Annotated in this window: 54 protein-coding genes and 1 pseudogene (1 of these 55 running past the window's edge); 36 read left to right on the top strand and 19 right to left on the bottom strand. The window is 71.2% G+C overall.

Translation table 11 applies throughout. The features are described 5' to 3' along the window. The 13 genes from ASG95_RS12895 to ASG95_RS12835 all read left to right on the top strand — a co-directional run. Positions 1-735 carry the 3' portion of an RluA family pseudouridine synthase gene (locus tag ASG95_RS12895; protein WP_369820380.1) on the top strand. 201 nt of this gene lie to the left of the window's left edge, so the window shows 735 of its 936 coding nt (coding positions 202-936); the start codon falls outside the window, past its left edge; the stop codon is at positions 733-735. A 133-nt stretch (positions 736-868) separates the two neighbouring features. Beyond that, positions 869-4,465, top strand: a complete 3,597-nt coding sequence (gene dnaE / locus ASG95_RS12890) for a DNA polymerase III subunit alpha (protein ID WP_057377728.1) — start codon at positions 869-871, stop codon at positions 4,463-4,465. 21 nt (positions 4,466-4,486) lie between these two features. Beyond that, on the top strand, positions 4,487-6,631 hold the full coding sequence (locus tag ASG95_RS12885) for a S9 family peptidase (RefSeq protein WP_082592590.1): 2,145 nt from the start codon (positions 4,487-4,489) through the stop codon (positions 6,629-6,631). A gap of 109 nt (positions 6,632-6,740) precedes the next feature. Then, the gene (locus tag ASG95_RS12880; RefSeq protein WP_057377727.1) at positions 6,741-8,915 is read left to right on the top strand and encodes an ATP-binding SpoIIE family protein phosphatase; all 2,175 of its coding nucleotides are present in this window, start codon (positions 6,741-6,743) and stop codon (positions 8,913-8,915) included. A 257-nt stretch (positions 8,916-9,172) separates the two neighbouring features. Then, positions 9,173-9,367 carry a hypothetical protein gene (locus ASG95_RS12875; RefSeq protein ID WP_057377726.1) on the top strand — a complete coding sequence of 65 codons (195 nt, stop codon included), beginning with the start codon at positions 9,173-9,175 and terminating at the stop codon, positions 9,365-9,367. Positions 9,368-9,462: 95 nt separating this feature from the next. Further along, the gene (locus ASG95_RS12870; protein WP_057377725.1) at positions 9,463-10,257 is read left to right on the top strand and encodes a hypothetical protein; all 795 of its coding nucleotides are present in this window, start codon (positions 9,463-9,465) and stop codon (positions 10,255-10,257) included. Positions 10,258-10,323: 66 nt separating this feature from the next. Then, positions 10,324-13,053: a LuxR C-terminal-related transcriptional regulator gene (locus ASG95_RS12865; protein WP_057378903.1), complete on the top strand. Its 2,730-nt coding sequence runs from the start codon at positions 10,324-10,326 to the stop codon at positions 13,051-13,053. Positions 13,054-13,165: 112 nt separating this feature from the next. Next, the gene (locus ASG95_RS12860; protein ID WP_057377724.1) at positions 13,166-13,858 is read left to right on the top strand and encodes a hypothetical protein; all 693 of its coding nucleotides are present in this window, start codon (positions 13,166-13,168) and stop codon (positions 13,856-13,858) included. Beyond that, complete coding sequence (locus ASG95_RS12855; RefSeq protein ID WP_200961914.1) at positions 13,855-14,580, top strand: DUF2306 domain-containing protein; 726 nt, start codon at positions 13,855-13,857, stop codon at positions 14,578-14,580. Before ASG95_RS12860 ends, ASG95_RS12855 begins: the two co-directional genes overlap by 4 nt. Beyond that, positions 14,577-14,822, top strand: a complete 246-nt coding sequence (locus ASG95_RS12850; RefSeq protein WP_057377723.1) for a hypothetical protein — start codon at positions 14,577-14,579, stop codon at positions 14,820-14,822. Before ASG95_RS12855 ends, ASG95_RS12850 begins: the two co-directional genes overlap by 4 nt. Positions 14,823-15,040: 218 nt before the next feature. Then, a complete protein-coding gene (locus tag ASG95_RS12845; protein WP_057377722.1) occupies positions 15,041-15,346 on the top strand; it encodes a hypothetical protein in 306 nt (101 codons plus the stop codon). Positions 15,347-15,863: 517 nt separating this feature from the next. Next, entirely contained in the window at positions 15,864-16,085 is a 222-nt protein-coding gene (locus tag ASG95_RS12840) for a PLDc N-terminal domain-containing protein (protein WP_057377721.1), read from the top strand. Between the two features lie 137 nt (positions 16,086-16,222). Further along, complete coding sequence (locus ASG95_RS12835; protein WP_057377720.1) at positions 16,223-16,888, top strand: HNH endonuclease family protein; 666 nt, start codon at positions 16,223-16,225, stop codon at positions 16,886-16,888. Between the two features lie 49 nt (positions 16,889-16,937). On the opposite strand, the gene ASG95_RS12830 is transcribed toward ASG95_RS12835, so the two are convergent. Both ASG95_RS12830 and ASG95_RS21370 read right to left on the bottom strand, forming a co-directional pair. Continuing rightward, positions 16,938-17,117 (bottom strand): hypothetical protein, encoded by a 180-nt coding sequence (locus tag ASG95_RS12830; RefSeq protein WP_056920700.1) that lies wholly within the window; start codon positions 17,115-17,117, stop codon positions 16,938-16,940. A 114-nt stretch (positions 17,118-17,231) separates the two neighbouring features. Further along, the gene (locus ASG95_RS21370; RefSeq protein ID WP_157582031.1) at positions 17,232-17,516 is read right to left on the bottom strand and encodes an ANTAR domain-containing protein; all 285 of its coding nucleotides are present in this window, start codon (positions 17,514-17,516) and stop codon (positions 17,232-17,234) included. Positions 17,517-18,066: 550 nt separating this feature from the next. On the opposite strand from ASG95_RS21370, the gene ASG95_RS21365 reads away from it, so the two are divergent. Next, the gene (locus tag ASG95_RS21365) at positions 18,067-18,204 is read left to right on the top strand and encodes a hypothetical protein (RefSeq protein ID WP_157582028.1); all 138 of its coding nucleotides are present in this window, start codon (positions 18,067-18,069) and stop codon (positions 18,202-18,204) included. A 363-nt stretch (positions 18,205-18,567) separates the two neighbouring features. Here the strand turns inward: ASG95_RS21365 and glnA are convergent, their stop codons facing one another. After that, positions 18,568-19,992, bottom strand: a complete 1,425-nt coding sequence (gene glnA / locus ASG95_RS12820; RefSeq protein WP_057377718.1) for a type I glutamate--ammonia ligase — start codon at positions 19,990-19,992, stop codon at positions 18,568-18,570. Positions 19,993-20,124: 132 nt separating this feature from the next. Here glnA and ASG95_RS12815 point away from each other — a divergent pair, with 132 nt between their 5' ends. After that, positions 20,125-20,601, top strand: a complete 477-nt coding sequence (locus ASG95_RS12815) for an RDD family protein (RefSeq protein WP_057377717.1) — start codon at positions 20,125-20,127, stop codon at positions 20,599-20,601. 15 nt (positions 20,602-20,616) lie between these two features. Here ASG95_RS12815 and ASG95_RS12810 read toward each other — a convergent pair whose 3' ends face one another. Then, on the bottom strand, positions 20,617-21,222 hold the full coding sequence (locus ASG95_RS12810) for a PadR family transcriptional regulator (protein ID WP_057377716.1): 606 nt from the start codon (positions 21,220-21,222) through the stop codon (positions 20,617-20,619). Next, a complete protein-coding gene (locus ASG95_RS12805) occupies positions 21,219-22,058 on the bottom strand; it encodes a DUF4097 family beta strand repeat-containing protein (protein WP_057377715.1) in 840 nt (279 codons plus the stop codon). The genes ASG95_RS12810 and ASG95_RS12805 overlap by 4 nt, the downstream gene beginning before the upstream one ends. Positions 22,059-22,202: 144 nt before the next feature. Between ASG95_RS12805 and ASG95_RS12800 the strand changes: the two genes are divergently transcribed. The 6 genes from ASG95_RS12800 to ASG95_RS12775 all read left to right on the top strand — a co-directional run bounded on the left by ASG95_RS12800 (position 22,203) and on the right by ASG95_RS12775 (position 28,918). After that, a complete protein-coding gene (locus ASG95_RS12800; protein ID WP_057377714.1) occupies positions 22,203-23,081 on the top strand; it encodes a RimK family alpha-L-glutamate ligase in 879 nt (292 codons plus the stop codon). Positions 23,082-23,224: 143 nt separating this feature from the next. Beyond that, positions 23,225-24,481 (top strand): ABC transporter substrate-binding protein, encoded by a 1,257-nt coding sequence (locus ASG95_RS12795; protein WP_057377713.1) that lies wholly within the window; start codon positions 23,225-23,227, stop codon positions 24,479-24,481. A gap of 123 nt (positions 24,482-24,604) precedes the next feature. Continuing rightward, positions 24,605-25,564, top strand: coding sequence for a carbohydrate ABC transporter permease (locus ASG95_RS12790; protein ID WP_235543844.1), 960 nt, complete (start codon positions 24,605-24,607; stop codon positions 25,562-25,564). Between the two features lie 7 nt (positions 25,565-25,571). Then, on the top strand, positions 25,572-26,507 hold the full coding sequence (locus ASG95_RS12785; protein ID WP_082592586.1) for a carbohydrate ABC transporter permease: 936 nt from the start codon (positions 25,572-25,574) through the stop codon (positions 26,505-26,507). 2 nt (positions 26,508-26,509) lie between these two features. Continuing rightward, positions 26,510-27,874, top strand: a complete 1,365-nt coding sequence (locus tag ASG95_RS12780) for a GH1 family beta-glucosidase (protein WP_057378899.1) — start codon at positions 26,510-26,512, stop codon at positions 27,872-27,874. 18 nt (positions 27,875-27,892) lie between these two features. Next, positions 27,893-28,918, top strand: coding sequence for a LacI family DNA-binding transcriptional regulator (locus ASG95_RS12775; protein ID WP_056920709.1), 1,026 nt, complete (start codon positions 27,893-27,895; stop codon positions 28,916-28,918). A gap of 53 nt (positions 28,919-28,971) precedes the next feature. Here the strand turns inward: ASG95_RS12775 and ASG95_RS12770 are convergent, their stop codons facing one another. The 5 genes from ASG95_RS12770 to ASG95_RS12750 form a co-directional block, all read right to left on the bottom strand. After that, positions 28,972-29,706, bottom strand: coding sequence for a DUF4191 domain-containing protein (locus ASG95_RS12770; RefSeq protein WP_056920710.1), 735 nt, complete (start codon positions 29,704-29,706; stop codon positions 28,972-28,974). Positions 29,707-29,725: 19 nt separating this feature from the next. Beyond that, on the bottom strand, positions 29,726-30,763 hold the full coding sequence (gene lipA / locus ASG95_RS12765; protein WP_056920711.1) for a lipoyl synthase: 1,038 nt from the start codon (positions 30,761-30,763) through the stop codon (positions 29,726-29,728). Positions 30,764-30,986: 223 nt separating this feature from the next. Further along, positions 30,987-31,685, bottom strand: coding sequence for a YitT family protein (locus ASG95_RS12760; RefSeq protein WP_057377712.1), 699 nt, complete (start codon positions 31,683-31,685; stop codon positions 30,987-30,989). After that, positions 31,678-32,343, bottom strand: coding sequence for a lipoyl(octanoyl) transferase LipB (lipB, locus tag ASG95_RS12755; RefSeq protein WP_255358350.1), 666 nt, complete (start codon positions 32,341-32,343; stop codon positions 31,678-31,680). Before lipB ends, ASG95_RS12760 begins: the two co-directional genes overlap by 8 nt. Continuing rightward, on the bottom strand, positions 32,340-33,071 hold the full coding sequence (locus ASG95_RS12750) for a peptidase E (RefSeq protein WP_057377710.1): 732 nt from the start codon (positions 33,069-33,071) through the stop codon (positions 32,340-32,342). Before ASG95_RS12750 ends, lipB begins: the two co-directional genes overlap by 4 nt. Positions 33,072-33,140: 69 nt before the next feature. Here ASG95_RS12750 and ASG95_RS12745 point away from each other — a divergent pair, with 69 nt between their 5' ends. Beyond that, the gene (locus ASG95_RS12745; RefSeq protein ID WP_057377709.1) at positions 33,141-34,748 is read left to right on the top strand and encodes a serine/threonine-protein kinase; all 1,608 of its coding nucleotides are present in this window, start codon (positions 33,141-33,143) and stop codon (positions 34,746-34,748) included. On the opposite strand, the gene ASG95_RS12740 is transcribed toward ASG95_RS12745, so the two are convergent. The 3 genes from ASG95_RS12740 to lpdA all read right to left on the bottom strand — a co-directional run bounded on the left by ASG95_RS12740 (position 34,745) and on the right by lpdA (position 39,157). After that, on the bottom strand, positions 34,745-35,671 hold the full coding sequence (locus ASG95_RS12740) for a TIGR01777 family oxidoreductase (protein ID WP_056920716.1): 927 nt from the start codon (positions 35,669-35,671) through the stop codon (positions 34,745-34,747). The two genes, ASG95_RS12745 and ASG95_RS12740, sit on opposite strands and share 4 nt — an antisense overlap. A gap of 26 nt (positions 35,672-35,697) precedes the next feature. Next, on the bottom strand, positions 35,698-37,653 hold the full coding sequence (sucB, locus tag ASG95_RS12735) for a 2-oxoglutarate dehydrogenase, E2 component, dihydrolipoamide succinyltransferase (RefSeq protein ID WP_057377708.1): 1,956 nt from the start codon (positions 37,651-37,653) through the stop codon (positions 35,698-35,700). A 112-nt stretch (positions 37,654-37,765) separates the two neighbouring features. Further along, positions 37,766-39,157, bottom strand: a complete 1,392-nt coding sequence (lpdA, locus tag ASG95_RS12730) for a dihydrolipoyl dehydrogenase (protein ID WP_056920718.1) — start codon at positions 39,155-39,157, stop codon at positions 37,766-37,768. A 226-nt stretch (positions 39,158-39,383) separates the two neighbouring features. On the opposite strand from lpdA, the gene ASG95_RS12725 reads away from it, so the two are divergent. Both ASG95_RS12725 and ASG95_RS12720 read left to right on the top strand, forming a co-directional pair. Next, positions 39,384-39,719, top strand: coding sequence for a hypothetical protein (locus ASG95_RS12725; protein WP_056920719.1), 336 nt, complete (start codon positions 39,384-39,386; stop codon positions 39,717-39,719). 120 nt (positions 39,720-39,839) lie between these two features. Next, the gene (locus ASG95_RS12720; RefSeq protein WP_057377707.1) at positions 39,840-40,061 is read left to right on the top strand and encodes a DUF5302 domain-containing protein; all 222 of its coding nucleotides are present in this window, start codon (positions 39,840-39,842) and stop codon (positions 40,059-40,061) included. 172 nt (positions 40,062-40,233) lie between these two features. Here the strand turns inward: ASG95_RS12720 and ASG95_RS12715 are convergent, their stop codons facing one another. Continuing rightward, positions 40,234-41,736, bottom strand: a complete 1,503-nt coding sequence (locus ASG95_RS12715) for a leucyl aminopeptidase (protein ID WP_057377706.1) — start codon at positions 41,734-41,736, stop codon at positions 40,234-40,236. 93 nt (positions 41,737-41,829) lie between these two features. On the opposite strand from ASG95_RS12715, the gene gcvT reads away from it, so the two are divergent. Genes gcvT through ASG95_RS12700 form a run of 3 tightly spaced genes read left to right on the top strand, consistent with a single transcriptional unit; the run spans position 41,830 to position 44,393 of the window. Further along, a complete protein-coding gene (gcvT, locus tag ASG95_RS12710) occupies positions 41,830-42,936 on the top strand; it encodes a glycine cleavage system aminomethyltransferase GcvT (RefSeq protein ID WP_057377705.1) in 1,107 nt (368 codons plus the stop codon). Positions 42,937-42,986: 50 nt separating this feature from the next. After that, positions 42,987-43,493, top strand: coding sequence for an OsmC family protein (locus tag ASG95_RS12705; protein ID WP_057377704.1), 507 nt, complete (start codon positions 42,987-42,989; stop codon positions 43,491-43,493). Positions 43,494-43,529: 36 nt separating this feature from the next. Continuing rightward, positions 43,530-44,393, top strand: a complete 864-nt coding sequence (locus tag ASG95_RS12700) for an LLM class flavin-dependent oxidoreductase (protein WP_057377703.1) — start codon at positions 43,530-43,532, stop codon at positions 44,391-44,393. Between the two features lie 6 nt (positions 44,394-44,399). On the opposite strand, the gene ASG95_RS12695 is transcribed toward ASG95_RS12700, so the two are convergent. After that, positions 44,400-46,100 carry an ATP-binding cassette domain-containing protein gene (locus ASG95_RS12695; RefSeq protein ID WP_057377702.1) on the bottom strand — a complete coding sequence of 567 codons (1,701 nt, stop codon included), beginning with the start codon at positions 46,098-46,100 and terminating at the stop codon, positions 44,400-44,402. 23 nt (positions 46,101-46,123) lie between these two features. Between ASG95_RS12695 and ASG95_RS12690 the strand changes: the two genes are divergently transcribed. After that, a complete protein-coding gene (locus tag ASG95_RS12690) occupies positions 46,124-46,339 on the top strand; it encodes a hypothetical protein (protein WP_056920726.1) in 216 nt (71 codons plus the stop codon). A gap of 19 nt (positions 46,340-46,358) precedes the next feature. Here ASG95_RS12690 and ASG95_RS12685 read toward each other — a convergent pair whose 3' ends face one another. Next, entirely contained in the window at positions 46,359-46,940 is a 582-nt protein-coding gene (locus tag ASG95_RS12685; RefSeq protein ID WP_057377701.1) for a DUF3043 domain-containing protein, read from the bottom strand. A 249-nt stretch (positions 46,941-47,189) separates the two neighbouring features. Here ASG95_RS12685 and ASG95_RS12680 point away from each other — a divergent pair, with 249 nt between their 5' ends. The 3 genes from ASG95_RS12680 to ASG95_RS12670 are packed head-to-tail and all read left to right on the top strand — an operon-like array spanning position 47,190 to position 51,183. Beyond that, positions 47,190-48,554, top strand: coding sequence for a dipeptidase (locus ASG95_RS12680; RefSeq protein WP_057377700.1), 1,365 nt, complete (start codon positions 47,190-47,192; stop codon positions 48,552-48,554). Next, positions 48,551-49,936, top strand: a complete 1,386-nt coding sequence (locus tag ASG95_RS12675; protein ID WP_057377699.1) for a GH1 family beta-glucosidase — start codon at positions 48,551-48,553, stop codon at positions 49,934-49,936. Before ASG95_RS12680 ends, ASG95_RS12675 begins: the two co-directional genes overlap by 4 nt. Further along, on the top strand, positions 49,933-51,183 hold the full coding sequence (locus tag ASG95_RS12670; protein ID WP_056920730.1) for a trans-acting enoyl reductase family protein: 1,251 nt from the start codon (positions 49,933-49,935) through the stop codon (positions 51,181-51,183). Before ASG95_RS12675 ends, ASG95_RS12670 begins: the two co-directional genes overlap by 4 nt. 39 nt (positions 51,184-51,222) lie before the next feature. On the opposite strand, the gene ASG95_RS21360 is transcribed toward ASG95_RS12670, so the two are convergent. After that, on the bottom strand, positions 51,223-51,372 hold the full coding sequence (locus ASG95_RS21360) for a hypothetical protein (RefSeq protein WP_157582025.1): 150 nt from the start codon (positions 51,370-51,372) through the stop codon (positions 51,223-51,225). Positions 51,373-51,579: 207 nt separating this feature from the next. Here ASG95_RS21360 and ASG95_RS12665 point away from each other — a divergent pair, with 207 nt between their 5' ends. Continuing rightward, positions 51,580-52,146 (top strand): RNA polymerase sigma factor, encoded by a 567-nt coding sequence (locus ASG95_RS12665; RefSeq protein ID WP_162257486.1) that lies wholly within the window; start codon positions 51,580-51,582, stop codon positions 52,144-52,146. Next, positions 52,143-53,147 (top strand): hypothetical protein, encoded by a 1,005-nt coding sequence (locus ASG95_RS12660; RefSeq protein WP_056920731.1) that lies wholly within the window; start codon positions 52,143-52,145, stop codon positions 53,145-53,147. The genes ASG95_RS12665 and ASG95_RS12660 overlap by 4 nt, the downstream gene beginning before the upstream one ends. Positions 53,148-53,156: 9 nt before the next feature. On the opposite strand, the gene nadA is transcribed toward ASG95_RS12660, so the two are convergent. Further along, positions 53,157-54,359 (bottom strand): quinolinate synthase NadA, encoded by a 1,203-nt coding sequence (nadA, locus tag ASG95_RS12655; RefSeq protein ID WP_235543842.1) that lies wholly within the window; start codon positions 54,357-54,359, stop codon positions 53,157-53,159. Between the two features lie 62 nt (positions 54,360-54,421). Between nadA and ASG95_RS12650 the strand changes: the two genes are divergently transcribed. Beyond that, positions 54,422-55,201 carry a maleylpyruvate isomerase N-terminal domain-containing protein gene (locus ASG95_RS12650; protein WP_057377698.1) on the top strand — a complete coding sequence of 260 codons (780 nt, stop codon included), beginning with the start codon at positions 54,422-54,424 and terminating at the stop codon, positions 55,199-55,201. 10 nt (positions 55,202-55,211) lie between these two features. Here the strand turns inward: ASG95_RS12650 and ASG95_RS12645 are convergent, their stop codons facing one another. Then, positions 55,212-55,433, bottom strand: coding sequence for a hypothetical protein (locus ASG95_RS12645; protein WP_056920734.1), 222 nt, complete (start codon positions 55,431-55,433; stop codon positions 55,212-55,214). Between the two features lie 128 nt (positions 55,434-55,561). Between ASG95_RS12645 and ASG95_RS12640 the strand changes: the two genes are divergently transcribed. Continuing rightward, entirely contained in the window at positions 55,562-56,728 is a 1,167-nt protein-coding gene (locus ASG95_RS12640; RefSeq protein WP_057377697.1) for a glycerate kinase, read from the top strand. A 95-nt stretch (positions 56,729-56,823) separates the two neighbouring features. Continuing rightward, positions 56,824-57,209 (top strand): annotated as a pseudogene (locus tag ASG95_RS12635) (HesB/IscA family protein); the annotation flags it as partial. Positions 57,210-57,311: the final 102 nt, after the last annotated feature.

Here is a 57,311-nt window from a genome sequence, read left to right as displayed (position 1 = left end):
GCGCTGCCGGCCAGCGAGCAGAGCCCGACCCTCAAGGTGATCGCCGAGCCGGTGCCGGGGATGAGCATCATCCACGACGACGACGACCTCGTCGTCGTCGACAAGCCCGTCGGGGTGGCCGCCCACCCCAGCGTCGGCTGGACCGGTCCGACCGTCGTGGGTGGCCTGGCCGCGGCCGGCTACCGGATCGCGACGAGTGGCGCGAGCGAGCGGCAGGGGATCGTGTCCCGGCTCGACGTCGGCACCAGTGGCCTGATGGTGGTCGCGAAGTCCGAGTACGCCTACAGCGTGCTCAAGCAGGCCTTTCGCAGCCGCTCGGTCGACAAGAAGTACCACGCCCTGGTGCAGGGCCTGCCCGACCCGGTGGTCGGCACCATCGACGCCCCGATCGGCCGGCACCCCAACCACGACTACAAGTTCGCGGTCATGGAGAAGGGCAAGCCGAGCGTCACCCACTACGAGGTGATCGAGGCGTTCCGGGCGGTCTCCCTGCTCGACATCCACCTCGAGACCGGCCGCACCCACCAGATCCGGGTGCACTTCTCGGCGCTGCACCACCCGTGCGCCGGTGACCTCACCTACGGCGCGGACCCGAAGCTGGCGGCCCGACTGGGCCTGGAGCGGCAGTGGCTGCACGCCGTGGGGCTGGGCTTCGAGCACCCGGGCACGGGCAAGTACGTCACCTTCGAGAGCCCCTACCCGCCCGACCTGGCGCAGGCGCTCGAGCGCCTCTGACCGCACTGATCCGCCCCGTGCGGGCGGCGTGGTATGCCGCGAAGCCGGCTTCGCGGCATACCACGCACCTCATCCGTCACAGGCAGGCGCGTCCCTTAGGTCTCGTCAGACCCCCGACCTAAGATCACTTCTGATGTCCCCCCAGATCGCCTCAGGCACCTCCAGCAGCGACTCGTTCGTCCACCTCCACGTGCACACCGAGTACTCCATGCTCGACGGCGCCGCGCGGATCGGTGACCTGTTCACCAAGGCCGCCGAGATGGGCATGCCGGCCCTGGCGACGACCGACCACGGCTACGTCTTCGGCGCCTACGAGTTCTGGAAGAAGGCCCAGGGCACGGGGGTCAAGCCGATCATCGGGGTCGAGGCCTACGTCACGCCCGGCACCCACCGCACCGACAAGACGAGGGTCAAGTGGGGTGAGGACCACCAGTCCGGCGACGACGTCTCCGGGTCCGGCGCCTACACCCACATGACCCTGCTGGCCCGCAACAACAACGGCCTGCACAACCTCTTCCGGCTCGACTCGCAGGCCAGCCTCGACCAGGTCTACGCGAAGTGGCCGCGGATCGACCGCGAGCTGCTCGGCCAGTACGGCCAGGGGCTGATCGCGACCACCGGGTGCCCGTCGGGCGAGGTGCAGACCCGGTTGCGGCTGGGCCAGTACCGCGAGGCGCTGCAGGCGGCCTCCGACTTCCGCGACATCTTCGGCAAGGACTACTACTTCGCCGAGCTGATGGACCACGGCCTCGACATCGAGCGCCGCGTCCAGAAGGACCTGCTCCGGCTGGCCCGCGAGCTCGGGCTGCCGCTGGTGGCCACCAACGACCTGCACTACACGACGCAGGAGGACGCCAAGGCGCACTCCGCCCTGCTCTGTGTCCAGTCCGGCTCGACCCTGATGGACCCCAACCGGTTCAAGTTCGACGCCGACGACTTCTACCTCAAGAGCCCGGCCGAGATGCGGCACACCTGGCGCGAGCTGCCCGAGGCGTGCGACAACACCCTGCTCATCGCCGAGATGTGCGACATCTCGTTCACCGAGGACGAGGGCCGCTACATGCCGCGGTTCCCGTGCCCGCCGGGGGAGAACGAGGAGTCGTGGTTCATCAAGGAGGTCCAGCGCGGACTGGTCGAGCGGTTCCCCGGCGGGATCCCCGACTACGCCACCAAGCAGGCCGCCTTCGAGACCGACGTCATCGTCTCCAAGGGCTATGCCGGCTACTTCCTCGTCGTCGCCGACTTCATCAACTGGGCGAAGGAGAACCGCATCCGGGTCGGCCCCGGTCGTGGCTCGGGTGCGGGCTCGATGTGCGCCTATGCCATGAAGATCACCGACCTCGACCCGATCCCGCACGGCCTGATCTTCGAGCGGTTCCTCAACCCCGAGCGACCCTCGCTGCCTGACTTCGACGTCGACTTCGACGAGCGCCGGCGCGGTGAGGTGATCAAGTACGTCACCGACAAGTACGGCGCCGACCGCGTCGCCCAGATCGTCACCTACGGCACCATCAAGGCCAAGCAGGCCGTCAAGGACGCCGCCCGGGTGATGGGCCACCCGTTCGTCGTGGGGGAGCAGCTCACCAAGGCGATGCCCCCCGACGTGATGGGCAAGGGTGTGCCGCTGGCCGAGATCTACAACAAGGAGCACAAGCGCTACAACGAGGGCGGCGACTTCCGTACGCTCGTCGAGACCGAGCCGCACTTCAAGGAGATCGTCGACACCGCCCTCGGCCTCGAGGGGCTCAAGCGCCAGTGGGGCGTGCACGCCGCCGGCGTGATCATGTCGAGCGAGCCGCTCATCGACGTCATCCCCATCATGCGACGGCTGCAGGACGGCCAGGTCATCACCCAGTTCGACTACCCGAGCTGTGAGGCGCTCGGCCTGGTCAAGATGGACTTCCTGGGGCTGCGCAACCTCACCATCCTCGACGACGCGATCGACAACGTGAAGGCCAACCGCGGCGAGGACATCGACCTCGACGCACTGTCCAAGGACATGACCGACAAGGCCACCTTCGACCTGCTGGCCCGCGGTGACACCCTCGGCGTCTTCCAGCTCGACGGTGGTGGCATGCGCACCCTGCTCAAGCTGATGCAACCCGACAACTTCGAGGACATCTCGGCGGCCCTCGCCCTCTACCGACCGGGGCCGATGGGCGTCAACGCCCACACCAACTTCGCGCTGCGCAAGAACGGCAAGCAGGAGCTCACCCCGCTCGACCCGCAGCTGGCGGGCAAGCTCCAGCAGGAGATGGTCGACGCGCTCCTGCCGATCCTCGGCACCACCTACGGCCTGGTGATCTACCAGGAGCAGGTCATGGAGATCGCCCAGAAGCTCGCGGGCTACACCCTCGGCAACGCCGACCTCCTGCGCCGCGCGATGGGCAAGAAGAAGAAGGAGGTCCTCGACGCCGAGTACGTGCCCTTCTCCCAGGGCATGAAGGCCAAGGGCTTCAACGAGGCGTCGATCGCGGCGCTGTGGGGCGTCCTGGTCCCGTTCTCCGACTACGCCTTCAACAAGGCGCACACCGCCGCCTACGGCCTGGTCTCCTACTGGACCGGCTACCTGAAGGCCAACTACCCGGCCGAGTACATGGCTGCCCTGCTGACCAGCGTCGGCGACGACAAGGACAAGTCCGCCCTCTACCTCGGCGAGTGCCGGCGGATGGGCATCAAGGTCCTGCCCCCCGACGTGAACGACTCGGTGGCCCGGTTCGCTGCGGTCGGCACCGACATCCGGTTCGGCATGCAGGCGATCCGCAACGTCGGTCACAACGTCGTCGAGGCGATCGTGGCGGCGCGCGAGGAGAAGGGCCGGTTCACCTCCTTCAAGGACTTCCTGTCGAAGTGCCCGGCCGTGGTGTGCAACAAGCGCACCATCGAGTCGCTGATCAAGGCCGGCGCCTTCGACGGGCTGCAGGAGTCGCGCCAGGGCCTCTACCGCGTCCACGAGGACTTCGTCGACAACTTCGTCGACATCAAGCGGCAGGAGGCGATCGGCCAGGACTCGCTGTTCGGCTCGTTCGGTGACGACGCGGCCGGCGAGTCGGTCGACTTCTCGGTGCTGCCGGTCATCCCCGGGGTCGAGTGGGACAAGAAGACGCTGCTGCAGTTCGAGCGCGAGATGTTGGGGCTCTACGTCTCCGACCACCCGCTGTTCGGCATCGAGCACGTCCTCGCCTCCCACGCCGACACCTCGATCGCGAGCCTGATGGGTGAGGACGGCAAGCCCGAGGGGGCCAACGTCACCATCGCCGGGCTGATCACCGGCCTGCAGGTCAAGCGCACCAAGAAGGGCGACCTCTGGGCGATCGTGACGGTCGAGGACCTCGAGGGTGCGATCGAGTGCCTGTTCTTCCCCAGCGCCTACCTCACGGTGCAGCACGCGCTGACCCATGACGCCGTCGTCGTGGTGAAGGGGCGGGTCAACCGCCGCGACGACACCCCGACCATCTTCGCGTCCGACCTGACCCTGCCCGACATCTCCGAGGGACCCCGGGGGCCGGTCGTCGTCACCATCGACACCAACCGCGCGACCCAGACGAAGGTCGAGGAGCTCAAGTCGGTGCTCTCGTCCCACCCGGGCTCCACCGAGGTGCACGTGCGGCTGAGCCAGCCCGGTCGATCGGTGCTGATGAAGCTCGAGGACTCCTACCGGGTCAACGCGACCGAGGCGCTGTTCGGCGACCTCAAGGTGATCCTCGGCCCGCGCTGCCTCGCGGGCTGAGCCACCACGTAGGGTGCGAGCGTGACCACGCCTGAGGCAACTCTGCCGACCCCGCCCCTCGCCGAGCACCGCGAGACGGTGCGCGAGCACCACGGTGACGTGGTGGTCGACCCCTTCGAGTGGCTGCGCGACAAGGAGGACCCGGCGGTGCGGGCCCACCTCGAGGCCGAGAACGCCTACGCCGAGGCCGTGACCGCCGACCTGCAGCCGTTGCGCGAGGCGATCTTCGAGGAGATCCGGTCGCGCACCCAGGAGACCGACCTGTCCGTGCCGGTGGCGAGCGGTCCGTGGTGGTACTACTCCCGCAGCTTCGAGGGGGCGCAGTACTCCGTCGAGTGCCGCACGCCCCGCGTCGAGGGAGCGCCGCGGCCGATGCCGGCGGCCGACGTCGTGGTCGAGGGCGAGCAGGTGCTGCTCGACGCCAACGAGGAAGCCAAGGGCCACGAGTTCTTCGCCCTCGGTGCCCTGACCGTCAGCCCCGACCACCAGCTGCTCGCGTATGCCGTGGACACCGAGGGCGACGAACGGTTCTCGTTGCGGGTCAAGGACCTTCGCACCGGCGACGTCATCGACACCGCGGTCGACCAGGTCGGGTACGGCTGCGTGTTCTCGCTCGACGGCCAGTACGTCTTCTACACGCGGGTCGACGAGACCTGGCGTCCCCACCAGGTCTGGCGCCACCGGGTCGGCACCGCCGTGGACGACGACGTGCTGGTCCACCAGGAGGACGACGAGCGGTTCTGGATGGGTGTCGGGTCCTCCCGGGACGACCGCTGGATCATGATCGGCCTCGGGTCGAAGACGACGTCGGAGGTCCGCATCCTCGACGCCGCCGACCCCACCGGCGACTTCCGGGTGGTGGCGCCCCGGCGCGAGGGAGTCGAGTACGACGTCGAGCCGGCCGGCGACCGGCTCCTCATCGTGCACAACGCCGACTCGCTCGACTCCGACCTGGCCTGGGCTCCGATCGACGCCACCTCGGCCGACCAGTGGCAGCTGCTGATGCGGTCACAGCCGGGGGAGCGGTTCCAGGGCATCGACGCCTTCGACGAGGTGGCCGTCCTGTCCCTGCGCCGCGACGGGCTCACCGCCCTCCGGGTGCTGGCCCGCGACCGGTCCCAGCCGTCGGGGTTCGGTGCGCACCACGACCTCGAGTTCGACGAGCCGGTCTACTCGGTCGGCCTCGGCGACAACCCCGAGAGCGCCACGACCCGGCTCCAGGTCGTCTTCGAGTCGATGGTGACCCCGAAGACCGTCTTCGACTACGACGTGGCCACCCGCGAGTTCGAGCTGCTCAAGCGCCAGCCGGTGCTCGGTGGCTACGACCCGTCGCAGTACCAGCAGCGCCGTGAGTGGGCGACCGCTGCCGACGGCACGCGCATCCCGCTGTCCATGGTCTTCCCGGCCGGGTCGCAGCCGGACGGCAGCCACCCGGGCCTGCTCAGCGCCTACGGCTCCTACGAGATCTCGTCCGACCCCTACTTCTCGGTGGCCAGGCTGTCCCTGCTCGAGCGGGGTTTCGTCTACGCCATCGCCCACGTCCGTGGTGGTGGCGAGCTCGGTCGGTCCTGGTACGACCAGGGCAAGCTCGGGGCCAAGCAGAACACCTTCACCGACTTCGTCACCTGTGCGGCGCACCTCGTCGACAGCGGCTGGGTCGCGCCGGATCGGCTCGTGGCAGAAGGGGGTTCGGCCGGTGGCCTGCTCATCGGAGCTGCCGTCAACCTCGCGCCCGAGCGGTTCCGCGCGGTCCACGCCGCGGTGCCGTTCGTCGACGCCCTCACCACCATCCTCGACCCGAGGCTGCCGCTGACCGTCGTGGAGTGGGAGGAGTGGGGCAACCCGCTGGCCGACCCCGAGGTCTACGCCTACATGAAGGCCTACTCGCCCTACGAGAACGTGCGCGACGCGGCATACCCGGCAGTGCTGGCGACGACGTCGCTCAACGACACCCGGGTGTTCTTCACCGAGCCCGCCAAGTGGGTCGCGCGGCTGCGCGAGCACACCACGAGCGACCCCGCGAGCCGGCCCGTCCTGCTGCGCACCGAGATGGTCGCGGGCCACGGCGGCAAGAGCGGCCGCTACGACGCGTGGCGCCAGGTGGCCTGGGAGTGGGCCTTCCTCGCCGACCAGGCCCAGGCCGCCCAGAAGATCTCTCACGATTGAGTGGGGTTTGACCGTGTTCTACCTGGGGTCGGGGCCATACCCTTTCGGGTAGGGCGAACCGCGTGCGGCACGTGCAGCGGCGAGAGAGCGGCGGACAGAGGCGGACTGCGTGGGTGAGGGCCGAACGCGAGAGGCGAGACGCCTTGCTGCGCACAGCGACTGGGCTGCCACGCCCCTCGGTCCCCGGGCGCAGTGGCCGACCCAGCTCGAGGCGGCGTGGGAGATCGCGCTCGAGTGCCCCCTCCCGGTGGCCCTGCTGTGCGGCGCCGACTTCACGATGCTCTACAACGACGCGTTCCGGGAGTTGCTCGGCAGCAAGCACCCGTCGGCCTTCGGTCAGTCTGCCCGCAAGGTCGTCGCCGAGGTCTGGGACGACCCCAAGGTGGGGCCACTGCTCGAGCGGGCCTTCACCGAGGCGGAGCCCTTCCTCGACGAAGGAGTCGAGCTGCGCCTCGACCGTGGTCGGGAGGTCGGGCCGGGCCATGGTTCGGGAGCCCTCGGTGTCTCGGACGGCGGCGACGTCGGCTACTACCTGAGGAGCGGTTCGCCGGTCATGGGAGCCGATGGGGAGGTCCTGGCGGTGCTGCACGTCATCGTCGAGACCACGAACGCGATCGGCCGCGCCCGGGCCGTCGCCAAGCTCGCGGCGCTGCTGGCCGTGGCAGTCACGGTCGACGACGTGTGCAAGGTGGTGCTGCGCCAGGCGATGGTGGCCTTCGACGGCCTCTCGGTCTCGATCTGCCTGCCCTCGCCCTCGCCCGCGTCGTGGCGGATGGCCCGGCGGCACCGCATCGAGCAGCTGTCCCCGGACGAGGAGCGGCTGCCCCTGATCTGGTCCGAGCTCGGGGAGGACCTGGCCGGGATCATCGCCCAGGCCATCGCGCGCGGTGAGCCGTACCTGTCGGACAACGGTGAGGTCGTGGCCGTCCCCTTCCGCACTGGCGCGAGCCAGGCCGCGCTGGTGATCCAGCGCGAGGCGGTACCCGTGCCGCACGACGTGGTGGCAGTGCTGGCGCCGTTCCGCGACCTGGTCGGTGACGCGCTGGGCCGCGCCGTGGTCTATGACGCCGAGCGCACCACGGCCGAGCTGCTCCAGCGGACCCTGCTGCCGCCGAACCTCCCGCAGTCCGACGCGATCAGCATCGCCGCCCGCTACGAGCCGGTGTCGGAGGGGACCGTGGCCGGGGGCGACTTCTACGACTCGTTCTTCCTCCCCGGCGGCCGGTTGGCGATCGTCATCGGCGACGTCGTCGGCCGCGGGGTGATGGCGGCCACGGTGATGGGGCAGGTCCGCGCCGCCTGCCGCGGCGCCGCGTTGACCAACAGCGACCCGGCGTCGGTCATGGCAGCCCTGGACCGGGTGGTGTGGGACCTCGACGCGCTGTGGCCGGCGTCGATGCCGCTGGGCAGCCCACGGGCCCGACCGGGCATGGCGTTCGGTGGCGAGCTGTTCGTCACGATGCTCTACGGCACGGTGGAGCCGGACACCGGCGAGGTGGTGCTGGCCAGTGCGGGTCACCCGCTGCCGGCACTGCTGTTCGGCAGGGCCTCGCGACTGGACGGCCGCCCGCGCGGGACGCTGGTCGAGATGCCGGTCGGGCCGCCCCTCGGGATCGAGGGCGTGCGACCGGCCCACCACCTGACCCTGGGCATCGGCGACATGCTCGTCGGGTTCACCGACGGCCTGCTCGAACGGCGCGGGGAGGCGTTCGACCAGGGCGAGGAGCGTCTGCTCGCCGTGCTGGCCGACCTGCCGCCCGGCAGCCCCCGCAGCGTGGCGCACCACATCATGGACGCGATGGTGCAGGCCTCCGGGCAGGAGGACGACTGTGCGGTGATCGCGGTGGGTCGCTCTCCGGAGGGGCACCGCAGGTCCGCGATCGTCGTGCCGCCGATGCCCGAGTCGGTGCGCGCCGCCCGCGACTGGGCGCGCGAGCAGCTGGTCGACTGGAAGGTCGGCGACGGCGACCAGCACACCATCGTGACCGGGATCTCCGAGCTCATCACCAACGCCGTCCTCCACGCCGGCACCGAGTCGCACCTCACCATGGACCTCGACACGGGGATCGTGGCCGTCACCGTCGCCGACAGCGGCAACCGCGGGGAGCCGTTGCTCACCGGCGCCGACACCATGGCGGTCCGTGGTCGCGGGCTGTCCCTCGTGAAGGCCATCGCCGACGCGTTCGGGGCGCACCGCACCTCGGCCGGCACCACGGTGTGGTTCGAGGTCGCGGTGGACCTGGTCGAAGCCGGAGCCTCGACCGGCAGCGGCTGGACGACCTGACCGGCCGTGACCTGCGCCGATGGGCTACTGGTCGGCACCGATCGGGACGACAGGTCGGCCAGTTGGTGCCCGACTCGCCCCGGTTCGTCCGGGCTGTCCGGTCAACCGTTCGGCCAGTGCTCCCTGACCAACGAATGAGACGCATCGCTGCGGCGCGTCACCACCACTCGAGGTCGGGGATCGTACATGCTGCGCGTCAGAAGACGGCACAGTCGCCGATCGGGCCCCCACGATCGGCTTGGGCACAGAAGGGCCGGATGGACATGTGGCAGCAGCTGCTCGATCGCTTCATCCCCATGATGGACGGCGACTCCTCCGCACTCGACCAGCGTGACGGCGTGGGCGCCTCGACCGGTCTGGCCACGAACGCCCACGCCCGCGCCGAGGCCTCGCTCGCCACGGGCCGGGGCCGCTCCGCCTTCGAAGGTTCGGTCCGCCCGCTGACCTCCTGACCACCCGCCGCCCGCCTGATTGCTTTCGAGGCGCCGGCGTTGCAGGGTGGTGGCACCGTGGGCAACCAGCTGCCCACCTCCCGATGGAGAGTGCCATGGGCTTCCTCGACCGACTGCTCGGCCGCGAGCCGCTCCAGACCCAGGGCGGGTATGCCGGGCCGGCACCATCCACGCGCCCCGCGCCGTCCGCCTCCGGACCCGCCACCTCAGGACCCGCTACGTCGGGGCCGGCGTCCGAGGATGACCGCGCCATCGCGCGCTACCGCTACCTCCTGCGCACCGCGCCGCCGGAGGCGCTGGAGCAGGTGCACGCCGAGGCGTTCGCCCGGCTGACCCCCGAGCAGCGCCAGCAGGTGCTGGCCGAGCTGTCCTCCGGGCTTCCGGCGGGGGAGTCCCCGCCGACGGCCGACCCGCAGTCGATGGCACGGGCAGCGACCCGCGCCGAGCTGCGTCAGCCCGGCTACCTCGAGCAGACCTTCAGCCGCGGCCGGTTCGGCGGCGGGATGGTCGGCGGAGGGCTGGGGATGGGCGGCACGATCATGGGCTCGATGATGGGCACCATCGCCGGGGTCGTCATCGGGTCCGCCATCGCCGACTCGCTGTTCGACGGCTATGACTCCTCACCCGAGGCAGCCGAGGCAGGGGACACGTCGGCAGGATCCGACGGCACGGACGGGTCTGGCTCGGACGGATCCGGGTCCGGGTCCGACGAGTCCGGGTCGGCCGAGTCGGGGTCCGACGGGGGAGACACCGGTGGCGACGCTGCGGACTCGACCGGCGACGTGGGGGCGGCGGACGCGGGCTACGACTCCGGCGGGTTCGACTCGGGTGGGTTCGACTCGGGCGGGTTCGGCGGCGACTTCGGCGGCGGCGACATGGGCGGCTTCTGAAAGCACTAGCGTGGGCGGGGCAACGCCACGCGTCGGTCGGTGGTGCACCTCGGAACGGGGAAGCACGTGGCACGTCCGCTGATCGGGACCAAGCTCTACATCCCGCGGCCACGACAGGGGCTGGTGGCTCGGCCCAGGCTGCGCGACGTCCTGCACACGGGGGAGCGGGTGCGAATGGCCCTCGTGTCCGCACCGGCCGGGTTCGGCAAGACGACCCTGGTGTCCGACTGGGCACAGCAGACGGCATCCAGCGGGCGAGCGGTCGCCTGGGTCTCGCTCGACCCGTCGGACAACGAGGCCGCGGCCTTCTGGGCCTACGTCGTCGCCGCATTGCAGCGGGTGGTGACTGGTCTCGACCCAGGGGCGGTGGTGCGCATCGAGTCCGGGCCGATGTCGCCGGAAGCACTGCTGACGCCCCTGGTGAACGGCCTGGGCGCGGCGCCCGACGAGGTCTGGCTCGTGCTCGACGACTACCACGTGATCGTCGACCCGGAGGTCCGCACGGGAGTGACGTTCTTCCTCGAACACCTCCCGGCGAACGTCCACGTCCTGGTCAGCACGCGCGCCGACCCGGACCTTCCCCTGCCCCGCTGGCGGGTCCGCGGCGAGCTGGTCGAGGTTCGCGCCGCGGACCTGCGCTTCACCTTGGCCGAGACCACGGCCTACCTCAACTCCGTTGCGGGACTGGGGCTTTCCCACTCCGACGTCGCGTCGCTGGAGCAGCGCACCGAGGGATGGATCGCCGCGCTCCAGCTCGCCGCCGTGTCCATGCGCGGGCGCGCTGACCCGAGCGGCTTCGTCTCGCGGTTCGCCGGCACGGACCGCTACGTCGTGGACTACCTCGTCGAGGAGGTGCTGGCCCACCAGCCCGAGCAGGTCCGCGACTTCCTGCTGCAGACCGCGGTGGTGGATCGCCTGACCGGCCCCCTGTGCGACGCGCTCACCGGTCGCACCGACGGCCAACGCGTCCTCGACCTCCTCGACCGCGCCAACCTCTTCCTCGTCCGGCTCGACGACGACCGGCGGTGGTACCGCTACCACCACCTCTTCGCCGACGTCCTCAAGGCGCACCTGCTGGCCGACCACCCGGAGCTGGTCCCGCTGCTGCACCGGCGGGCCAGCCGCTGGTACGAGGAAAAGGACCTCACCGACGACGCGGTCCGCCACGCGCTCGATGCCGGGGACTTCGACCGCGCGGCATACCTCATGGAGCTCGCGGTGCCGGCGATCAGGCGACACCGCCGCGAAACCCTCCTGCTCGGCTGGCTCAAGGAGCTGCCCGACGCGACGGTCCGGCGCAGCCCGGTGCTCAGCGTGTTCTACGGCTACCTGCTGATGGTGTCCGGGGACCTCGACGCAGTCGGGGAACGGTTCGATGACGCCGAGCGGGCCCTCGCGGCCGGCCCCGACCCGGCCCTGCCGTGGGCGGACACCGACGACCTGCGCACCTTGCCCGCCACGATCGCGGTGCACCGCGCGGCCATCGCCCAGGCGCATGGGGACGTCGCCGGCACCGTCGCCCAGGCCACCCGCGCGCTTGCGCTGGCCGGACCCCAGGACCACCTCGCCCGGGGCGGGGCCGCGGGTTTCCTCGGGCTCGCGGCGTGGGCGAAGGGCGACGTGGGGACGGCGTCCGACACCTTCACCGCAGCGGTGGCGAGCCTGCACGCGGCCGGCAACACGGTCGACGAGCTCACCAGCACCGTGGTCCTCGCCGACCTGCTGATCGCGGCGGGTCGGCCGGCCGAGGCGCGTGGACTGTACGAGCGGGCCCTGGAGCTGGCGGAGGCGCACGGCGAACCAGTCGCCCGGGCCACGGCCACCCTGCACGTGGGGCTCAGCGAGATGGACTGTGACGCAGGGGACCTCGACGCCGCCACGCGCCACCTCGACGCTGCCGCCTCTCTGGCCGAACGGGCGCCGATGACCGAGAGCCTCCACCGGTGGTTCGTGGCCAGGGGTCGCGTGGCCGCGGCGGGTGGCGACCGGTCCGAGGCGGTGGCGCTCCTGACCCAGGCGGAGGAGGCCTACCGTCCGGGGTTCTTCCCCGACGTCCGTCCCATCGCGGCGATCAGGGCTCGGGTGTGGATCACGGCCGGCGACCTTCCGCAGGTGGCTCGCTGGGCGGGGGAGCGCGGCGTGACCACCGATGACAGCGCCGACTACCTCCGCGAGTTCGACCACCTGACGTTGGTGCGGCTGCTGGTCGCCCGACACCGCGCCGACCCCGATGCCGACCCCGGCACGCTGGACGAGGCGCTCGGCCTGTTGCGGCGGTTGGCCGACGACGCGCGGGCCTTCGCACGCGGCGGCAGCCTGCTGGAGATCGCCGTGCTCAGTGCCGTGGTCACCGACGCTCGTGGCGACCGTGCGGCTGCCGTGGGCCTGCTCGCCCAGGCGTTGGCCGACGCAGCCGAGCCCGAGTCGTCCGTGCGGCTCTTCCTCGACGAGGGCGCCCCGATGCTCGAGCTGCTGCGTGCCGTCGAACGGCACGACGCTGCCGGGCCAGGGGGAACAGCCGCCGCGCGCGCCCGGCTCATCCTTGGTCGCGGGGGCGCCCCCGCCGGAGCCGCCGGCCGTGCGCGGCAGCTGCCGGCGACAACAGAGCTGCTGAGCGACCGTGAGCTCCAGGTGCTCCGGCTGCTCGACAGCGAGCTGACCGGGCCGCAGATCGCCCGCGAGCTGTTCGTGTCGCACAACACGCTGCGGACGCACACCAAGCACATCTTCACCAAGCTCGACGTCAACACCCGTCGGGCAGCGGTCCGCAGGGCCCGCGAGCGGGGCCTGCTCTAGAGATCACCCCCGCAGGTCACATCGTTGGGTGACGCCAGGTCATCCTGCCGGCTCCTACCTTCAGGACATCCCCCGCGGCGCCTCGCCGAGGACCTCGACCCAGGAGCCAGTCATGACCATCACCACCAGCAAGCTGATCCGGGCCGCCGGCCTCTGCGCCGTGGTTGCGGGAGCGTTGTTCATCGCCGTCCAGGTCAAGCACCCGCCGATCGACGTGGCGTTCGTCTCCACGACCGAGTGGAAGGTCCGCCAGGGCATGAAGGTGGTGATGGCCGTCCTGTCGCTGGCGGGCATCACCGGGATGTACCTCCGCCAGGTGAAGCAGACTCGAGTGCTCGGGCTGCTCGGCTACGTCCTCTTCGCCATCGGCTACCTCCTCATGCTGGCCATCGAGATCGTGGGTCTGGTCGTCCTGCCCTCCATCGCCGACACCTCACCCGGCTACGTCGCCGACGTCGTCGCCGCAGCCACCAACGGCAAGGCGGCCGGTGACATCGGGCTCATGGGTCCGCTCAGCGCGGTCAACGCCGTGACGTACCTGCTCGGTGGCTTCCTCTTCGGTGTCGCGCTCTTCCGAGCCAACGTCCTCGCCCGGTGGGCCGCCGCCCTCCTGTCCGCGGGCACCGTCGCCACGATCGCGATCCCCTTGGTGCCACAGCTGAACTTCCGGCTCTTCGCCCTCCCCATCGGTGTCGCGATGGTCGGCCTCGGCTACAGCCTGTGGCGTGAAGGCCGCGCCGGGACCGCGGGTCCGGTCGCGCCGACCAACGCAGGCGCACGGCACGACCTGGCCGGCGCCAAGTGACCAGCCTCCTTCGTGCGGCGCCCACCCGGCCGGCCCGGCCGACCGGGTGGGTGCCCTACGCGCTGGTCGCGCTGAGCGGCATACCAGTCGTCGCGGGCACCCTGCGCCTGGTGGAGGTGTTCGGTGGTCCAGAGGTCCTGCCGCACAACGCGCGGATCTCCGCGTCGCCCGCGCCGGTCGTGGTGCACGTCCTCAGCGTCATCCCGTATGCCGTCCTCGGCGCCTTCCAGTTCTCCGCCCGGCTGCGTCGTCGCCGGCCCGGCTGGCACCGGGCGGCCGGTCGCGCTCTGGTCGCCCTCGGTCTCGCAGTGGCCTTCTCCGGTCTGTGGATGACCCTGTTCTACCCGCGCCAGACCGACACCGGTGTGCTGGCCTACCTCTTCCGGCTGGCCGCCGGGTCGGGCATGGCGGCCAGCATCACGCTCGGCTTCGCGGCCATCCGACGCGCCGACGTCGCCACCCACCAGGCCTGGATGACCCGGGCCTACGCGCTCGCCCTCGGGGCCGGCACGCAGACCTTCACCCTCGGCCTCGCGCATGCCCTCCTCGGTGACGCGTCCCCGTCGACCGACCTCGGACTCGGGGCCGGCTGGGCGATCAACCTCGCCGTCGCGGAGCTGGTCATCCGCCGTGGCAGGAGTCCGCGCCGCCGTGGTCCTGCGGGTGGCACGAGTCGCCCCGGCCGCCCGGGCAACTTGGTCGCTCGGGTGGGCTCGCCGTGAACCAGCCCGATCGCCGGCCAGCGCCGACCCGCTACCGGCTGCAGGTCGACGGGCACCTCGGGGATCACTGGGGCTCGTCGTTCAACGCGTTCACCATGACCCACGAGAGCGACGGCACCACCACCCTGACGGCAGAGGTCGCCGACCAGGCCGAGCTGCACGGACTGCTCGACCGGGTCCGAGACCTGGGGGTCACCCTGCTTCGCGTGGAGGTCCAGCACCTGCAGGCCGACGGTCGCTGATCGCACGGGTGCGAGAGGGTCCGGCGAGGCTCTGACCTGCGGTTTCTCGAATTGACAGCGCTGAGAGAAGTAGGACAGTCTTCAACCACCGCATGACGCGGCCGCCCATCGAGGCCAGGCCGCCGCCCCTCAATCCGAGGTGTCGAGTGTCTAAACAAGGGCCATTGCGCGGGATTCACCATCAAGCCTCCGAATGCTCGGAGGAAACAGGAGTCCTCATGGCTACGACCACCAACCACGACGTCACCACCAACCACGACGTCACCACCCGCGGCAACCGCCACGTGTCGACCGAGACCCGTCCGGCTGCCCGCACCACCGAGCTGATCGCCTACGTGGCCGCGGTTCTCGCCGTGGCGCTGACCGCGCTCGTCGTCGGTGACGGTGGCGACGGCGGCGCCGACCCGTTCAGCGCCGAGCAGGCCCTTCGCTACATCACGTTCCTGACCATCGGCTACATGATCGCTCGTGGCCTGGCCAAGTCCGGGACGCGCGGCAACGCCAACAGCGACCACGACGCCTGACCTGACGGTTGCTGACCTGACCTCGCGTCAGGTCACGGCGTGACCCGAGAACGCCCTCACCCCTGGTGGGTGGGGGCGCTCTCGGCCGCTGGCGTGCAAACGCGAGAGGACGTCACCGCCGAAGCCGCGCTTCTGGACACCGACGATGCGCCGCAGGGGTCTTACCCGTCATTGCGAGGTCGAAGCACGGGCCATCCCCGGGAGGCTGCGTCGCCGCATGCGTTCATCCCCTTCGTCCTCCGTCGGCACCCAACGAAGAACGGGTGAGTCCCCGCTACTGGTCCGGTGGGGGCTCGCTCGTTGCTCGCTCGTTCGTACGAGTGGGGGCGACGTTGGTCCGGAGGGCCTACGCCCTCGAGACATTCGGGACGCCAGAGTTCGAGCTGCTCGCCCGCCTGGACGAGCCAGCCGCTTGGACCCGGCCTGACGAGCTTCCTGACTACCGCCGGCCGGGGATCGGTCTTTCGATTTCCCCAACTGACTGCGGGAAGTCTGAGGCACCGGCACACTGGCCGCCATGAGGGGACTCTTCGAGGGCTGGCACATCATCGTGCTGATTGGCTTCGTGCTGTGGCTCTGGGCCCTTGTCGATGCCCTGCGGCGTCCGGACCAGCAATGGAAGGCAGCTGGTCAGAACAAGGTGCTCTTCGTCGTGCTCATAGTCATCCTGGGATGGCTCGGCGCGTTGCTCTACGCGGTCATCCCGCGGCCGGCTCTGGCGCGTCAGGTCTCGTCATAGAGTCAACACATGGGAGGAAGACGTCCCGCCCACGCCTGCCGGTAGGCGTTCTTCAATGGGCTGTCAGAGGGCTCTCCTCGTCGGAGTCAACCTTCTGGCGGAGGACGCCGACGGCTTGGTTGTGGTCCGCTGGCAACGTGACTTCCGCTCGCCTGATCGCGGCCACCCTGGCCATGGTCACCTCCGCCAGCCTGGCGGTTGGCTCCGCGGCCCCGGCGGACGCCGTCACCACGAGTGCCCGGTCACTCCTGTTCAAGATCAGCGTGGCGGCGGAGAACAACGCGAGCTACGACAGGGCCAGGTTCCAGGACTGGATCGATGCCAACGGCGACTGCCAGAACACCCGCGCCGAGGTCCTCATCTCCGAGTCGCTGGTTCCGGTCTCCTACACGTCCAGCAACCGGTGTTACGTCCGGGCCGGCAAGTGGGTCTCCAAATGGGACGGACGCACCTGGACCAACCCTGCGGACGTCGACATCGACCACCACGTCGCCTTGGCCGAGGCATGGGGCTCGGGGGCCCGCTCCTGGACCACCACCGACCGCCACCGGTACTCCAACGACCTGTACTACCCGAACCTGAACGCCATCACGGACAACCTCAACTCGTCCAAGGGCGCGTCCGATCCCGCGCAGTGGCTGCCTCCGCGGACGTCCTCCCGGTGCCTCTACGCGATCTACTGGGTGCAGATCAAGTACCGATGGCGGCTGACGATGGACTCCGCCGAGCGCAGCAAGCTCTCCAGCATCCTGTCTGGCACCTGCGGCTCGCGCGCCGTCACCATTCCGGCAAGAGCGCGCTGACCACCGCTGGCAAGGCTTCCTCGCCACGGGTCCACGACCCGTCGCGCGACTAGCCGACCGTGGTGCTGAGCCACTGCGCCTCGGCCTGGGCGATCTGTCCCGCGGCCTGGGCGATGAGCGCGAGGGTGCGCTGGCGTTCGGGATCGGACTCCCGCAGGGCCTCGGCGAGCGTCTGCCGGGCGGTGTCGATGTCGGCGAGGAGGTTCGGGACGGTCACGGGAGTCTGCATGCAACCGCACAGTAGCGAGGCTCGCCACGCCACGCTCGCGGTGCGCGGTCGGGGCCTGGCTCCGCTGGGTCAAACCTGGGTGAGCCCCCCACTCTCCGTGGTTAGCACACGCGGTCAGTCCGGGCGCAGGCCCCTTGTGTTGCCATCGCTGACGACCTCATGGGCGACGACCTGCAGCTTGCGGTTGGAGTCTTGGCTGGCCTTGCTCAAGATGTGGAAGGCGGCTGCTTCGCTGACCTTGCGCTCCGCCATCACGATGCCTATCGCGGCGCCGATCTTGCGCGACGACTGCAGGGCGTGACTCAGGTGTGCCGCGTGCTCCTCGCTCAGCAGCCCATCGGCCTGCAGCTGGGCGATCACCTCTCGATCCACGTCGAATCGGGCCTCGAGGGCGTCCATCCTCGTGTCGTGCGCGATGCCCCGGTCATCACTCGCATCCGCCCGAGCGGAGGCCTCCTCGGCCCCTACCTGCAAAGCGTCGATGTCGGCCCGGTTACGAGCCACCTGAGCGCTCAGTTCCTCCAGGGTCCGCTGCGACTCCGAGTCGGTCGCGCGTCGCCCCCCATTCTTGGTGTGCACAGTTTGCTGACTCACAACTACCTCCTGGAAAACACCCTGAACTTCTCCCAGGTGGGAGGGCCGCGCCTTGACCTGAGCACACAGTAGATCGGCGTGTGCGGCCAGACAAGTCCGGACAAACACGGTTCACGAACCCTCGACAGCGGCGCCCAGCTCGTCACTGCCAGGGCGAGCGGGCTCACCGCTGATTTGGGGATTGCGCGGGGCGCATGCACCTCGCCGAACTGGGTGGCGGGCCGAAGACCGGGGAGCTCGGCGTGTAACAGGGAGGCTCCGGCGGTCGCTTTACCGTTGTGCCGGTTGTGCCGACTGACGTCTGGCCGATCCGTCTGGCGGACAGGAGTCCCCTCCAACGCAAGGAGTCACCCCAATGGCCAGAGACGATCGTCACGCCCGCGAAACTCGTCGCACCTACCGCACCACTCCCGCCTGGCAGGACCTCGCGCTCTTGAGCCTCATCGTCGTGGTCGGGGTGGGAGTGTTCCTGACCTGGACGAAGTTCAGGTGAGCGGCCCCCGGCGGTGATGGCCTCACCCGCGCCCGACTCCGCAGGAACATTCGAGTTTGAGCCAGCCTCTCCACGGGTAACGATGCAGGTACCGCGGCCTGAGGTTGAGGTTTCCGATCCCCCTCGTGCCCTCCCNCCTTGCAGGGGCTCCGCGGCCCGGGCGCAGGAGGGACACGATGCCCGGGTCGCGGTCCCGGCGCTCGGACGGGCACAGGTGGCCCGACGCAGACGAGTCCGCCCGCGCTGCCGTTGGTGCAGTGATGGCAGCGCGAGCGGACTCGCTGGGCAGATCTGGCTCGCTCGTTCCTCGCTCGGCTCAGATGTCGCTGTGTCTTCGTTCGATATCTGACTTCGCAAGCTCCGTCAGATATCGAAGTACATCTCGAACTCGTGCGGGTGCGGGCGGAAGCGGATCGGGTCGACCTCGTTCTTGCGCTTCCACTCGATCCAGGTCTCGATGAGGTCCTTGGTGAACACGTCACCCTCGAGCAGGAACTCGTGGTCGGCCTCGAGGGCGTCGAGCACCTCGGGGAGCGAACCGGGGACCTGCGCGATCGCGTCGTGCTCCTCCGGCGGCAGCTCGTAGAGGTCCTTGTCCACCGGCTCCGGGGGCTCGATCCGGTTCTTTATGCCGTCCAGGCCGGCCATCAGCATCGCCGAGAAGGCCAGGTACGGGTTGGCCGACGGGTCCGGCACGCGGAACTCGACGCGCTTGGCCTTCGGGTTGTCACCGGTGATCGGGATGCGGATGCAGGCCGAGCGGTTGCGCGCCGAGTAGACCAGGTTGACCGGGGCCTCGTAGCCGGGGACCAGGCGGTGGTAGGAGTTCACCGTCGGGTTGGTGAACGCCAGCAGCGCCGGGGCGTGCTTGAGCAGTCCACCGATGTACCAGCGGGCGATGTCCGACAGGCCGCCGTAGCCGCGCTCGTCGTAGAACAGCGGCTCGCCGTCCTTCCAGAGCGACTGGTGCGAGTGCATACCCGAGCCGTTGTCACCGAAGATCGGCTTCGGCATGAAGGTGACGGTCTTGTCGCCCTTCCACGCCACGTTCTTGATGATGTACTTGAACTTCAGCACGTCGTCAGCAGCCTGCTTCAGCGTGTTGAAGCGGTAGTTGATCTCCTGCTGGCCGGCGGTGCCGACCTCGTGGTGGGCGCGCTCGACCGTGAGGCCGGCGTCCTGGAGGGCCAGCGTCATCTCGTCGCGCATGTCGGCGAAGTGGTCCACCGGCGGCACGGGGAAGTAGCCACCCTTGTAGCGGGTCTTGTAGCCCTTGTTGCCACCCTCCTCCTCGCGACCGGTGTTCCACGCGGCCTCGACGGAGTCGATGAAGTAGTAGCTGGCGTTCTGCTTGGTCTCGAAGCGCACGTCGTCGAAGACGTAGAACTCGGCCTCCGCACCGAAGTACGCGGTGTCGGCGATGCCGGTCGACTTGAGGTACGCCTCGGCCTTGGCCGCGATGTTGCGCGGGTCGCGCGAGTACTCCTCGCCGGTGAACGGGTCGACGATGGAGAAGTTGAGGATGAGCGTCTTTTCCTTGCGGAACGGGTCGAGGTACGCGCTCGTGGGGTCCGGGATCAGCTTCATGTCGGACTCGTGGATCGCCTGGAAGCCGCGGATCGACGACCCGTCGAACATCTGGCCTTCCTTGAAGAACTCCGCGTCGAGGCTCTTGGCCGGCACGTTGAAGTGCTGCATCACGCCGGGCAGGTCACAGAACCGCACATCGACGAAGATGACGTCCTCGTCCTTGATGAACTTCAGGACCTCGTCAGCATTGCTGAACAAACCAACCTCCTGTGGTGGGGCGGGCGAAACCGCCCATGACTCAACTGGTGTCGCCGTCGACCCTAACGGGTGGGGATTTCTCGCCCATGACCCGAATGTTTCACGGGTGTTACGACGTGAGAGGCTGGCGCCGTGGTGGACCGCAAGGACCTCGGGTCCTGGCTCGAAGGCCCGGGTTCGCGCTCAGGCGCCCCCTCGGCATACCCCGGAGAGCGACTGGGTATGCCGCGCACCGGCCGCGGTTCGATCGCCCGGTTCGGGCGGCGCCTGGTCGGCGTCGTGATCGACTGGACCGCCTGCCAGCTCATCGCGGCAGCGTTGTTCGACGTGCCGCTGCCGTTCGCCGGCGTGGCCTCCGGCAACGACACCCTGATCCTGCTGGGCCTGTTCGCGCTCGAGCAGCTGCTGCTCGTGGGGACGGCCGGCTACACGCTCGGCCACCGGGTCGTCGGCCTGCGCGTGCTGTCGCTCGACGGCCAGCGCGCGAGGCCGTTCCAGGTGGTGGTGCGCACCGTCCTGCTGTGCCTGTTCCTCCCGGCGATGTTCTGGGACAAGGACGGCCGCAGCCTGCACGACAAGGCCGCCGGCACCCTCATCGTCCGCACCTGAGCGGCGCGGTGAGGGTCAGCGGCGGGTGAAGACGTCGCGGATCCGGCCGGTCGCGTCGGTGAGGATGTCGATGATCTCGCGACTCTGCTCACTGGTCAGCCCGTGCCGCTTCCACGCCGTGCGCGCCTCTGCGCGCAGCTCGGCCACCGCCTGCTCGAGGTCGCGGATCGCGCTGGGGTCACTGCCCTTCCACCCGTTCCACGACTCCTGCCCACCGACGGGGGTGGCGGTGCGGCGGGCCTCCTGTGCGGCAGCCCTGAGCTCGGCACGCAGGTCCTTGGTCTGGCCACGGACGCGGGAGCGCACCTGCTCGGCGAGCTCGCGCACCGAGAGGTCGAGGTCGGACTCCAGGCTCGACAGCTCGTCCTGACGGTCCCGCACCTCCTGGCGCCCCGCCTCGGTGATCCGGTAGATCGCCTTGCGTCCCTCGTCGGCCCGCTCGACCAGCCCTTCCTCCTCCAGCTTGGCCAGCCTCGGGTACACCGTGCCGGCGCTGGGGGAGTAGAGGCCGTTGAACCGGTGCTCGAGGTCCTGGATGACCTCGTAGCCGTGCCGCGGCCCCTCGTTGAGCAGCGCCAGCAGGTAGAGCCGGAGCTGGCCGTGCGCGAAGACCGGGCTCATGCGGACGCCCCATCCGGCTGGGCAGCCACGGCGCTCCTGAGCACCACGACGTTCCCGGAGACGGCGTTGGCCTTGACGCGCAGGCTGCCGTCACCGTCGGTGAGCCGGTTGCCTGCCGTGTAGGAGTGCTTGTGGATCGCGTGCCCGTCGATGACGACCTGCCCCGAGGCGGTGTTGGCGGTCACGTCGTAACCGCCGTGGGGGGCCCGTACCGTCACGTCGCCGGAGACGGAGGTCGACTTGATCGAGGCCGCGCTGTTGAGCAGGTCCAGCGCCACGTCGCCGCTCACCGTGCTGATGCTGACCTCGGGCACGTCGCTCTGCTGGGCGGTGACCGCCCCCGAGACCGAGTGCACCTTGAGGCGCCCGCGGACGTTGCCGCACTCGACCTCACCGCTGACCGTGTTGATGTCGACGTCGCCGACCACGTCGTCGATGGTGATCGACCCGGAGACGGTGTTGGCCTTGGCCCCGGCTCGCATGCCGGCCAGCAACCCGCTCGCGCTCACCGTGCTCACGGAGGTCTCCGCCTCCTCGGGGATCGAGATGCTCAGGGCGACGCGGTTGCGCTCGAGGCCGTCGAAGGCCTGCCGCACCCGGTCGAGGATGCGGGTCGAGTCGACGCCGTGGGTGATCTTGAGCTTCCACCCGTCCCAGGTGACCTTGACCGGCATACCCTCGATCTGGGCGATCTCGACGCGGGCGGTGGGGGAGTCGGTGTGCGTGACCACGTCGACGCGACCGCCGACGACGGCGACGCTGAGCCGCCCGACCTTCTCGCCGTCGCCTCCGATGTCGAGCACCCGGGGGGTGTCGATCGACCATTCCTCGCTCATGGGGGGTCCTCTCGCTGGCTGTGCTGTCACGGTGGGCCGTGCTGGCCCAGAGTCACGCTATATCGCGTTGTCGATATTCACGTTATATCGCGTATGCCGCGTCGCGCAACCCCTGCTCACGCACTCGCTGCCAGACTGGTCACCGTGAGCCGCATCGCCCTCTGCACCTGGTCCGACCCCATGTACGACGACCCCGAGCCGCCGGCGATCGCCGACGAGCTGCGCGGCCTCGGTCACGACGCCGAGGTGGTCGTCTGGCACGACCCTGGCGTCGACTGGGCCTCGTTCGACCTGGTCGTGATCCGCTCGACCTGGGACTACTTCGACCGTCTCGACGAGTACCTCGAGTGGGCGGACCACGTGGACTCCGTGTCGCGGATCATCAACAGCCCCACAGTGATTCGTTGGAACTCCCACAAGGGCTACCTGCTCGAGCTGGGCGAGGCCGGCATCCCCGTCCTGCCCACGCTGGCCCTCGCCAGGGGGGCGGCGGACCCCGTCGAGCGCATGGTGGCGACCGGCTGGGGCGAGGTGGTGATCAAGCCGGCGGTCGACGGCGGAGCCAGGGGCGCCCTCAAGGCGCCTGCCGGGTCGCCGGAGGCGGGCGCCCACCTGCTCGTCCTCGTCGAGGCGGGCGACACGATCGTCCAGCCGTATGCCGCGGGGGTGGAGGCGGGGGAGGTGTCGCTGTTCTTCTTCGGCGGCAAGCTGTCGCACGCCGTGCGCAAGGTGCCCAAGCCCGGCGACTACCGCGTGCAGGCCCTGCACGGCGGCTCGGAGGTGGCGCACACGCCGACCGAGGCCGAGCTCGACGTGGCCAGGAGGGCGATGGCCAGCGCTCCCGACGCGCTGGTCTACGCCCGGGTCGACCTGGTCGACGTCGACGGGCAGCCGGCCCTGATGGAGCTCGAGCTCATCGAGCCCGACCTCTTCCTGCGGATGTCGCCGGGCTCGGTGACCCGGTTCGCGAGCGCCGTGGCGGCAGTGCTGGAGCCCGTCGGCTCCCTCAAGGTCACGGAATGATCACGAAATGAGAACGCTCCCACGGAACTCTTGACCCGGCAGCCGGCCCGGTCCCACGCTGTTCGGGAGCGCTCCCATAAGGGGGCCCGACGAAAGGTGCAACGGTGCACTCACGCTCTCGCTGGCTGGTTCCCGCAGCCGCAATGATCGCTACGGCCGCCCTCACCGCCGCCTGCGGTGGCGACAACGGCGGCTCCACCTCATCCGGCGAGAAGGTCACGCTGCGGGTGAGCACGTTCGGCAAGTTCGGCTACACGGACCTGTACACGCAGTACATGAAGGACCACCCGAACGTCACGGTCGTCGAGACCGCCGAGGGCGACCTCGGCAAGTACAACACCCAGCTGATCCAGCGGATCGCGGCCGGGTCCGGCGCCGGCGACGTCGTGGCCATCGAGGAGGGCCAGGTCGTCAACTTCCTCCAGAGCGCCGACAAGTTCGTGAACCTGCAGCAGTACGGCAGCAACGAGCTCAAGGACAACTGGCTCCCGTGGAAGTACGCCAACGCCACGACCGCCGACGGCAAGACCACCATCGGGCTCGGTACCGATGTCGGCGGCCTGGCCATGTGCTACCGCAAGGACCTGTTCGAGAAGGCCGGCCTCCCCACCGACCGCGTCGAGGTCGGCAAGCTGTGGCCCACGTGGGACGAGTACATCGCCACCGGGCAGAAGTACCAGGCCGGGATCAAGGACGCGAAGTCGCACTTCGTCGACAGCGCCACCAACACCTACAACTCCATCCTCATGCAGTCGGGTGACCACACCTACTTCGACCGCAGCGACAAGCTGGTCATCGACAGCAACCCCGCGGTCAAGTCGGCCTGGGACGAGTCGCTGAAGATGGTCGACACCGGACTCTCGGCGAAGCTCAAGGCCTTCTCACCGGAGTGGAACGCCGGGTTCAAGAACGGCTCGTTCGCCACGCTCGCCTGCCCCGCGTGGATGACCGGCTACATCAAGGACCAGGCCGGTGCCGCGAACTCCGGGAAGTGGGACATCACCACGATCCCCGGCGGTGGCGGCAACTGGGGCGGCTCCTGGCTCGGCGTGCCGACCCAGAGCAAGCATCAGAAGGAAGCCGTCGAGCTCGCCAAGTTCCTGACGACCGGTCAGAGCCAGCTCGCGGCGTTCAAGGCGGCGGGGAACCTCCCGTCCAACCCCAAGCTCTACACCGAGGCGGCCCTCAAGGACGCCAAGAACGACTACTTCAACAACGCCCCCGTCGGTGAGCTGTTCGTCGCCGGCGCGGCCAACCTGAAGCCGGTCTACCTCGGTGCCAAGAACCAGCCGGTCCGCGACGCCGTCGAGAACGCCCTGCGCGCCGTCGAGGGCGGACAACGCACGGCGGCCGCAGGCTGGACCGAGGCCATCGCGGCCGCCCAGAAGGCAGCGAAGTAGCCGCACGCCCGCGGCATACCTCAGCTGCGGTCGGGTGCCGGCGCTCTCGCGAGCCGGCACCCGACCGCCACCACCCAGCACCACCAACGACCTGCCACAGCACCACCCACCCGAGGGAGATCCGTGACCACCACGACGCCCGAGAAGGTCGCCGGCGCAGCCCCGCCGGCGACCGGCTGGCGGCAGCGGCTCCGGCGAGCCGACACCCGTCTGTCGCCCTACGCGATGGTCTCGCCGTTCTTCATCCTGTTCGCGGTCTTCGGCCTGTTCCCGCTGGTCTACACGGCCTGGGTCTCGACCCACGACTGGAGCCTGCTCGCGGGTGACCAGGGCTGGCTGGGCCTCGGCAACTACCGCGAGCTGATGCAGGACAAGGACTTCTGGAACGCGATGCTCAACACCTTCGGGATGTTCGTCGTCGCCACCATCCCGCAGCTGGTCCTCGCGATGGTGCTGGCCCAGATGCTCAACTCGCGGCTGAGGGGGGCGACCTGGTGGCGGATGGGCATCCTGCTCCCGAACGTCACGTCGGTCGCCGCGGTCGGGATCATCTTCACGATGATGTTCAGCCGGGACTTCGGGCTGTTCAACTGGATCCTCGGCCACGTGGGGGTCGACCCGATCGCCTGGCAGGACCACCGCTGGTCGTCGTGGCTCGCCATCTCGACCATGGTCGACTGGCGCTGGACCGGCTACAACGCGCTGATCCTGCTGGCCGCGCTGCAGTCGGTGCCGACCGAGATCTACGAGGCGGCGCGCATCGACGGGGCCAACGGCTGGCGCACCTTCCGGTCGATCACGGTGCCGATGCTGCGCCCCACCCTCATCTTCGTGTCCGTGGTCGCCACCATCGGCGGCACCCAGCTGTTCACCGAGCCCCTGCTGTTCAACCCGGGGGCGAACTCCATCGGGGGCGGCACGACGGGGCAGTTCCAGACCGCCGCGATGTACCTCATCCAGCAGGCCTTCACCGGTCAGCGGTTCGGCTACGCGGCCACCATCGCGTGGGTGCTGTTCCTGTTCATCGCGGTCTTCTCGGCGGTCAACGTGCTGCTGCTGCGGCGCATCCGGTCGGCGGAGTGAGGCGACGATGACCCAGATCCAGCTCTCCGCCCCCGTGCCCCCGGTCGCCGTTCCCGTGGTCGAGGCGCCCAGCCCCCGGCGTCGTCGGTCCCTGGCCAGGCTGGCCGCCCAGAGCAGCGGTGCCACCCCGGCCAGCAAGCTCGTCTACCTCTGCCTGGCGATCTCGGTCCTGCTGTCCGCCGGACCGCTCTACTACATGGTCGTGATGGCCTCGCGGCCCAACAGCGACATCACCTCGGTGCCGCCGCCGCTCACCCCGGGTGACCAGCTCGGGACCAACATCTCGCGCGTCTTCGCCAACCAGGACGTCATCTTCGGGCAGGCGATGGTGAACTCGGTGCTGGTCGCCGGCGTCGCCACCGTCTCGGTCGTGGTGCTCTCCGCGCTGGCCGGGTTCGCGTTCGCGAAGCTGCGGTTCCGGGGACGGAATGCATTGCTGCTCATCGTGATCGGCACCATGATGGTCCCGGTCCAGCTCGGTCTCGTGCCGCTCTACATGCTGATGGGCAAGCTCGGCCTGGCCGGCACCCTGCCGTCGGCGCTGCTGCCGTTCCTCGTCAGCGGGTTCGGGGTCTTCATGATGCGGCAGTACGCCGCGCAGGCGATCCCGAACGAGCTCATCGAGGCGGCCCGGGTCGACGGGGCGTCGACGTTCCGGATCTTCTTCTCGGTGGTCTTCCCGATCCTGCGGCCGGCCGCGGCGGTGCTGGGGCTGCTCACCTTCATGGAGCGCTGGAACGACTTCCTGTGGCCCTACCTGACCCTCGACGCCGAGCACCCGACGGTGCAGGTCGCCCTGTCCAGGCTCTCGGGCGGCTACTACACCGACCAGGCGCTGGTCATGGCCGGGACCCTGCTCGGGACCCTGCCGCTCGTCATCGTGTTCATCGTGTTCGGCCGCCAGATCATCGGCGGCATCATGCAGGGCGGAGTCAAGGGATGACCATGCCGATCAACCACCACCTGTCGCGCAGCGACTTCCCGGACGACTTCGCCTGGGGCGTGGCCACCTCGAGCTACCAGATCGAGGGCGCCACCTCCGAGGACGGCCGGGGACCGTCGATCTGGGACACCTTCTCGGCCACACCCGGTCGGGTGGTCGACGGCGACAACGGCGACGTCGCGGTCGAGCACTACCACCGCTACCCGCAGGACGCCGACCTGATGGCGAGCCTGGGCGTCGACGCCTACCGCTTCTCGATCGCCTGGCCGCGCGTGCAGCCGACCGGCTCGGGTCCGGTCAACCAGGCCGGACTCGACTTCTACAGCCGCCTGGTCGACAGCCTGCTCGAGCGCGGCATCACGCCGTGGGCCACGCTCTACCACTGGGACCTGCCCCAACCACTCGAGGACCTGGGCGGCTGGCCCGCCCGCGACACGGCATACCGCTTCGCGGAGTATGCCGCGCACGTCGCCGACGCCCTCGGCGACCGGGTCAAGCACTTCATCACCCTCAACGAGCCCTGGTGCTCGGCCTTCCTCGGGTACGGCAGCGGGCGGCACGCGCCCGGTCGAGCGGACGGCGCCGACGCCCTGGCCGCCGCGCACCACCTCATGCTGGGGCACGGGCTCGCAGTGCAGGCGCTCCGGGAGCGGGTGCCGGACGCGAAGGTCGGGATCACCCTCAACCTCTACCCGGTCGCGGGGGCCCACGACGGGCCCGGGGTGGACGACGTGGTGCGTCGCATCGACGGGCTGTCGAACCGGTGGTTCCTCGACCCGGTGCTGCGCGGCGCCTACCCCAAGGACGTCGTCGAGGACGTGGCCCACGTCAGCGACCTCGCGTTCGTCGCCGACGGCGACCTCGAGACGATCAGCGCCCCGCTCGACTTCCTCGGGGTGAACTACTACACCCGCCACGTGGTGGCGCCCGGGGCGTTCCCCGGCTCGGGCGTCGTCGACTTCACCGACCGCGGGCTGCCCACCACCGCGATGGGCTGGGAGGTGGACGCCGACGGCCTGTTCGACATCCTCACGCGGGTGACCCGCGACTACGGCGACCTGCCGCTGGTGATGACCGAGAACGGCGCGGCCTTCGACGACGAGGTGGGGCCGGACGGGGAGATCCACGACCTGCGCCGGATCGACTTCCTCGCCGCGCACCTCGAGGCGGCGTCGCGTGCCGTGGCCGCGGGGGTCCCGCTCGCCGGGTACTTCGCGTGGTCGCTGATGGACAACTTCGAGTGGGCCGAGGGCTATGCCAAGCGGTTCGGCCTCGTGCACGTGGACTTCGAGACCCAGGAGCGGACGGTCAAGGACAGCGGACGCTGGTATGCCGCGTTCCTCGCCGGTGACCGCAGGCAATACTGACCCCATGAGGCACAGCTCGTGAGCAGCGGCACCGGCGGCCAGCCGACCCTCGAGGAGGTGGCGGCCCGCGCAGGCGTGGGTCGCGGCACCGTCTCGCGGGTGGTGAACGGGTCGCCGCAGGTCTCCGAGCGCACCCGCGTCAGGGTGATGCGAGCGGTCGACGAGCTCGGCTACGTGCCCAACATGGCGGCCCGCGCCCTGGTGACCCGCCGGACCGGCGCCATCGCCCTGGTGATCAGCGAGCCCGAGGAGCGGATCTTCGGGGAGCCGTTCTTCGCCGGCGTGGTCCGCGGCATCACCACCGTGGTGGGGGAGGCGTCCCGGCAGCTCGTGCTCGCTCTCGTGCAGACCCGTGAGCAGGTCGACCGTCTCGACACCTACCTCACCCCCCAGCACGTCGACGGGGTGCTGATGCTCTCGGCCCACGACGCCGACACGCTCCCCAGTCGGATCCAGGGCCGCGGCCTGCCGATCGTCTTCTGTGGCCGACCCGGACAGGCCGGGGAGATGAGCTACGTCGACGTCGACAACACCGGCGGCGCGCGGGACGCCGTGCGGCACCTGGTGTCGAGCGGCCGCGAGGTGGTCGCCCTCATCGCGGGACCGCAGGACATGATCGCCGGTCGCGACCGCCTCGACGGCTACCGCCAGGCGCTGGCCGCGGCGGGCCGGGAGGTCGACGAGTCCCTGATCGAGGTCGGCGACTTCAGCGAGGTCAGCGGTGCCTCGGCGATGACCGCGCTGCTGGAGCGACGACCTGACATCGACGCGGTCTTCGCGGCCAGCGACCTGATGGCGCTGGGCGCCCTGCGCGTCCTGCGCGAGGCGGGCCGCAGCGTGCCGCAGGACGTGGCGCTGGTCGGGTTCGACGACGGCCCGCTCGCAGCGGTCGCGAACCCTCCGCTGACGACGGTGCACCAGCCGATGGAGCAGCTCGGCCGCGAGATGGCGACGATGCTGCTCGCCCAGATCAGTGCCGGGGGAGTGTCCGTCCCCGAGCAGCTGGTCCTGGACACGTCACTGGTCGAGCGCGCCTCCGGCTAGCGGCCCTTCCGCAACCTGGGCGCCCTCCAGGGGGCTTGGGTCGCGCTGGATGGTCAGCGGCCGCGCATCGCCTTGCGGTCGACCCGCGCCTTGTTCGGGTCCATGCCCGCGGGGATCGGCGGACGCAGGCCACCCAGCGACTTGAGCCGCTTGTTGACCGCCGACACCTCCTCCTTGGTGAGGACCGGCTTCATGCGGGTGATCTTGCTGCCCAGCTTGCGGATCGGCACCTGGTCGGCGCCGTCGCCGACGACGACCGAGGTCACCGGCACACCGGGGGCGACCCGCTCGACCTTCTTGCGCTCCTGGGTGAGCAGCTTGGTGCGGCGCGCGTCGGGGCCCTCGCCGATGAGCACGATCCCGGGACGTCCCAGCGCGCGGTAGACGAAGGCCGCCCCGGCGACGTCCTCGGGGCGGGTGCCGCGGGCGCCGTCGACGGCCACCGGCTGCTGGTCGTAGAACCAGCCGCGACGCAAGGCGCCGAGCGCCGCGCCGGCCGCACCGGGCTGGCCCTCGAGCGAGCGGTAGGCCGCCCGCTCCGCCATCCGGGACAGCACGAGGGTGGCGGCGAGCAGACCGACCGGCACCGAGAGGAACAGGGCGTACTTCCAGTGGCCCAGCAGCGCGCCGATGCTCACCCCGACGGCGATCACCGCGAGGAACGCCAGCAGCATCCACCACGGGATCGTGGGGTCAGCCTTGCGCGAGGCCGTGAAGACCTGACGGATCTGGGCGAACCGGCCCGGCTTCTTGGGCGTGTCTGACTGCTGCGTTTCCTTGCGGGCCATGAGGGTCAGGATACGGGTGTCAGGCGGGGGCGCCCAACACGCCCGGCTGGCGTGCGGCCAGGAGGGACGACGCCTCCTGGCGGGCGGGGTCACCGGCTGCGTCAGCGAGGTGCTGGAGGTGCTCCGGGATGTCGCGACCCCACTTGCGCATGGCCGTGGCCCACAGGCGTCCGGCGCGGTAGGACGACCGGACCAGCGGCCCGGCCATGACGCCCTTGAAGCCCATCTCCTGGGCGACGTCGCTCCAGTGCACGAACTCCTCGGGCTTGACCCACCGGTCGATCGGGTGGTGCAGCTTGGAGGGGCGGAGGTACTGCGTGATGGTGAGGATGTCGCAACCGGCGTCGTGCAGGTCGCGGATCGCCTGCTCCACCTCGTGGTCCTCCTCGCCCATGCCCAGGATGAGGTTGGACTTGGTGACGAGCTCGGCCTCGCGCGCCATGGACAGGACCTTGAGCGACTTGTCGTAGGTGAACGCGGGACGGATCTGCTTGAAGATGCGGGGCACGGTCTCGAGGTTGTGCGCGAAGACCTCGGGCCGGGCGTCGAACACCTGGCCCACGAGCTCGGGCTTGGCGCCGAAGTCGGGCGGCAGGATCTCGACGCCGGTGTTGGGGTTCTTGGCGTGGATCTGGCGGATCGTCTCGGCGTAGAGCCAGGCGGCGCCGTCGGGCTGGTCGTCGCGCGCGACCCCGGTCACGGTGGAGTAGCGCAGCCCCATCTGGGCGACCGACTCGGCAACCCGGCGGGGCTCGTCGCGGTCGAGTGCCTCGGGGCGACCGGTGGCGATGTCGCAGAAGTCGCAGCGGCGGGTGCAGACGTCACCGCCGATGAGGAAGGTGGCCTCCCGGTCCTCCCAGCACTCGAAGATGTTGGGGCAGCCGGCTTCCTGGCAGACCGTGTGCAGTCCCTCGGTCTTCACCATCGAGTGGAGCTTGGTGTACTCCGGACCCATCTTCGCGGTCGTCCGGATCCACTCGGGCTTGCGCTCGATCGGCGTCTCGGCGTTGCGCGCCTCGACGCGCAGCAGTCGGCGGCCCTCGGGTGCGATGGTCACGAAGACTCCCTTGCCTTCCGTTCGGTGCGCCGCCAGCAGCAGGTATGCCGCGGGGCACGGGTGCGCCCGGAGGTCACCGGGCGTCCATCAAGACTACGCCTGCCCGCGGAGGACTATTCCCGCGCCTCACCCCCCGGCCGCCCCGCCCCCCTCCCGCCCTGTTGGAAGCGAAACTTCCGGATATCCGGAGGTTTCGCTTCCAACAGGGCGGGAGGCAGGGGGGTCAGGCGCTGACCTTGCGGCTGTGGAAGAGCACCCGGGTCAGCAGGTCGACGGTGGGGCCGACGAACAGCGACACGAGGAGGGTGCCCGGGCCGACGGCGGCTCCGAGGGCCCAGCCGCCGAGCGCGCCCACCGCCTGCAGGACGGTGTAGCTCCACTTGAACGGCAGGGGTGGGTCGAAGGCGATCGCGGCGCCCTCGGCCGGACCTGCGCCGGTGTGCGAGGCGAGGTAGCCGGCCACCCCCAGCGCGAGCAGGACGAACGCGACGGCGAGCTCGACGAACCTCGACCCCAAGGCTTCCGGGGTGGGCAGCAGCGGCGAGACGGCGCTCACGGTGCCGCCCACGACGACGGTCTGCACGAGGGTGCCGACCCCGGGCCGGGTGCCCCGGCTCCATGCCAGCGCGATGAGCAGGATCCCGACCCCGAGGTTGACGACCACGAACGGCAGCCCCGAGGTCGAGGTGAGGCCCGAGATGAGCGTGGAGTAGCCGTCGGAGCCCAGGGCGGCGTCGAGGAGGACGGCGACGCCGACTCCGAGGACGGCACAGGAGAGCACGAGCTGGACGAGCCGTCGGGTGAGCGACGCGTGCGCGGCCGGGTCCTCGTCGACCGGGTCCTCGTCGACCGGGTCGTCGACCGGACGCCTCGACTCGGCCCGGCTCTCGACGGCCCCGGCGTCCGCGGGCTGGTCAGGCACCGGAGGCGAGGACGTCGCCCAGGTGCTTCTCGGCATACGGGAGCACGTCCTGGACGGTGACCACGCGGCCGGCCTCGCGGGTGATCGAGCTGACCCCGGCGTCGTCGATCCCGCACGCGATGATGTTGTCGGCCCACGACAGGTCGGCGTCGCAGTTGAGCGCGAAGCCGTGCATGGTGACCTGGCGGCTGACCCGCACCCCGATCGCCCCGAGCTTGCGGTCGGGGCCACGGTCGTCCGCGAGCACCCACACGCCGCTGCGCCCGTCGACCCGGGTCACCTCCACGTCGAACTCGCGGCAGGTGCGGATCATCACCTCCTCGAGGCGACGCACGTGGGCCACCACGTCGATCGGCACGCCGTGCAGGCGGACGATCGGGTAGCCGACGAGCTGTCCGGGACCGTGCCACGTGATCAGCCCACCCCGGTCGACGTCGATGACAGGGGTGCCGTCGAAGGGACGCTGGTGCGGCTCGGTGCGCTTGCCAGCGGTGTACACCGCGGCGTGCTCGAGCAGCAGGACGGTGTCCTCCGCGCCGTCGACCACCGCTGCGTGCACCTCGCGCTGGTGCGCCCACGCCGCCTCGTAGTCGACGAGCTCGGGGGCGAATCCCACGTGTTCGAAGCGCATGGGAGCCAGCGTACGCCGAGCGGTCAGGGGGTTCGGAGCCGGCGCGGTTCGATCCGCTCCTCGACGGCCCGGTCGCCCTCCCGCGAGACGACGAACGCCCCCTTGCCGTCCTGCTCGCTGACTGCCTCGACGAGCTCGGTCCCGCGGTAGACGAGGCCGACCCCGTCGTCGGTGCAGTGGGTGGTCGGCAGCGTGCCGTCGGCGACGAGCTGGTGCACGAAGGGGCGTCGTCGCGCCTCGGAGTCGTAGTGCACGCCGTTGCCGTAGGGCAGGAAGCCGAGCCCGTTGGTCACGGCGCGCAGCTCGGGGCCGAACGAGTCGGTCGTGCCCCCGGTGTACCAGCAGATCGAGCCGGCCGAGACGCCGGCCAGGACCACACCGGCCTCCCAGACCCGGCGGAAGACGCCGTCGAGCTCGTGCACCCGCCAGACCGCCAGCAGGTTGGCGACCGAGCCGCCGTTCACCCACACGACGTCCTGCTCGAGCAGGTGACCCTCGAGGTCGTCGAGGTTGGGCATCGGGAAGAGGTAGAGGTTGCTGAAGTCGAAGCCGGCCACCCGAGCCGCCTCGACCATGTCGTCACCGAGCCAGCGCTGGTCGCCGCTGGCCGTGGGCAGGTGCGTCACGCGGGGGCGCCCGGTCGTGCCGGACAGCTCGACCGCGTGGTGGATCAGCGCGTTGAACTCGAACGAGGTGCGCTGGGCGCGACGGTAACCGCCGGAGGTGGCCAGGATCGTGGGCTGGTCAGCAGGCATGGCCCGACTCTAGGAGGGCCCTGTGGACAACGCGCAGGATGGTCCGTCGAGGCTGGGCAGACTGGCGCGGTGAGCCTGGACCCCCTCGCCCCGGATGGCACCACGCCGACTTCGCCCCGGGTGCCCGGCTACGTGGTGGGGGAGCTGCTCGGCCGTGGTGCGGTCGGCGCGGTCTGGGCTGCCAGCCGGGTGAGCGATGGGCGGCAGGTCGCCGTCAAGGTCGTGCCGGTGGCCCACCCGGAGCAGACGCACGCCGTGGCGCGCGAGCTCGCCGTGCTGGGCCGGGTCGAGGTCGACGGCCTCGTGGGGTTCCACGAGGCCGTGGGGCTGGATGTGGAGCCCCCCGCGGTGGCGCTCGTCCTCGACCTCCTCGACGGTGGCTCCCTCGAGCGAGCCGTGCGAGCGCGCGGTCACCTGAGCGTGGGGGAGTCGGTCACGGTGCTGGTCCCGGTGGCGCGGGCGCTCGCCGGCCTGCACGCGCTCGGGGTGGTGCACGGCGACGTCACCCCGGCCAACGTGGTCCACGAGCTCTCGGGGCGCCCCTTCCTGACCGACCTCGGCGTCGCTCGACTGGCCGGTGAGGCGCCTGGAGGCGAGGGCGGATATCTGTGGGGCACAGCGGGTTTCGTCGCTCCGGAAGTGCTGGAGGGTGGTTCCGCAACGCCGGCCGCTGACGTGTATGCCGTGGGCGCACTGGCCTGGTGGTGCGTCACCGGCAGCGCTCCCGCGCCCGGGGCGCTGCGCCCTCCCCTGACCGAGGTCGCGCCGGGCTTGCCGACGGCCTGGTCCGAGGTGACCACGCAGGCGTTGCTGGGTGACCCGGCCCTGCGGCCGACAGCCGCGGAGCTGGCCCTGGCCTACTTCGACTCCGCGCCGTGCGAGCCGCTGCGACTCGTGGTCGGGAAGGACGAGACGTCGTTGCTCACTCAGCGGTTGCGGCGCCCGTCGGTGCCACCGGCCGACCCTGTGGCGCGCGGGCGACGGGAGCTGGCCGCCTCTCTGCTCCGCGGCCGGGCCGGGGCCCTCGCCACGCTCGCCGCTCTCGTGGCGGTCCTGGTCGTCGCGGGACTCGTGGCCGCCGGAGTCCTGCGCGCACCCGCGTGGCTCGGCCTCGACAGCCCGGACCCGGGCGGCACGCGAGCGGCGGCCACGACGAGTCCGGCCTCGGTTCCCGCGGCGACGACCCCGGCAGGCACTCCGGCGCGGACCACCTCGACCCGGACCACCCCGACCCGGACCACGCCGGTGACCTCGTCGGCCCTGCCGAGCCCGGTGGTCGATCGCACCGCGCCGGCCCATGACCCGCTCGCGCTGATGGTCGCGTTGGCGGCCCTGCGTGCCGAGGCGATGAACAGGCGGTCGACCACCGTCGTGGCCCAGCTCGACGCGCCCGGGTCGGGGGCGCTGGCGCAGGACACCGCGCTGCTCACCGATCTCGCCGCGTCCGGCACGTCCTGGCAGGGTGTGCGCTTCGAGGTGACCAACGCCCGCACGGTCACCCGGCACGGGGCCGCGGCGACGGTCGACGCGGTGGTGGGCACGGCGGCATACCGGGTCGTGGCGGCGACCGGGGAGGTGACGACGCGCGCGGCGGTGCCGGGCACGCCGTTGCGCTTCGCGCTGGTCTGGTCCGGCGGGCGCTGGCGGGTGGGGGAGGTGTCGGTGGCCGCGGGCTAGGACGGTTCGGGCCGGGACTGCTGCGCGAGCACCCAGCGCAGCGCCGACTCGACGGTCTGGTCCTGGTGGACGAACCCTGACTCGAGCAGCCGCGTCGGGAGGGCACGCTTGCTGGTCAGCACCTCGTCGGAGAACCCACCCAGCACCAGCTTGATCCCGAACGCCGGGGCCGGCAGGAGCGCTGGGCGGTGGATCTGCCGCCCCAGCTCGCGAGCGATGTCGACCTGGTGGTCGGGGTGCGGTCCCACCAGGTTGACCGGTCCCTCGAGCTCGGGATGGTCGACGAGGTGGGCGAGCCCGGCGACGGTGTCGCGCAACGAGATCCACGGCCACCACTGATGCCCGCTGCCGAGCGGGCCGTTGATCCCGACCTTGGCCAGCGGGAGCATGCGCGCCATCGCCCCACCGTCCGGTGCGAACACCAGGCCGGTGCGCGGGTGGGCCACGGACAGCCCGGCGTCGCGGGCCGGGTCGGCCGCGGCCTCCCAGGCCCGCACGACCTCGCTCAGGAACCCGGTGCCCGGAGCCGACGCCTCGGTGAGCACCTCGTCGCCGCGGTCGCCGTAGACGCCGACGGCGGCGGCGCTGACCAGCCGCACCGACTGGCCTCCGGCGGCGAGCGTCGCCAGGGTGGTCGCGACGGTGGTGGTGCCGTCCACGCGGGAGGCGAGGATCTCCTGCTGGTAGGAGGGCGTCCAGCGCTTGTCGCCGACGCCCGCCCCGGCCAGGTGGACCACTGCGGTGACCCCCGCGAGGTCAGCCGGGTCGAGCCGGCGAGCGGTGGGGTCCCACTGCACCTCGTCCGGGGCGGTGGGGGCCCGACGGACCAGCCGGACGACCTCGTCGCCGCGGTCGCGCAGGAACGCCGACAGCGCGCCGCCGATCAGTCCGGACGCACCGGTGATGGCAACGCGCTGTGGCACGAGCTGGTCCTGCTGGATTCGGCTCCTCAGAGACCGAGGTCGGAGTCGAAGTTGCCGTCCTCGAGCCGGTTCTTCATCGTCGTGAGGAAGCGGGCCGCATCGGCTCCGTCGACGACGCGGTGGTCGTACGACAGGGCCAGGTAGACCATCGAGCGGACCGCGATGGTCTCGCCACCGTCACCGTCGGAGACCACGACCGGGCGCTTGACGACCGCGCCGGTGCCGAGGATGGCGACGTTGGGCTGGTTGATGATCGGGGTGTCGAACAATGCCCCGCGGCTGCCGGTGTTGGTCAGCGTGAAGGTGCCGCCGCCGAGCTCGTCGGGCCCGATCTTGTTGGTGCGGGTGCGCTCGGCGAGGTCGGCGATCTTGCGGGCCAGCCCGGCGATGTTGAGGTCGCCGGCGTCCTTGATCACGGGGACGAGGAGGCCGCGTTCGGTGTCGACCGCGACGCCGAGGTTCTCGGTGCCGTGGTAGGTCACCTCGGTGCCCTCGACGCTGGAGTTGACCGACGGGTGGGCCTTGAGCGCCTCGACGGCAGCCAGCGCGAAGAACGGCAGGAAGCTGAGCTTGGTGCCCTCGCGCTGCTCGAACTCGGACTTGGCCTTGGCCCGCAGGCGGGCGATCTTGGTGACGTCGACCTCCACCACCGTGGTGAGCTGGGCGGACACCTGCAGCGACTCGACCATGCGCTTGGCGATGGTCTGGCGCAGCCGCGACATCTTCTCGGTCGTCCCACGCTTCGGTGAGACGGCGGAGGCGCTGCCGGCGGACGACGACGTGGCCGCTGCGGGAGCAGCGGCGGGCGCCGCGGCAGCGGGTGCGGCAGCCGGGGCGGCCGCAGCCTCCTGCGCTGCCTTGGCGGCGTCGAGGACGTCCTGCTTGCGGATCCGGCCACCCACCCCGGTGCCCTTGAGCGACCCGAGGTCGACCTTGTTGTCCGCGGCGAGCTTGCGCACGAGCGGCGTGACGTAGGCCGAGGCATCGGTCTCGTCCGAGGACGAGGCGGGAGCGGAGCTGGCGGCGGGTGCAGCCGGAGCGGCTGGTGCGGCCGGAGCGGCTGGAGCGGCCGGAGCGGCCGGAGCAGGTGCCGCCTGCGGTGCCGGCGCCTCCTGCGCGGGGGCCTGCTCGGCGGCGGGCTGCTCGGTGGGTGCCTCCTGGGCGGGTGCCTCCTGGGCGGGGGCCTCCTGGGCGGGGGCCTCCTGCTGGGCCGGGGCCTCCTGCGCGGGGGCCGAACCCCCACCGGAGCCGCCGATCACGGCCAGGTCGCCACCGACGGGGACGGTGTCGTCCTCCTGGACGAGGATCTTGGTCAGCGTGCCCGCGACCGGCGACGGGATCTCGGTGTCGACCTTGTCGGTCGAGACCTCGAGGAGCGGCTCGTCCACGTCGACGTGGTCACCCTCGGCCTTGAGCCACCGGGTGACGGTGCCCTCGGTGACGGACTCGCCCAGGGCCGGCATCGTCACGGTCTCGCCACCGGAGGCGCCGGAGTCGGCGCCCGAGTCGGCGGCCGCGGGAGCGGACTGGCCCTGGTCGTCGGAGGACTGGGCCTGCTCGGGCTCGGACGTCGCGGCCTGCGGCTCCTGGTCGGTCGAGGGTGCCTCCGGGGCAGGAGCCTCCCCCTGCTGCTCCGACTGCTGCTGCTGCTGGTCCTGCTCGCCCTGGCTGTCGTCCTGCTGCGCCGGCTCGTCCTGACCGCCCTCCTGCTGAGCGGGCTGGTCGTCGCTCCCGGAGCCCTCGGAGGCGTCGCCGATGACGGCGAGGTCGGCGCCCACCGGGACGGTGTCGTCCTCCTGGGCGAGGATCTCCTGCAGCACACCGGCCACGGGGGAGGGGATCTCGGTGTCGACCTTGTCGGTCGAGACCTCGAGGAGCGGCTCGTCAACCGCCACGGTGTCGCCGACGTTCTTCAGCCAGCGCGTCACGGTGCCTTCGGTGACGGACTCACCCAGGGCTGGCATGGTCACGCGTTCAGACATGTGCCTGTCTCTCCTTGTACTCGTGTTCGCTGGCGGTGCTGCGAGGGTGCGGGTGCTGCTGCGGTGCGGATGGTGCGGCAGTGCGGTAGTGCGGTGGTGCGGTGCGCTCGGGTCAGCCGTGCGCGTGGAGTGGCTTGCCGGCCAGGGCCAGGTGGGCCTCGCCGAGGGACTCGTTCTGGGTGGGGTGGGCGTGGATCAGGCTCGCCACGTCGGAGGGCAGGGCCTCCCAGTTGTAGATCAGCTGGGCCTCGCCGACCTGCTCGCCCATCCGGGCGCCGATCATGTGGACCCCGACCACGGGGCCGTCCTTCTCGCGGACCAGCTTGACGAAGCCCTGGGTCTGCAGGATCTGCGACTTGCCGTTGCCCCCGAGGTTGTACTCGTAGGTCTCGACCTCGCCGTACTTCTCACCGGCCTGCGCCTCGGTGAGGCCGACCGACGCGATCTCGGGGTCGCAGTAGGTGACCCGGGGGATGCCGGTCTCGTCGATCACGGCCGGGGCCAGGCCCGCGATCTCCTCGGCCACGAAGATGCCCTGCGCGAACCCGCGGTGCGCCAGCTGGAGGCCGGGCACGATGTCGCCCACGGCATACACCCCGTCGACGCCGGTGCGCAGTCGCTCGTCGGTGGTCACGAAGCCCCGGTCGAGGGTCACCCCGGCCTCGGCGTAGCCGAGGCCCTCGGTGACCGGACCACGACCGACGGCCACGAGCAGGAGGTCGGCCTCGATGGTGCTGCCGTCCTCGAGGGACACGGAGACGGTGTCACCGGACTGGGTCGCCCCGGCGAACTTCACGCCGGTCCTGAAGGCGATCTTGCGCTTGCGGAAGGACCGCTCGAGGGTCTTGGAGATGGCCTCGTCCTCGGCCGCGACCAGCCGCGGCAGGGCCTCGACGATGGTCACCTCCGAGCCGAACGACTTGAAGACCGAGGCGAACTCGACGCCGATGACGCCACCGCCGAGGACTACGACGCGCGGCGGGACGAAGTCGAGGGCCAGGGCCTGCTCGGACGTCATCACCCGCCCGCCGATCTCGAGGCCGGGGAGCGACTTGGGGTAGGAGCCGGTGGCCAGGACGACGTTGCGCCCGCGCACCAGTCGGCCGCCGACCTCGACGGTGGAGCGGTCGACCAGGCGTCCGGCGCCCTCGACCAGCTCGACCTTGTGGGCCTTCGCCAGACCCTGCAGTCCCTTGTAGAGGCGGGCGATCACGCCGTCCTTGTAGGCGTTGACGCCCGACATGTCGATCGACTCGAAGGTCGACTTCACCCCGAACTGCGCACCCTCGCGGGCGGTGTCGGCGACCTCGGCGGCGTGCAGCAGCGCCTTGGTCGGGATGCACCCGACGTGCAGGCAGGTGCCCCCGAGCTTGCCCTTCTCGACGAGGGCCACCGTGAGCCCGAGCTCGGCAGCACGGAACGCACATGCGTAGCCGCCACTTCCTCCTCCGAGGATCACCACGTCATACGTGGTCTCTTCGGTGGTCTCGGCGTCAGCCGACATGCTCGCTCCCTTGCGTCGTGTGCATCGGACTTGCGCGTCACCCAGGGGTCGCGGTCAGGTCGTGGCCGGTCCGGGATCGACACAGAGCATCTTGTCACTGTTTGCACAGCGAGGCGCAAGCAGGTCGGCCGTTGGTCCGCCCGGAGGAAGCCGGCGCGGGAGTCGCCGCCACCCCGGTGGCCGCGATGGTGCCGGACCACGGCGGCGGTCCCCGTATCGTTGGACCATGGCGTGGTGGAAGCGGGGCGGCAAGCGCTCCATCAAGGGACCCTCCGACGGGCCCAACATGGCGGTCGACCAGCAGGCGGTCCGCAAGCACCTCACGGAGTTCGCGCGGAGCCGTCGCGGCGTCGAGGCCTACGTCGAGCCGCCCACCAACGTCACCGCGACCACCGTCATCCTCATCGCCCACGACGGCGAGTGGACCCGTCGCGCGGCCGGCTCGCGCGACTCCGCGTTCGACCTCGCGCGCAGCCTGGAGGTGCCCGTCTACGACGTGCTCCAGACCGGTTACCCCAACCGGATGCGCGAGTGGAACTCGCGCCAGCGCAAGAAGCCCTGACCGTATGCCGCGTGCCGACCCACCGGGTTCTGCGGTGGTGCCCGGCGGTGCGGGGTGCGAGGGTGGGGACACAGACCTGCGGGCCGAACGGCTCGTCGACAGCGAGGAGCAGGAGGCACCATGGCCAAGTCCGGTGACGCGCGGAAGTCTCGAGAACAGAAGCCCGGAGGGCAGGGGCCCAGCGAGGACGTGAAGCGCAAGTTCCGCGAGGCCCTCGAGAAGAAGCAGGCGCATGCGGGACGGGACGTGTCGGACGACTCCGAGCACGGCAAGGTCGACCACGCCCAGGGCGCGGCCACGAACGCGACGCAGCAGATGTTCCGTCGCCAGAGCGGTGGCTGAGCCGCCCACCCAGCCGTCGAGATATATCTGCCAGAGGGGCCCGTCCGGATCGGACGGGCCCTTCTGGCGTTGCTGCTGAGCACTTCTGGCCGCTGGTGCCGCACGAAACCGCCATGACGCAGTCCCGGTGCGACACCGGTGGCCCGAAGTGGGCGGGGCGGGTGTCGCCGCGTCAGCCGGCGTAGTCCTCGACGAGGGACAACAGGGTGCCCACGCCGTAGCCGGTGCCGCCCTTCGGGGTGTACCCCCAGGCCGACCCGTCGTTGTACGACGGACCGGCGATGTCGACGTGGGCCCACGGGGTGCCCTCGGTGACGAACTCCTGCAGGAACAGGCCGGCGGTCAGCATCCCGCCCCAGCGCTCGCCCTTGTGGGCGAGGTCGGCGACACCGGAGTCGAGCTGGCTGCGCAGGTCGGTCGGCAGCGGCATCGGCCAGGAGGCCTCGCCGGCCACGTCTGCGGCGGCGCGCACGCGGTCGCGGAAGGCGTCGTCGTTGGCCATGATGCCGGCGACGCGAGCGCCCAGGGCGACCATCTGCGCGCCCGTGAGGGTGGCGATGTCGACGATCGCGTCGGGCTTGCCCTCGCCGGCGAGGCAGATGCCGTCACCGAGGACCATCCGGCCCTCGGCATCGGTGTCCAGGATCTCGACGGTCGTGCCGTTGCGCATCGTCACGACGTCGCTCGGGCGCTGGGCGGTGCCGCTCGGCATGTTCTCGGCGAGGCAGAGGTAGCCGGTGACCTTGACCGGAAGCCCGAGCTCGGCGGCGGCGAACACGGTCGCGGCGACGGCAGCAGCGCCGGCCATGTCGGACTTCATCGTGAGCATGCCGGTGGCCGGCTTGAGGTTGAGGCCGCCGGAGTCGAACGTGATGCCCTTGCCGACCAGGGCCACGGACCGCTTGGCCTTCGGCGGGTTCCACGTGAGGGTGACCATGCGCGGCGGGTTCACCGAACCCTGGCCGACACCGAGGATGCCGCCGAAGCCACCCTTCTCGAGGGCCACCTCGTCGAGCACCTTGATGGTGACCTTGGCGCTGGCCGCGCTGTTGCGCGCCTTGACCGAGTCGGCGAACGACTGGGGGAAGAGCTTGTTCGGCGGGGTGTTGACCAGGTCGCGGGCGTAGGCCTTCGCGTCGGCGAGGACCGCGGCGCGGGTGGCGGCGGCCTTGACCGGCTTCAGGCGGGCGTCGGAGGTGAGGACGGTGACGGCGGTGACGCCCTTGCCGGCCTTGGCGCTGGGACCCCGCACACCGGCATACCGGTAGGCGCCGAGGGCGGCACCCTCGGCCACGGCGGCGACGGACTCGGCACCGGTGGTCGGGAGGGCGAGCGCGACGCGGGCGGCGTTCTTGAGCGAGCGCACGGCGGCACCGGCGGCGCGACGCAATACCTCGTGGTCGAAGGAGGTGGTGCGGGACGTGCCCTTGCCGAGCCCGGTCAGGACCACGCGTGCCGCGGCCACACCGGGCACCCCGGCGATGGTCAGGACCTCCTCGGCGGAGCCGGTCGCCTGCAGTGCGGCGAGCTGGGCGGCGACGTGGGTCGCGGCTCCCCGCGGCAGACCGTGGCCGGCGGCCAGGGCGGCCTTGCCGGCGGTCTCGACCGTGGCGAGGACGAGGGCGTCCGCCTTGAGGTCGTGGGCGGGGCGGTCGGACACGTTGACGGTGGTCACGTAGTCATCCTTCGGGCTGGGGGCGGTGGCACCTGCAAGCGCAGGATAGCCGTGCTGGTGGAGCCGACGGCCGGGGGCGGTAGCGTTCGACGCATGAGCGACGCAGCCCTCAAGACCTCGCCCCTGCACGACCGGCACGTGGCCCTTGGCGCCAAGATGGCCGACTTCGGCGGGTGGGAGATGCCGATCGAGTACCCCGGTGGCGGTGTCGTCCGTGAGCACACGGCAGTGCGTTCGTCCGTCGGCATCTTCGACGTCTCCCACCTCGGCAAGGCGCGGGTCTCGGGGCCCGGCGCGCGCGACTTCGTGAACTCCTGCCTGGCCAACGACCTCGGCCGGATCCACGAGGGCAAGGCGCAGTACACCTTGTGCTGCACCGAGTCCGGCGGCGTCGTCGACGACCTGATCGCCTACCTGCGCAGTGACGAGGACGTCTTCCTCATCCCCAACGCGGCCAACACCGCCCAGGTCGTCGAGCTGCTCGCCGCTGCCGCACCCCAGGGCCTGACGGTAGAGAACCTGCACGAGCGCTACGGCGTCATCGCCGTCCAGGGCACCAAGAGCGACGAGGTGCTCGACGCGCTGGGCCTGCCGACCGGGCACGAGTACATGTCCTTCGTCGAGACCGACTGGAACGGCCACCCCGTCATCGTCTGTCGCACCGGCTACACCGGGGAGCGCGGCTACGAGCTGGTGCCGGCCTGGGAGGTGTCGGCCCAGCTGTGGGACGCCCTCCTCGAGGCCGCCGCGCCGTTCGGCGGGCTGCCCTGTGGTCTCGGCGCGCGCGACACCCTGCGCACCGAGATGGGCTACGCGCTGCACGGCAACGAGCTCTCCGTCGACATCACCCCGGTGCAGGCGCGGGTCGGCTGGGCGGTCGGCTGGAAGAAGGAGTCGTTCTGGGGCAAGGACGCGCTGGTCGCCGAGAAGGCCGCCGGTCCTTCGCGGGTCGCCTGGGGCCTGCTGGCCACGGGTCGAGGGATCCCCCGCGCGCACTGTGCCGTGAAGGTCGGCGACGAGGTCGTGGGTGAGGTCACCTCCGGCACGTTCAGCCCCACCCTCAAGAACGGCATCGCCCTCGCGCTGCTGGCACCGTCGGTCGCCGCCGGCGACGAGGTCGTCATCGACGTGCGTGGGCGCGAGGTCGCCGCGACCGTCGTGAAGCCGCCGTTCGTCGAGGTCGACGTCCGCGAGGCCTGAGCGCCGCGAGCGCCACCCGCCGGGGACTCGAGACAGCAGGAGGAGTGGGTATGCCGGGTGCGGACTTCCGCGGCCACACCTACCTCGCACGGGTGGAGTGGAGCGGCTCGACCGGCGCGGGCTACCGCGCGTACCCGCGGGCCCACACGGCGTGGACGCCACCGGCGACCGAAGGTTTCGACCTGAGTGCCGACCCGCACTTCCGCGGTGACGCCGACCTGCCCAACCCCGAGCAGCTGCTGGTGCTGGCGGCGTCCTCGTGCCAGCTGTTGTCCTTCCTCGCGGTGGCCGCCCGAGGGGGTGTGGACGTGGTCTCCTACGAGGACGACGCAACCGGTGAGATGCCCGACGACCTGGTGCCGCAACGGATCACCCGCATCGTGCTCCGGCCGCGGGTCCGGGTGGCGCCGCACGGACCCGCGGGCCCCCACGCGGGACCGGTCGACACCGCGACCGTCGAGCGGATGCTGCACGAGGCCCACGAGCAGTGCTACATCGCCAACTCACTGACCACCGAGGTCGTCGTCGAGCCGCGCATCGAGGTCGCTCCCGGCTGACGACCGGCTGTCGGTGCCTGCCCCTACGTTCGGAGCATGAAGTACGGCTTCGTGGTCCCGTTCGCCGATTCGCGCGAGTTCGCGGAGGTGGCAGTTCTCGGGGAGCAGCACGGCTGGGACGCCATCTTCACCTGGGAGAGCCTCTACGGCGAGCACGCCTGGGTGACCCTGGCCGCAGCGGCGGTGCAGACCTCCCGCATCCGGCTCGGCACCCTCCTGACCCCGGCCTCACGGCACCGGCCCTGGGACCTCGCCTCGATGGCCGGCTCCGTGGACCGGCTCAGCGGCGGACGCGTCGTGATGTCGGTCGGGCTCGGCGCGCTGCACTCGGGCTGGACCCGGTTCGAGCCCGACGAGGGCCGCGCCGTGCGGGCCCGCAAGCTCGACGAGTCGCTGACCGTCTACCGCGGGTTGCTCTCGGGTGCGCCGTTCACGTTCGACGGCACCTACTACCCGGTGGGGCCGGAGGGGGCCGACGCCCCACCGACGCCGCCGCCCTCGCCCCAGCGCCCGCACCCACCGGTGTGGGTGGTCGGGGCCTACCTCCCGGGCCGGGAGCGGCAGCCCTCGCTGGAGCGCGCAGCCCGGTGGCAGGGCGTCCTGCCGACGGTCGCGGTGCCCGACGCGAAGCCGGGCAGCCCGCACCTCACCCTCGGCTCGGTCGGCGAGGCGCTGGGCGTCCTGCGCGGCCTGCGCGAGGAGTCGGGTCTGTCCTGGGACGGCTACGACGTCGTCATCGAGGGCGACAGCACCGGTGAGTTCGTGAAGTCGGCGGGCACCCCGGCGCAGTGGGCGGGCATCGGCGCGACCTGGTGGGTCGAGAGCTGGTGGAGCGTGGAGCCGGGCGCCGACGGGCTGGCCGAGATCCGGCGCCGGGTCCAGGCCGGCCCACCGGTCTAGGGGCCGTCACCGGGAGGCGTGCGCCTCAACCGCGGCCAGGACGTCGGTGACGCGCAGGAAGGGCAACGGGTGCATCACCTTGGCCACCTGCGGTGCGAACGCGGGGGAGTCGGCCAGCACCTGCCGCGCAGGTCCGTCCGCGATGACCTCACCCTCGGCGAGGAGCACGACCCGGGTGGCGACCTCGGCCGCGAGCTCCACGTCGTGGGTGGCGACCACCACGGCGCAGCCCGCGGCGGCCCGCTCGGCGAGGATCGTGGTGAGGCGGTCCTTGGCGGCGTAGTCGAGACCACGGGTGGGCTCGTCGAGCAGGAGCAGCGCGGTGCCGCGGGCGAGGACCAGGCTCAGGGCGACGGACATCCGCTGCCCCTCCGACAGGTCAGCCGTGCGGTGCCCGCGGAGGCCGTCGAGGCCGGGCGCGAGCCGGTCGAGCACGGCGCGGGTCGTCCCTGACGCCAGGCCCTGGGCGGTGTCGTGCGCCGCCAGCTGCTTCGACACGGTCGCGTCGGCCAGGAGGTCCTCTGGGTCCTGGGGTGCCAGGGCAGCGGGCTCGGTCGCGACCATCCGACCGGACGTCGGCGACAGCGAACGGTCGAGGGTGGCGAGAAGGGTGGACTTGCCGGAGCCGTTGCGACCCATCAGCGCGACGACCTCGCCGGGCTCGACGCGCAGGTCGACCGTGCGCAGCGCGATGACGGTGTCGCGTACGACGCTGAGCCGCCGCGCGTCGACGAGTGGGGCGGGGGTGGCTGCGGTGGTGGTGCGAGCCGAGGGGGTTGAGGACGCGGTCGTCGCCGCGCCGGTCGTCGCAGCGCCGGTCGCCGCGCGGAGGGCCGAGCCGGCCACCGCGCGGGTCGCCGCGCCGGTGTGGGGGGCCGGTGCCGCAGCGGAGAGGTCGAGCGTGGACCTGAGGGTGCGGGCCGACCGCCGGGCCTCGCGCACGGACAGGGCGAGCCGGTGCCAGCCCAGCCGGAGCCCGAGCTCGACCACGGGCGGGCGGAGGGGCGAGTCCGCCATGGCCGCAGCCGGGTCGAGCGGTCCGCGCACCCGCCCGGACTCCACCAGCAGCACGGCATCGGCGTGGTGCACGACGCGCTCGAGCCGGTGCTCGGCCACCACCACGGTGGTGCCGACGTCGTGCACCAGGCGGTGCAGGATCGCCAGCACGTCCTCCGCGGCGACCGGGTCCAGGGCCGAGGTGGGCTCGTCGAGCACCAGCACCCGAGGTCCCGCGACGAGGGCCACTGCGATCGCCACCCGCTGCTGCTGGCCCCCGGACAGGTCGGCGACCGGTCGCGACCTCAGGTCGGCGATGCCGAGCAGGTCCAGGGTCTCCTCCACCTGGCGCTGACCGGCGTGGGCATCGGCGTCCCGAGCGCGCACTCCCGCGGCGATGACGGACTCCACCGTCCCGGCGCCGAGGGCGCCGGCGGGGTCCTGGGGCACCAGGCCGACGAGCGGCCGAGGACCGTCCGGGTCGGCGGCGTGCAGGTCGACCCCGTCGACCAGCACCCGGCCGGCGAGGCGGGCGGACGCCTGGTCGGGGTCGCGGGCCAGGCCGGCGTCGAGGCACCGCAGGAGTGAGGACTTGCCCGACCCGGTCGGGCCGACCACGAGCAGCAGCTCACCCTCGGGGACCCCGAAGGTGACGTCGCGCAGGACCGGCTGCGCGGCATACGCGAGGGTCACGCCCTCGAACTCGATCACGGTGCGAACCCTAGAGTGGGGGGATGAGCGATGCGTGGACGTGGACCTACCTCGACGCCGATGGTGCGGAGCTGAGCGGCGAAGGGCTGGTGACGACGGCGTTCCCGTCGCAGTCCGACGCCGAGAACTGGTTCGGCGAGTCGTGGCACGACCTGACCGAGCTCGGGGTGGACGCCGTCACGCTGTTCCACGAGGGTCGCCAGGTCTACGGACCGATGAGCCTGCGGGCCGCGGAGTAGCAGACCCACCAGCCGGCCGTCAGGAGGGGAAGTCGCCGCGCTTGACGAGCGGCCGCGGCATCCGCGAGCGACGCAGCTGGAAGCCGCGCATCGCCGCGTACATGGCGAGCCCGCGACCGACCTTGTCCTCGCCGAACTTGGCGACGAGCTTGGCCTTGAGCCGCCGCCACATCAGGAAGCCGTCGACCGCGGCGGCCAGCAGGAGGCCGTAGACGCCGATCGACACGGCCGCGAACACGGCCGGGACGCGGATGAACGACAGGGCCAGCACGACGATCATCACCGGCAGCATGAACTCGCCGAGGTTCCACCGGGCATCCACGTAGTCGCGGATGTAGCGCCGCACCGGTCCCTTGTCGCGAGCCGGCAGGTGGGCGTCGTCGCCGGTCACCATGGCCGCGCGCTGCTTCAGCTGGGCCTCACGACGCTTGTCGCGGTCGACGCCGCGAGCCGCCTTGCGGTCGGTCACGACCAGGGGACGCCGGTTCGCGGCCTCCCGGTCCTTGCGCTTGGGCGTGGGCCGGTTCTTGGCGCCCTCACGGGGGGCAGTCGCGACCGTCTCGGCCTGCTGCTCGTTCAGGGTCTTGTTGCGTCCAAACACAGGCTCACTGTATGCCGTCGGAGCAGGTTCCCTTGAATCCGTGCCAGCGGGGGGTCAGGGCACCCAGCGCAAGGTCGCACCGTCGGCCACGTGAATCCACTCGCCACCCACGCCTCAGCTTTATCGGGTCTGGCAGGAACCTTGAGCTTCGCTCGACTTCGGTACCCGTGCGAGGGTCAACCTTCTTGCTAAACCCGATAAAGCTGCACGGGGGAGGGCGGGTCGGAGCCACCCGTTAGGCTCCCGACCGTGACTGACGACGTGCTGACCGACGACCAGATCTCCGCCCTCAGGGACACCGTTGCCGGCCTCATGCCGGGCCTGCGCACGGACCTCGAGGAGCTCACCCGCATCCCGAGCGTGAGCCTCGATGCGTTCGACCAGGCCCACGTGGAGTCCAGCGCCGAGGCGACCGCCGCGCTCCTGCGGGCCGAGGGGCTCGACGTCGAGATCGTCCGCGAGGGGGGCCGCCCGGCCGTCATCGGGCACGTCGACGGACCCGAGGGTGCGCCGACCGTGCTGCTCTACGCCCACCACGACGTGCAGCCGCCCGGCGACGACCAGGACTGGGACAGCCCGCCCTTCGAGCCGACCGAGCGCGACGGCCGGCTCTACGGCCGGGGCGCCGCCGACGACAAGGCCGGGATCATGGCCCACCTCGCCGCGCTGCGGGCCCACGCCGGGGCCCTGCCGGTCGGCGTCACCGTCTTCGTCGAGGGCGAGGAGGAGATCGGCTCCGACTCGCTGCCGACCCTGCTGGAGAAGCACGGCGAGAAGCTGCGCGCCGATGCCATCGTGCTGGCCGACTCGACCAACTGGGCCATCGGCGAGCCCGCGCTCACGACCACCCTGCGTGGCCTGATCCGCGTCGTCGTGACCGTGACGACCCTCGACCACGGGGTGCACTCGGGCATGTTCGGCGGCGCCGTCCCCGATGCCCTGACCCCTCTGGTGCGGATCCTCGCCAGCCTCCACGACGACGCCGGCGACGTCGCCATCGCCGGGCTGAAGTCGGGCACGGCGAGCGACCTCGACTTCGACGAGGCCCGCCTGCGTGAGGAGTCGGGGCTGCTCGACGGTGTCGAGGTCATCGGCACCGGCAGCCTGCTCGACCGGATCTGGGCGAAGCCGACCGCCACCGTCATCGGCATCGACGCGCCGTCCGTCGCGAAGTCGTCGAACACCCTGGTGCCGAGTGCCAGCGCGAAGGTCTCCATCCGCCTCGCGCCCGACGAGGTCCCCCTCGAGGCGTATGCCGCGGTGCAGCGCCACATCGAGGCGAACACCCCGTGGGGCGCCCGGGTCGAGGTGCACCTCGACGACCAGGGCGCGGGGTTCGACGCACACGCCGACGGCCCGGTCTACGACCAGGCGCGGGCCGCCTTCACCGACGCCTGGGGCGTCGTGCCCGTCGACATCGGCGTCGGCGGGTCCATCCCGTTCGTCGCCTCGTTCGCAGCGAAGTTCCCCGAGGCGGCGATCCTCGTGACCGGCGTCGAGGACCCCGACACGCGGGCCCACGGCGCCAACGAGTCGCTGCACCTCGGGGAGTTCGAGAAGGTCTGTGTGGCCGAGGCCGTCCTCCTGGCCCGGCTGGGGGCCATGCCCCGGTGACCGAGTTCCCCGTCCTGCCCCGGGACTTCACCTTCGGGGTCGCCTCCGCGGCCTACCAGGTCGAGGGCGCCGTCAACGAGGATGGCCGCGGTCGCTCGGTCTGGGACACCTTCTGCGACAAGCCCGGAGCGATCGCGGGTGGGGAGAGCGGAGCCGTCGCCTGCGACCACTACCACCACTACCGCGAGGACGTGGAGCTGCTCAAGGTCCTCGGCGTCGACAGCTACCGGTTCTCGATCTCGTGGCCGCGCATCCTGCCCACTGGTGCCGGTGCGGTGAACGCCGCCGGGCTGGACTTCTACGACCGCCTGGTCGACGAGCTGCTCGACGCCGGCATCGAGCCGACGGCCACGCTCTTCCACTGGGACACCCCGCAGTCCCTCGAGGACCGCGGGGGATGGACCGGTCGCGAGATCACCGAGCACTTCGCGGCATACGCAGGGATCGTCGGTGAGCGGCTCGGTGACCGGGTGGCGCGGTGGATGCCGCTCAACGAGCCCAACGTCGTCACCATGCTGGGCTACGCGATCGGCAACCACGCGCCGGGCCGCTCGCTCGGGTTCGAGGCGCTGCCGGTCGTGCACCACCTGCTCCTCGGGCACGGGCTCGCGACGCAGGCGCTGCGCGCGGCCGGCTGCCGCGAGATCGGCATCGCGAGCAACCACGCCCCGGTGTGGCCGGCCTCGCCGGAGCCGCAGGACGTGGAGGCGGCCCAGTTCTACGACAACCTCTGGAACTGGATGTTCGCCGACCCGGTGCTGCTCGGCCGCTACCCCGTCGAGGGCACCGAGCAGGGCTTCCCGACCTACCGCGACGGCGACCTCCCCACCATCGCCCAGCCCCTCGACTGGTTCGGGATCAACTACTACAACCCCGCGCGCATCGGTGCGCCAGGGCTGGCGCCCGACGGCTCCCAGCTCGACGGCGCCGAGCTGCCGCCGGGGCTGCCGTTCGAGGCCCGTCGCATCGAGGGCTACGAGCGCACCGACTTCGACTGGCCGATCGTCCCGGACGGCCTGGCCCAGATCGTGCGTACCTTCCGCGACCGGTATGCCGCGCAGCTGCCGCCGCTGTACGTGACCGAGAGCGGCTGCTCGTTCCACGACGACGACCCCGTCGACGGTCGGGTGCGCGACCCGCGACGGATCGCCTACCACGACGCCCACCTGCGGGCACTGGCCGACGAGATCCGCGACGGCGCCGACGTGCGCGGCTACTTCGCCTGGTCGGCGACCGACAACTTCGAGTGGGCGGCGGGCTACGCCGAGCGGTTCGGGCTGGTCCACGTCGACTACCGGACCCAGGTCCGCACCCCCAAGGACTCCTACCACTGGTACCGCGACCTCATCGCGCACACCCGAGCGAACGGAACGCAGTCATGAGCCCCAGCACCACCACCCGCACCCACGACGTCGTCGTCTTCGGGGCCACCGGCTTCGTCGGGCGCCTGGTCGCCGCCTACCTCGCGGAGCACGCACCCGCGGGCACCCGCATCGCCCTGGCCGGGCGCTCCGAGCGCCGGCTCGAGGAGGTGCGGTCGGGGCTGCCGGCCGCGGCCCGCGACTGGCCACTGGTCGTGGCTGACGCCGCTGACCCCGCCTCGCTGCGCGCCATGGCGGAGTCGACGACCGCGGTCGCGTCGACCGTCGGCCCCTACCTGCGCTACGGCCTGCCGCTGGTCGAGGCGTGCGCCGACGCAGGCACCCACTACGCCGACCTCACCGGTGAGGTGCTGTTCGTCCGCCGCGCGATCGACGCCGTCGACGCCCGCGCGCAGGAGACCGGCGCGCGCATCGTCACGGCCTGTGGCTACGACTCGATCCCGTCCGACCTCGGGGTGCACCTGCTGCACCAGCGTGCGGTCGCCGATGGCGCTGGCGCCCTGCTCGACACGACCCTGCACGCCAAGTCGAAGGGCGGCCTGAGCGGCGGCACGATCGACTCCTCCCGGGCCCAGCTCGAGGCGGTGGCGGCCGACAGGTCGCTGCGCAAGGTCATCTTCGACGCCTACGCCCTCAGCCCCGACCGGGCCGCCGAGCCCGACCTGGGCAAGGAGCGCGACGCGAGCGCGGTCTTCGTGGACGCAGAGACGGGCGACTGGGTCGGGCCGTTCATCATGGCCGGCTTCAACACCCGGATCGTGCGTCGTAGCAACGCCCTTCGCGACCACGCCTACGGCCGTCGGTTCCGCTACCGCGAGGTGAGCGCGTACGGCAAGGGGTTGCGTGGCCGCCGCCGGGCCACCGTCTTCACGGGGCTGCTGGGCCTGGCCTACGCCGGTCTGGCCCACCCCCGCACCCGGCCGATCGTCGACCGCCTCGCCCCTTCGCCCGGCGAGGGACCGAGCGAGCAGGCCCGGTCGTCGGGGTGGTTCGCGATGAAGATCCGGACCACCACGGAGACCGGCCGCCGCTACCTCGCCACCGTGGCCGCCCAGGGCGACCCCGGGTATGCCGCCACAGCCGTCATGCTCGGTGAGTCCGCGCTGTGCCTGGCCCTCGACGGTCCGTCGCTGCCAGCCGCCGCGGGCGTGCTCACCCCGTCGACCGCCATGGGTGACGCGCTGGTCGACCGGCTCCGCGCGCGGGACTTCACGATGACCGTGGACGAGCTGCCCGACCGCCCCTGAACTCGGTCGGGTCAGCCCGCCCACGGCGGGTGCGGCTGCCTACAGCGAGACCCGCCACACCTCTCCGCCGCTCGGACAGACCGAGCACGTCGGGATGCAGGCATCGCGACCGCGGATCGCCACACCATACGGTGCGATGGCGTCGCAGACGACGACCCCGGGGGAGTCGCTGCGTGACATCGTGAGCATGGCCGATCCTCCTGCGTGGGGCGCGGATCCCTGCAGATCACCCAGTATGGGCAGGCTCGCCTGCGTTTGGACTCCCTCAGGAGGACTAGTCCTCGCCGGGGCGTGCCGGCCACCACCCTGGGCAGCCGGGCCACCGGGTTCGCAGTCCCTGAAAATCAGCCGGGCGAAGGTGTCAACCATTCCGCCGCTCGGTGCGACTCTCAGGGTGTGACCCCAATCCTGCGCGACGCCGGCCCGGGGGAGATCCTTCCCTCGGGGTCGAACGCGTCCGCCGTCGGGCGCGACGTCGCGGTGCCGCTGCTGTTCCGGGCCCACGGAGTGAGCCTGGTCCGGTTGGGCTACTGCCTCACCGGTGACCGGGGCGCGGCGGAGGAGGCCGTCCAGGACGCCTTCGTCTCGCTGTACCGCAACTGGGACACCCTGCGGGACCGGTCGGTCGCGCTGCCCTACCTGCGGGTCGCGCTGGTCAACCGGTGCCGGTCGGTGCACCGCAGCCGGGCCCGCACCGTCCGCGCGACCGAGCCGCTGACCCCCGAGGTCGCCACGTTGCCGGGCGCGGACGGGGCAGCCATCGCCCACGACGAGTCGGTGCGACTCGCTGCCGTGGTGCGCGAGCTCCCGCAGCGCCAACGCGAGGTGGTGGTCTGCCGCTACTACCTCGACCTGACCGAACGCCAGACCGCCGACCTGCTCGAGGTGTCCGTGGGCTCGGTCAAGAAGCACGCCAGCCGGGCGCTGGCCACCCTGCACGACCGCTTGGAGGTGGCGCCGTGAGCGACGTGGACGACGTGACCGCGATGGAGGCAAGGACCCGTTCGGCGCTGCACCGTGCGACCGACGGACTGCTGGTGACCGAGGACGACATGGACCGACTGGAGGGCGAGCTCATGACACTGTTGGAGACGAGGCCGTCGGAGGGCAAGGTTGCCCGCCGAGGTCGCTGGGAATGGGGAGTGGCTGCGGCAGCCGTGGCGGCGCTGGTCCTGGGTGGGGCGGCGCTGTGGCAGGTCAACCACGAGCAGACGGCCCCGGCGGTGCCGGCACCCGCACCGGCGCCGACCTGGCCGCTGGTCCCGCCCGAGCTGGTCGGGCTCTGGCAGAACCAGCCGGACAGCGAGTGGCTCTGGGAGTTCAGCGCGGATGGCCGGGTCTTCAACACCGACACACCGGTTGCCTACCTGCGTGGCGCACAGACCGCGCGAGGCGACGGCGCTCCCAGGACCCTCGGCACCCGAGAGGGCGACCTCTACACCTGGGCCCAGACCACCAAGGCCGGCTCGCAGGACGAGTGCGACAAGCTACGCATCCACGTCGACGGTCCGGACGCTGCCACTCTCACCCCCGGGTGTACGACCGGAGAGCAATGGGTCCTGCACCTGGAGCGGGTGTCGCCGCGCTCTGCGGCGGCTGGCGCCCTCGAGCCGAGGTTCCCCACCGAGGCCGCCCGCACCGTGACGGTCACGTCGCAGCTCGAGGGCACCTGGGTCAACGAGGCGACCGAGCAGGTGCTGGCCGTGGGGCAGGTGGAGTCGGGCGCCGCGCTCACCTACGTCCTCGACGACGACGGCGACGGCGCGGTCGACCCCGACCTGCGTGGTCTGCTCACGGTCGGCTCGGACGGCTCGGTGCGACCGGTTCCCGGATCGGGCACCGGCGACGGGTGTGCGCCCGTCTTCACGAAGGTGGTGTCCAGGACCGCGACGCTCACGACGACGAGCGGACCGGACGGCTGCTTCCCGACCGGGAGCACGCAGACCTGGCTGCGGCTCAACTGACCCGGACCGCTAGTCCCGGTGGGTCTCCCCGGGGAGGGCGAGCATCTGGTCGAGGGCGACCCGGGCGTGGTGAGCCACGTCCGGGTCGACCCGGATCGGGTTGACGACGCGGCCGGCCACGAGTGACTCGAGGGTCCACACGAGGTGGGGCAGGTCGATCCGGTTCATCGTCGAGCAGTAGCAGACGTTCTTCTCGAGGAACGAGATCTGCTGCTCGGGGAACTGCGCGGCGAGACGCCGCACGAGGTTGAGCTCGGTGCCGACGACCCACTTGGTGCCCGCCGGGGCGGCTGCGATGGTCTTGATGATCTTCTCGGTCGAGCCGACCTCGTCAGCGGCTTCCACGACCTCGTGCTGGCACTCCGGGTGGACGATCACCTTGACGTCGGGGATCTCGCGCCGGGCCTGCTCGACCGCGGCGAGGCTGAACCGCCCGTGCACCGAGCAGTGGCCGCGCCACAGGATCATCGTGGCGTCCTCGAGCTCCTGCCGGGTCAGGCCACCCATCGGCTTGTGCGGGTCGAAGACGACGCACCCGTCGAGCTCGCCGCCGAGGTCGCGGACGTAGGTGTTGCGGCCCAGGTGCTGGTCGGGCAGGAAGAGCACCTTGCCGCCCTCGCCGGCCTGGTCGAGGGCCCAGGTGAGGGCCGTGCGCGCGTTGGAGGAGGTGCAGATGGTGCCGCCGTGGCGGCCGGTGAAGGCCTTGATCGCCGCGGAGGAGTTCATGTAGGTGACCGGGATGGTCCGGTCCGCGACCCCGGCCTCGACCAGGTCGTCCCAGGCGTCCTCGACCTGCCGGATCGCGGCCATGTCGGCCATCGAGCACCCCGCCGCCAGGTCGGGCAGGATCACGGTCTGCTCGTCGCTGGTGAGGATGTCGGCCGACTCGGCCATGAAGTGGACCCCGCAGAACACGATGTACGGCGCGTCCGGCCGCGCGGCTGCGTCCTTGGCCAGCTTGAAGGAGTCACCGGTGACGTCGGCGAACTCGATGACCTCGTCGCGCTGGTAGTGGTGCCCGAGCACGAACACCTGGTCGCCGAGGGCCGCCTTGGCCGCGCGGGCGCGCTCGACGAGCCCCGGGTCGGAGGGGGCAGGCAGGTCGCCAGGGCACTCCACGCCGCGCTCGGTGTGCAGGTCGGTGCCCCGACCGAGGACCAGCAGCGGGAGAGGGGAGGGACGGGAGTCCGACTGCGTCACAGGAGTGCTCACGGACCGATCGTATGCCGTGCGGTCTGGTGCCCAGCGCCGGCCGCCGGGCTAGGGTCGCGCCCATGGACGACGACCTCGCGCTGGCCGCCCTGGGGACGGCGACCTCGGCGATGCTCGCCACGGTGCGGGCCGCCGACCTGGCAGCGGCGGTGCCGTCCTGCCCCGGCTGGTCCGTGACCGACCTCGTCGACCACCTCGGCCGGGTCCACCTCTGGGCCGCCCACAGCGCGCGCGAGGGCGCCCCTCCCGACCCCTACCCGCGGCGCGACCGCGACCAGCCACTCGGGGACTGGTATGCCGCGTGCGCCGAATCGATCGTGTCCACCCTGGCCGGGCTGCCTCCGGACCACCCCTCGTGGAGCTTCTCGGCAGACCCCGCCCACCGGACCGCGGGGTTCTGGCGCCGTCGCCAGTTCCACGAGACCACGGTGCACCACGTCGACGCGTTGCAGGCCGCTGGTCGCGTGCCGGTGTCCGGTCCGGTGGGGCAGGTCCCCGGCCTCACTCCACAGGAGGCGGCCGATGGCGTGGCGGAGGTGTTCGAGGTGATGGCCCCTCGCAGCCTGGTCCGTCACGCGGACCGCGCGCCGCTGGAGGTGATCCCCGCGCCTGAGCCGATCGCCTTGTGTTGCACCGACATCGAGGCGTCGTGGACCGTTCGGATGGTCGAGGGAGCCGTCGTGCTCGTCGACGGGGTTGCGAAGGGAGGGGTCGCCCGGGTCAGTGGACCCGCGACCCAGCTTTACCTCTCGCTCTGGCACCGCGCCGACGCTGCCGAGCTCTCGGCGGACGGCGACGAGGCAGCCGCCCGCCGGCTGCTGGCTGCCGCCCTGGTGCCGTAGGTGGGCTGACCTAGAGCGGGTGGATCTTGCTGCTGGACATCGCGACGCTGACGGTGTTCTCACCGAAGCGCACGTGGATCCGGTCGCCGGTGACCCGCACGACCGAGCCGAGGCCGTGCCGGTCGTGGGTGACCCGGTCGTTGACGGCGAAGTCCGGGATGACGGGGACCTCTGCGGCGCGGAAGGGGCTGTTGGGCAGGTGGGGCTTCTTGGCGGGCTGACGGGGGCGCATCTGTCTAGTGTGGACCTGTTTGCCGCCAGCCGCCTCCACCGCGCTGGGCATTTGCGCTCAATCCGTGCTCAACGGGGGCAAATTTGTCCCGCCGCTGTCACCCGCACCCGGACTGGAAGGATGGGACCGTGCACGTCGTCATCGCCCCGGACTGCTTCACCGGCACCCTCACCGCCCAGCAGGCCGCGGAGGCGATGGCCCAGGGGTGGGCCGCCAGCGCACCGCACGACCTCCTGACGCTGCGGCCACTGTCCGACGGTGGACCGGGGTTCCTCGACGTCCTCGCGGGGGCCCGGCCCGAGGCGCAGACCCTCGCGGTGACCGTGACCGACCCGCTCGGCCGTGAGGTGCCCGCAGCGCTGCTGGTGGTCGACGACGGTGGCCGCCGCACGGCATACCTCGAGTCGGCGCAGGCGGCCGGCCTCCACCTGCTCGCGGCCGACGAACGCAACCCTGCCCTCACGAGCACGTGGGGCGTGGGACGCCTGCTCGAAGCAGCCCTCGCCGAAGGCGTGAGCCGCATCGTCGTCGGTCTCGGTGGCAGCGCCACCAACGACGCGGGTGCCGGCCTGCTGGCGGCCCTGGGTGCCGGCGCGGCCCACGACCTGGCGCGCGGTGGGCTGGCGCTCGCGGAGATCTCCGACACGGCGCTGCCGGGGCTGGTCGAGGCCCGCGAGCGGTTCCGCGACGTCGAGCTCGTCCTCGCCACCGACGTCGAGTCGCCGCTGCTCGGGCTCCAGGGGGCCAGTGCGGTGTTCAGTCCCCAGAAGGGGGCTTCGCCGGAGGTGGCCCAGGCCCTGGAGGGTGCGCTGGGGCGGTTCGTCGAGGTCGTGCGGCGCACGGTGCCCGAGCAGACCGACCTGCTGACCGGCACGGCCAGGCGGCTGGACAAGACGCCCGGCGCCGGAGCCGCAGGCGGACTGGGCTACGCGCTGCTGCTGCTCGGCGGCACCCGGGTCAGTGGCGTGGGGGAGGTCCTCGAGGCGGTCGGGCTGCGCGAGCTGCTGCGGGCGGCCGACCTCGTGGTCACGGGGGAGGGCTCCTTCGACTGGCAGAGCCTGCAGGGCAAGGTCGTGGCGGGGGTCGCGGGGCTCGCCCTCGAGACGGCCACCCCCAGCGTCGTGATCGCCGGCCAGGCGCTCGTGGGTCGCCGGGAGGCCATGACGCTGGGGTTGTCCGGGAGCTATGCGGTGGCCGAGACGCCCGCCCAGGTGGAGGCGGCCATGACCGATCCGGTCGGCACACTCGCGGCGCGAACCGCCCGAGTGGCGGCCACCTGGTCCCCTCCCGCCTGAGCGCGTCGTACAGTGGAGTGGCGCGGGGAACATTTCGCGCGAACCGTGGGTTGGCACCAGTGGCCGACCTCCACCGACATGAAGGACGCATCACCATGAGTGTTCAGGACCAGACCGCTGCGGCGACCACCGTCGACGCCACCGAGGCGCCCGCCGAGGCCACGCACGGCGTGCTCCTCACTGATGTCGCTGCCGCCAAGGTGAAGTCCCTGCTCGAGCAGGAGGGTCGCGACGACCTGCGCCTGCGCGTCGGAGTCCAGCCCGGCGGCTGCTCCGGCCTCATCTACCAGCTGTACTTCGACGAGCGCACCCTCGACGGTGACCTCGTCCGCGACTTCGACGGTGTCGAGGTCGTCGTCGACCGGATGAGCGCCCCCTACCTCGAGAACGCGAGCATCGACTTCGCCGACACGATCGAGAAGCAGGGCTTCACCATCGACAACCCCAACGCCGGCAGCTCCTGCGCCTGCGGCGACTCCTTNCACAGCAGCTGATCGAGCACAGCAGCTGATCGAGCACAGCAGCTGATCGAGCACAGCAGCTGAGCACCGTCGAAGGGCCCGTCACCACTGGTGCCGGGCCC

It is taken from the genome of Phycicoccus sp. Soil803 (genome assembly GCF_001429685.1).
Lineage (GTDB): Bacteria > Actinomycetota > Actinomycetes > Actinomycetales > Dermatophilaceae > Pedococcus.
This window is presented reverse-complemented; position numbering and strand designations above follow the sequence as displayed.

Coding starts and splice junctions, on each gene's coding strand:
- dnaE (WP_057377728.1), top strand. CDS start 869: ATGTCCCCCCAGATCGCCTCAGGCACCTCCAGCAGCGACTCGTTCGTC.
- ASG95_RS12875 (WP_057377726.1), top strand. CDS start 9,173: ATGGACATGTGGCAGCAGCTGCTCGATCGCTTCATCCCCATGATGGAC.
- ASG95_RS12870 (WP_057377725.1), top strand. CDS start 9,463: ATGGGCTTCCTCGACCGACTGCTCGGCCGCGAGCCGCTCCAGACCCAG.
- ASG95_RS12860 (WP_057377724.1), top strand. CDS start 13,166: ATGACCATCACCACCAGCAAGCTGATCCGGGCCGCCGGCCTCTGCGCC.
- ASG95_RS12845 (WP_057377722.1), top strand. CDS start 15,041: ATGGCTACGACCACCAACCACGACGTCACCACCAACCACGACGTCACC.
- ASG95_RS12840 (WP_057377721.1), top strand. CDS start 15,864: ATGAGGGGACTCTTCGAGGGCTGGCACATCATCGTGCTGATTGGCTTC.
- ASG95_RS12830 (WP_056920700.1), bottom strand. CDS start 17,117: ATGCAGACTCCCGTGACCGTCCCGAACCTCCTCGCCGACATCGACACC.
- ASG95_RS21370 (WP_157582031.1), bottom strand. CDS start 17,516: ATGGACGCCCTCGAGGCCCGATTCGACGTGGATCGAGAGGTGATCGCC.
- ASG95_RS21365 (WP_157582028.1), top strand. CDS start 18,067: ATGGCCAGAGACGATCGTCACGCCCGCGAAACTCGTCGCACCTACCGC.
- ASG95_RS12810 (WP_057377716.1), bottom strand. CDS start 21,222: ATGAGCCCGGTCTTCGCGCACGGCCAGCTCCGGCTCTACCTGCTGGCG.
- ASG95_RS12805 (WP_057377715.1), bottom strand. CDS start 22,058: ATGAGCGAGGAATGGTCGATCGACACCCCCCGGGTGCTCGACATCGGA.
- ASG95_RS12795 (WP_057377713.1), top strand. CDS start 23,225: ATGATCGCTACGGCCGCCCTCACCGCCGCCTGCGGTGGCGACAACGGC.
- ASG95_RS12785 (WP_082592586.1), top strand. CDS start 25,572: ATGACCCAGATCCAGCTCTCCGCCCCCGTGCCCCCGGTCGCCGTTCCC.
- ASG95_RS12780 (WP_057378899.1), top strand. CDS start 26,510: ATGCCGATCAACCACCACCTGTCGCGCAGCGACTTCCCGGACGACTTC.
- ASG95_RS12770 (WP_056920710.1), bottom strand. CDS start 29,706: ATGGCCCGCAAGGAAACGCAGCAGTCAGACACGCCCAAGAAGCCGGGC.
- ASG95_RS12750 (WP_057377710.1), bottom strand. CDS start 33,071: ATGCCTGCTGACCAGCCCACGATCCTGGCCACCTCCGGCGGTTACCGT.
- sucB (WP_057377708.1), bottom strand. CDS start 37,653: ATGTCTGAACGCGTGACCATGCCAGCCCTGGGTGAGTCCGTCACCGAA.
- lpdA (WP_056920718.1), bottom strand. CDS start 39,157: ATGTCGGCTGACGCCGAGACCACCGAAGAGACCACGTATGACGTGGTG.
- ASG95_RS12725 (WP_056920719.1), top strand. CDS start 39,384: ATGGCGTGGTGGAAGCGGGGCGGCAAGCGCTCCATCAAGGGACCCTCC.
- ASG95_RS12720 (WP_057377707.1), top strand. CDS start 39,840: ATGGCCAAGTCCGGTGACGCGCGGAAGTCTCGAGAACAGAAGCCCGGA.
- gcvT (WP_057377705.1), top strand. CDS start 41,830: ATGAGCGACGCAGCCCTCAAGACCTCGCCCCTGCACGACCGGCACGTG.
- ASG95_RS12705 (WP_057377704.1), top strand. CDS start 42,987: ATGCCGGGTGCGGACTTCCGCGGCCACACCTACCTCGCACGGGTGGAG.
- ASG95_RS12700 (WP_057377703.1), top strand. CDS start 43,530: ATGAAGTACGGCTTCGTGGTCCCGTTCGCCGATTCGCGCGAGTTCGCG.
- ASG95_RS12690 (WP_056920726.1), top strand. CDS start 46,124: ATGAGCGATGCGTGGACGTGGACCTACCTCGACGCCGATGGTGCGGAG.
- ASG95_RS12670 (WP_056920730.1), top strand. CDS start 49,933: ATGAGCCCCAGCACCACCACCCGCACCCACGACGTCGTCGTCTTCGGG.
- ASG95_RS21360 (WP_157582025.1), bottom strand. CDS start 51,372: ATGCTCACGATGTCACGCAGCGACTCCCCCGGGGTCGTCGTCTGCGAC.
- ASG95_RS12650 (WP_057377698.1), top strand. CDS start 54,422: ATGGACGACGACCTCGCGCTGGCCGCCCTGGGGACGGCGACCTCGGCG.
- ASG95_RS12645 (WP_056920734.1), bottom strand. CDS start 55,433: ATGCGCCCCCGTCAGCCCGCCAAGAAGCCCCACCTGCCCAACAGCCCC.